Origin of the sequence: Catellatospora aurea (assembly GCF_042663325.1) — a bacterium.
GTDB classification, from domain to species: Bacteria; Actinomycetota; Actinomycetes; order Mycobacteriales; family Micromonosporaceae; genus Catellatospora; species Catellatospora aurea.
Map to the genome: position 1 here is coordinate 1 of NZ_JBHTAC010000043.1, position 57671 is coordinate 57671.

Annotated in this window: 45 protein-coding genes and 1 pseudogene (1 of these 46 running past the window's edge); 21 read left to right on the forward strand and 25 right to left on the reverse strand. The window is 72.5% G+C overall.

Annotated features, from left to right (window positions below):
- The first annotated feature begins 100 nt into the window (after positions 1-100).
- Entirely contained in the window at positions 101-1078 is a 978-nt protein-coding gene (locus ACFQO7_RS29700) for a hypothetical protein (RefSeq protein WP_376809472.1), read from the forward strand.
- Positions 1079-1240: 162 nt separating this feature from the next.
- Entirely contained in the window at positions 1241-1888 is a 648-nt protein-coding gene (locus tag ACFQO7_RS29705; RefSeq protein WP_376809473.1) for a DUF305 domain-containing protein, read from the forward strand.
- A 53-nt stretch (positions 1889-1941) separates the two neighbouring features.
- Here ACFQO7_RS29705 and ACFQO7_RS29710 read toward each other — a convergent pair whose 3' ends face one another.
- Positions 1942-2535, reverse strand: a complete 594-nt coding sequence (locus ACFQO7_RS29710; protein ID WP_376809474.1) for a DinB family protein — start codon at positions 2533-2535, stop codon at positions 1942-1944.
- A 128-nt stretch (positions 2536-2663) separates the two neighbouring features.
- Here ACFQO7_RS29710 and ACFQO7_RS29715 point away from each other — a divergent pair, with 128 nt between their 5' ends.
- The gene (locus tag ACFQO7_RS29715; protein WP_376809475.1) at positions 2664-3131 is read left to right on the forward strand and encodes a hypothetical protein; all 468 of its coding nucleotides are present in this window, start codon (positions 2664-2666) and stop codon (positions 3129-3131) included.
- Positions 3132-3161: 30 nt separating this feature from the next.
- Here the strand turns inward: ACFQO7_RS29715 and ACFQO7_RS29720 are convergent, their stop codons facing one another.
- Positions 3162-3566, reverse strand: a complete 405-nt coding sequence (locus ACFQO7_RS29720; protein ID WP_376809476.1) for an SHOCT domain-containing protein — start codon at positions 3564-3566, stop codon at positions 3162-3164.
- 342 nt (positions 3567-3908) lie between these two features.
- On the opposite strand from ACFQO7_RS29720, the gene ACFQO7_RS29725 reads away from it, so the two are divergent.
- The gene (locus ACFQO7_RS29725; protein ID WP_376809477.1) at positions 3909-4493 is read left to right on the forward strand and encodes a hypothetical protein; all 585 of its coding nucleotides are present in this window, start codon (positions 3909-3911) and stop codon (positions 4491-4493) included.
- Between the two features lie 16 nt (positions 4494-4509).
- Here ACFQO7_RS29725 and ACFQO7_RS29730 read toward each other — a convergent pair whose 3' ends face one another.
- Positions 4510-6759: a tetratricopeptide repeat protein gene (locus ACFQO7_RS29730; RefSeq protein WP_376809478.1), complete on the reverse strand. Its 2250-nt coding sequence runs from the start codon at positions 6757-6759 to the stop codon at positions 4510-4512.
- 91 nt (positions 6760-6850) lie between these two features.
- Positions 6851-8248, reverse strand: coding sequence for an FAD-binding oxidoreductase (locus tag ACFQO7_RS29735; RefSeq protein WP_376809479.1), 1398 nt, complete (start codon positions 8246-8248; stop codon positions 6851-6853).
- A gap of 308 nt (positions 8249-8556) precedes the next feature.
- Here ACFQO7_RS29735 and ACFQO7_RS29740 point away from each other — a divergent pair, with 308 nt between their 5' ends.
- The 7 genes from ACFQO7_RS29740 to ACFQO7_RS29770 all read left to right on the forward strand — a co-directional run bounded on the left by ACFQO7_RS29740 (position 8557) and on the right by ACFQO7_RS29770 (position 20825).
- The gene (locus ACFQO7_RS29740) at positions 8557-9021 is read left to right on the forward strand and encodes a hypothetical protein (RefSeq protein WP_376809480.1); all 465 of its coding nucleotides are present in this window, start codon (positions 8557-8559) and stop codon (positions 9019-9021) included.
- Between the two features lie 207 nt (positions 9022-9228).
- Positions 9229-10119, forward strand: coding sequence for a universal stress protein (locus ACFQO7_RS29745; protein ID WP_376809481.1), 891 nt, complete (start codon positions 9229-9231; stop codon positions 10117-10119).
- Between the two features lie 30 nt (positions 10120-10149).
- Complete coding sequence (locus tag ACFQO7_RS29750; protein ID WP_376809482.1) at positions 10150-11511, forward strand: dihydrolipoyl dehydrogenase family protein; 1362 nt, start codon at positions 10150-10152, stop codon at positions 11509-11511.
- Positions 11512-11901: 390 nt separating this feature from the next.
- Positions 11902-14313: a helix-turn-helix domain-containing protein gene (locus ACFQO7_RS29755; RefSeq protein ID WP_376809483.1), complete on the forward strand. Its 2412-nt coding sequence runs from the start codon at positions 11902-11904 to the stop codon at positions 14311-14313.
- Between the two features lie 209 nt (positions 14314-14522).
- Positions 14523-15341: an alpha/beta fold hydrolase gene (locus ACFQO7_RS29760; RefSeq protein ID WP_376809484.1), complete on the forward strand. Its 819-nt coding sequence runs from the start codon at positions 14523-14525 to the stop codon at positions 15339-15341.
- 336 nt (positions 15342-15677) lie between these two features.
- Positions 15678-17369 carry an AfsR/SARP family transcriptional regulator gene (locus tag ACFQO7_RS29765; RefSeq protein ID WP_376809485.1) on the forward strand — a complete coding sequence of 564 codons (1692 nt, stop codon included), beginning with the start codon at positions 15678-15680 and terminating at the stop codon, positions 17367-17369.
- A gap of 126 nt (positions 17370-17495) precedes the next feature.
- The gene (locus tag ACFQO7_RS29770; RefSeq protein WP_376809486.1) at positions 17496-20825 is read left to right on the forward strand and encodes a S8 family peptidase; all 3330 of its coding nucleotides are present in this window, start codon (positions 17496-17498) and stop codon (positions 20823-20825) included.
- 43 nt (positions 20826-20868) lie between these two features.
- Here the strand turns inward: ACFQO7_RS29770 and ACFQO7_RS29775 are convergent, their stop codons facing one another.
- From ACFQO7_RS29775 to ACFQO7_RS29795, 5 genes are all read right to left on the reverse strand, one after another.
- A complete protein-coding gene (locus tag ACFQO7_RS29775) occupies positions 20869-23616 on the reverse strand; it encodes an AfsR/SARP family transcriptional regulator (RefSeq protein WP_376809487.1) in 2748 nt (915 codons plus the stop codon).
- 132 nt (positions 23617-23748) lie between these two features.
- Positions 23749-24228: a sigma-70 family RNA polymerase sigma factor gene (locus ACFQO7_RS29780; protein WP_376809488.1), complete on the reverse strand. Its 480-nt coding sequence runs from the start codon at positions 24226-24228 to the stop codon at positions 23749-23751.
- A gap of 197 nt (positions 24229-24425) precedes the next feature.
- A complete protein-coding gene (locus ACFQO7_RS29785; protein WP_376809489.1) occupies positions 24426-26279 on the reverse strand; it encodes an AfsR/SARP family transcriptional regulator in 1854 nt (617 codons plus the stop codon).
- Positions 26280-26326: 47 nt separating this feature from the next.
- Positions 26327-27556, reverse strand: coding sequence for an RNA polymerase sigma factor (locus ACFQO7_RS29790; protein ID WP_376809490.1), 1230 nt, complete (start codon positions 27554-27556; stop codon positions 26327-26329).
- On the reverse strand, positions 27553-27921 hold the full coding sequence (locus ACFQO7_RS29795; protein ID WP_360524966.1) for a YciI family protein: 369 nt from the start codon (positions 27919-27921) through the stop codon (positions 27553-27555). The genes ACFQO7_RS29790 and ACFQO7_RS29795 overlap by 4 nt, the downstream gene beginning before the upstream one ends.
- A gap of 167 nt (positions 27922-28088) precedes the next feature.
- Here ACFQO7_RS29795 and ACFQO7_RS29800 point away from each other — a divergent pair, with 167 nt between their 5' ends.
- On the forward strand, positions 28089-29579 hold the full coding sequence (locus tag ACFQO7_RS29800; RefSeq protein ID WP_376809491.1) for an MFS transporter: 1491 nt from the start codon (positions 28089-28091) through the stop codon (positions 29577-29579).
- Positions 29580-29643: 64 nt separating this feature from the next.
- Here the strand turns inward: ACFQO7_RS29800 and ACFQO7_RS29805 are convergent, their stop codons facing one another.
- Both ACFQO7_RS29805 and ACFQO7_RS29810 read right to left on the reverse strand, forming a co-directional pair.
- Positions 29644-30468, reverse strand: coding sequence for a DUF1295 domain-containing protein (locus ACFQO7_RS29805; RefSeq protein ID WP_376809492.1), 825 nt, complete (start codon positions 30466-30468; stop codon positions 29644-29646).
- 25 nt (positions 30469-30493) lie between these two features.
- Positions 30494-31348: a hypothetical protein gene (locus ACFQO7_RS29810; RefSeq protein ID WP_376809493.1), complete on the reverse strand. Its 855-nt coding sequence runs from the start codon at positions 31346-31348 to the stop codon at positions 30494-30496.
- A gap of 178 nt (positions 31349-31526) precedes the next feature.
- On the opposite strand from ACFQO7_RS29810, the gene ACFQO7_RS29815 reads away from it, so the two are divergent.
- Positions 31527-31829 carry a hypothetical protein gene (locus tag ACFQO7_RS29815; RefSeq protein WP_376809494.1) on the forward strand — a complete coding sequence of 101 codons (303 nt, stop codon included), beginning with the start codon at positions 31527-31529 and terminating at the stop codon, positions 31827-31829.
- 51 nt (positions 31830-31880) lie between these two features.
- Here ACFQO7_RS29815 and ACFQO7_RS29820 read toward each other — a convergent pair whose 3' ends face one another.
- The 3 genes and pseudogenes from ACFQO7_RS29820 to ACFQO7_RS29830 all read right to left on the reverse strand — a co-directional run.
- Positions 31881-32435, reverse strand: a complete 555-nt coding sequence (locus ACFQO7_RS29820; RefSeq protein ID WP_376809495.1) for a hypothetical protein — start codon at positions 32433-32435, stop codon at positions 31881-31883.
- 108 nt (positions 32436-32543) lie between these two features.
- Positions 32544-33395: a polysaccharide deacetylase family protein gene (locus tag ACFQO7_RS29825; RefSeq protein WP_376809525.1), complete on the reverse strand. Its 852-nt coding sequence runs from the start codon at positions 33393-33395 to the stop codon at positions 32544-32546.
- A gap of 90 nt (positions 33396-33485) precedes the next feature.
- Positions 33486-34478 (reverse strand): annotated as a pseudogene (locus ACFQO7_RS29830) (glycoside hydrolase family 11 protein); the annotation flags it as partial.
- A 498-nt stretch (positions 34479-34976) separates the two neighbouring features.
- Here ACFQO7_RS29830 and ACFQO7_RS29835 point away from each other — a divergent pair.
- Positions 34977-37787: a helix-turn-helix transcriptional regulator gene (locus ACFQO7_RS29835; RefSeq protein ID WP_376809496.1), complete on the forward strand. Its 2811-nt coding sequence runs from the start codon at positions 34977-34979 to the stop codon at positions 37785-37787.
- 209 nt (positions 37788-37996) lie between these two features.
- Entirely contained in the window at positions 37997-38899 is a 903-nt protein-coding gene (locus ACFQO7_RS29840) for an EAL domain-containing protein (protein WP_376809497.1), read from the forward strand.
- 85 nt (positions 38900-38984) lie between these two features.
- Here ACFQO7_RS29840 and ACFQO7_RS29845 read toward each other — a convergent pair whose 3' ends face one another.
- Entirely contained in the window at positions 38985-40820 is a 1836-nt protein-coding gene (locus ACFQO7_RS29845; RefSeq protein ID WP_376809498.1) for a LamG-like jellyroll fold domain-containing protein, read from the reverse strand.
- 451 nt (positions 40821-41271) lie between these two features.
- On the opposite strand from ACFQO7_RS29845, the gene ACFQO7_RS29850 reads away from it, so the two are divergent.
- Complete coding sequence (locus ACFQO7_RS29850) at positions 41272-43575, forward strand: immune inhibitor A domain-containing protein (RefSeq protein WP_376809499.1); 2304 nt, start codon at positions 41272-41274, stop codon at positions 43573-43575.
- 68 nt (positions 43576-43643) lie between these two features.
- Here the strand turns inward: ACFQO7_RS29850 and ACFQO7_RS29855 are convergent, their stop codons facing one another.
- On the reverse strand, positions 43644-44258 hold the full coding sequence (locus ACFQO7_RS29855) for a dihydrofolate reductase family protein (RefSeq protein WP_376809500.1): 615 nt from the start codon (positions 44256-44258) through the stop codon (positions 43644-43646).
- A 154-nt stretch (positions 44259-44412) separates the two neighbouring features.
- Here ACFQO7_RS29855 and ACFQO7_RS29860 point away from each other — a divergent pair, with 154 nt between their 5' ends.
- Entirely contained in the window at positions 44413-45318 is a 906-nt protein-coding gene (locus tag ACFQO7_RS29860) for a LysR family transcriptional regulator (protein ID WP_376809501.1), read from the forward strand.
- On the opposite strand, the gene ACFQO7_RS29865 is transcribed toward ACFQO7_RS29860, so the two are convergent.
- Positions 45289-45717: a hypothetical protein gene (locus ACFQO7_RS29865; RefSeq protein ID WP_376809502.1), complete on the reverse strand. Its 429-nt coding sequence runs from the start codon at positions 45715-45717 to the stop codon at positions 45289-45291. The genes ACFQO7_RS29860 and ACFQO7_RS29865 overlap by 30 nt on opposite strands.
- A gap of 72 nt (positions 45718-45789) precedes the next feature.
- Here ACFQO7_RS29865 and ACFQO7_RS29870 point away from each other — a divergent pair, with 72 nt between their 5' ends.
- The 3 genes from ACFQO7_RS29870 (at position 45790) to ACFQO7_RS29880 (ending at position 48126) form a co-directional block, all read left to right on the forward strand.
- Positions 45790-46599 (forward strand): alpha/beta hydrolase fold domain-containing protein, encoded by an 810-nt coding sequence (locus ACFQO7_RS29870; protein WP_376809503.1) that lies wholly within the window; start codon positions 45790-45792, stop codon positions 46597-46599.
- 111 nt (positions 46600-46710) lie between these two features.
- Entirely contained in the window at positions 46711-47307 is a 597-nt protein-coding gene (locus ACFQO7_RS29875; RefSeq protein ID WP_376809504.1) for a hypothetical protein, read from the forward strand.
- Between the two features lie 57 nt (positions 47308-47364).
- Entirely contained in the window at positions 47365-48126 is a 762-nt protein-coding gene (locus ACFQO7_RS29880; RefSeq protein WP_376809505.1) for a hypothetical protein, read from the forward strand.
- Positions 48127-48184: 58 nt separating this feature from the next.
- Here the strand turns inward: ACFQO7_RS29880 and ACFQO7_RS29885 are convergent, their stop codons facing one another.
- The gene (locus ACFQO7_RS29885) at positions 48185-49471 is read right to left on the reverse strand and encodes an exo-beta-N-acetylmuramidase NamZ family protein (RefSeq protein WP_376809506.1); all 1287 of its coding nucleotides are present in this window, start codon (positions 49469-49471) and stop codon (positions 48185-48187) included.
- 9 nt (positions 49472-49480) lie between these two features.
- A complete protein-coding gene (locus ACFQO7_RS29890) occupies positions 49481-51280 on the reverse strand; it encodes a glycoside hydrolase family 3 protein (RefSeq protein WP_376809507.1) in 1800 nt (599 codons plus the stop codon).
- Between the two features lie 406 nt (positions 51281-51686).
- On the opposite strand from ACFQO7_RS29890, the gene ACFQO7_RS29895 reads away from it, so the two are divergent.
- Positions 51687-53084: an alpha,alpha-trehalose-phosphate synthase (UDP-forming) gene (locus tag ACFQO7_RS29895; RefSeq protein ID WP_376809508.1), complete on the forward strand. Its 1398-nt coding sequence runs from the start codon at positions 51687-51689 to the stop codon at positions 53082-53084.
- A 24-nt stretch (positions 53085-53108) separates the two neighbouring features.
- Here ACFQO7_RS29895 and ACFQO7_RS29900 read toward each other — a convergent pair whose 3' ends face one another.
- The 6 genes in view from ACFQO7_RS29900 to ACFQO7_RS29925 are tightly spaced (at most 25 nt apart) and all read right to left on the reverse strand, a layout consistent with a single transcriptional unit that may run on beyond the window.
- Entirely contained in the window at positions 53109-53999 is an 891-nt protein-coding gene (locus ACFQO7_RS29900) for an SMP-30/gluconolactonase/LRE family protein (RefSeq protein WP_376809509.1), read from the reverse strand.
- A 25-nt stretch (positions 54000-54024) separates the two neighbouring features.
- Positions 54025-54963 (reverse strand): sugar kinase, encoded by a 939-nt coding sequence (locus ACFQO7_RS29905; RefSeq protein ID WP_376809510.1) that lies wholly within the window; start codon positions 54961-54963, stop codon positions 54025-54027.
- The gene (locus ACFQO7_RS29910) at positions 54960-55580 is read right to left on the reverse strand and encodes a bifunctional 4-hydroxy-2-oxoglutarate aldolase/2-dehydro-3-deoxy-phosphogluconate aldolase (RefSeq protein ID WP_376809511.1); all 621 of its coding nucleotides are present in this window, start codon (positions 55578-55580) and stop codon (positions 54960-54962) included. The genes ACFQO7_RS29905 and ACFQO7_RS29910 overlap by 4 nt, the downstream gene beginning before the upstream one ends.
- Positions 55577-56515, reverse strand: coding sequence for a hypothetical protein (locus ACFQO7_RS29915; protein WP_376809512.1), 939 nt, complete (start codon positions 56513-56515; stop codon positions 55577-55579). The genes ACFQO7_RS29910 and ACFQO7_RS29915 overlap by 4 nt, the downstream gene beginning before the upstream one ends.
- The gene (gene dgoD, locus ACFQO7_RS29920; protein ID WP_376809513.1) at positions 56509-57654 is read right to left on the reverse strand and encodes a galactonate dehydratase; all 1146 of its coding nucleotides are present in this window, start codon (positions 57652-57654) and stop codon (positions 56509-56511) included. Before dgoD ends, ACFQO7_RS29915 begins: the two co-directional genes overlap by 7 nt.
- Positions 57651-57671, reverse strand: the 3' portion of a protein-coding gene (locus ACFQO7_RS29925; RefSeq protein ID WP_376809514.1) for a FadR/GntR family transcriptional regulator. The gene runs 690 nt beyond the window's last position; only the last 21 of its 711 coding nucleotides appear in the window; its start codon lies off the right edge, out of view; it ends in the stop codon at positions 57651-57653. Before ACFQO7_RS29925 ends, dgoD begins: the two co-directional genes overlap by 4 nt.

The window sequence follows — 57671 nt, forward strand, 5'->3', positions numbered from 1 at the left end:
GGAACCGCACCCACCCCATCGCGGGTGAGGAGCGGACGCCCGAGAAGGGCGCTGTTTCACAACTCCGACGAGTTATGAAACAGGCCGTAAGCTCCCTCGCGTGTACTTCGTGGAGCGCTCGCGCCTGGATTCTCCGCTCAGCAAACTGGTCCTGCACCTGCCGGAGACGACGGTGCTCGGCTGGATCCAGCGCGCCTGGCACCACGAGGACCCGCTGGGGCTGCTCGATGCCGAGCTGAACGGCGGGCCCTACGGGTTCGACACGATCTTCGAGGCGATTGAGGAACACTCCCTGCCCTGCCCGCAGACCCTCGACGAGCTGCGCGAACTGCTCGACGAACACCTGTGGATCGAGTCCGAGGACCCGATCCGCCTCGACGGGCGCGGGCTGCGGGTGCGCACCGACGACGACGAGGTCGACCTGGCTTACTTCTTCCTGGAGGACGAGGCGGTCACCGCTCACCCCGACCGGCTCGCGTACCTGGTGAACGACTCCTGGCCGCTGCCGTCCGACGCCGCCGCGTCCGGCGCGGCCTTCACCCCCGATGTCGCGCTCCGCGTCGCGGACCCCAGCGGCCCCGGTCCGGATTCGGTCTACCTGGTCCGCGTCACCTGGGAGCATCCCGAGCCGAGGGCCACGAACCTCAACCGGCGGGAAATGATCGTCTTCCGCGGCGTCGACCTGCCCGGACTCGCCGACCATCTGCGCGGCGCAGCCGAGCCGGTGTCCTGGGAGAGCTTCGACGCCGATCTGCTGCGCTCCCTCGTCGGGCCCGACGACGACGGCATCGGCCCCGCCCTCGACCGCTACCTCTGCCTCGAACCGTACGACCTGTCGGTTCGGGGGGTGTGGACCGCGCCGAGCCACGAGCAGATCCTGACGTGGAAGCTGCCGGAGCCGCCGCCGCAGGCGCGCCTCGAAGTCGCCGAGCACATCGCCCAGGCTGCTCGCTACATCGACGACTTCTTCGGCTACGAGCAGCTGTTCCTCTTCGACACGCGGTGGGCGGCCGCGCACCCCGATCTCGCGCAGTCCCTGCTCCGTTACGGCACCGACTGGGACCCGTTCGCCCCGTGACAGTGTCGGGCTCCGGCGTCTGAACGGCCGGGCAACCGGCTGCCGTGCGCGCGAATGCAGCTACCTGCCGATACGGCTGATCGCCTGAATCGCCATCAAAACGCCTATGTGCGACATACGGTGGTCGAGGACTCGTGTGCCGATCACCGGAGGATGCTGCAGATGAACACCCGCACTCGATCACTGGCCCTGCTCGCCGCCATGACCGTGGCCGGCGGAGCCCTCGTCGGCGGCTGCGGCACCACCACCCCCGCGACACCGGCCGCGCCGGCCGTCGTGGCCGCGCAGCCCAGCGCCTCCGCCCAGTACAACAACACCGACGTCCAGTTCGCCCAGCAGGCGATCGCGCTACGGCAGCAGGCCCGCTGGCTCGCCCAGCAGGCGGTCGAAGGCGCCCAGTCGGTCGGGCTCAAGCAGTACGCCACCGAGGTCGAATCGGCGTCGCAGCCGCAGATCGACCAGCTCACCGCCTGGCTCACCCAGCACAACCTGCCCGTGCCCTCGGCCGCACCGGGCGGGATGGCGTCCATGCCCGCCATGGCGTCGGCCGCGCCGAACGCGATGCCGTCGATGCCGGCCATGCCCGACGCTGCCGCCCTGAAGGGACTGAGCCCCGAACAGTTCCAGGCCAAAATCGTCGAGCTGTTCTCCACCAACCACGAAGGCCTGCTCGGTTCCATCACCGCCGAACTCGCCAACGGCGTCGACCCCACCGTCAAGGGCATCGCCGACCAGCTCAAGTCCACCACCACCAGCGAACAGCAGCAGCTGAAGGCCCTGACCGGTCCCACGCCGACGCCATCGCGCTGACCCCCGACCAGACTCGACGCACCTGCCGCTGGCCGTAGGCGACATTCCTGCGGTCAGCGGCCCGCCTTTTCGGCGGACACCCGCCTGTCGGCGTCGAGGGCAGCCTGTTCCAGGCGCCGGCGATAGTCCGACCACCACTGCTCGTCGGCGGCAGGCAGGTTGTCGTGGCTGGGCAGCAGCCCGGCTGTGCCGTCGATGAGTTCGCGCACGATGTCGGCGTGCCCGGCGTGGCGCTGGGTCTCCGCGGTGACGTGGACCAGGACGTGGCGCAGTGTGGGCGTCGCATCGCCCCACCACGGCACCCGGCCGACGTCGTCCAGCGCCAGGGCTTCGATGGTCGCGTCGGCGTGGGCGGCCGCACGCCGGTACAGGTCGACGATCTCCTCGCGGGTCTCCTCCGCGGTCGCCCACATGTCGGCGTTGGCCGTCGCACCCTCGCCGACGAACGGCAACTCCTGCTCGAACGGCCGCCCGAAGACGACACCGAAGTAGAGGATCTCCGTGGCCGCGGAGTGCTTCACCGGGCCGAGCAGGTTGGTGCCGGTCCGGGTCAGTGGCCGCCGGATGTCGTACTCGCCGAGCCCGTCGAGTTTCCACAGCAGCGACTCGCGCCCGCCCTGGAGGTAGTTCTGCAGGTCCGCCTTCATCGCGCCACTATGGCATCGGCCGGATGCGCCTGCTGCCCCGAGTGATCGACGCAGATCATGGGATGCGCACCCCGGAGCCCACGAATATGCCTGGGTGCCGGACGCCGGGGTGCGCATATGATCACCCGATGTCGGCCGCCGTGACACGAGCATCGCTGCGAAAGATCCTGCCCATCCTGGATCCCCAGCCCATGGCGATCCTGCCGGATCGTGTATGGACCGGCGAGCAGTGGCAGCGGATCCAGTCGGGCTACCGGGCCAGGGACATGGACGAGAAGTGGAATGTGTTCGCCGAGGGGCGGGTCGTGCACTTCCTGCGGAGCTGGACCGGTCACACCATCTACGAGGCGACGTTCTCCGAAACCGCGGTCGGCCTTCAGGTCACCGCGGCCGTCGTCGAGAACGAGCAGGAGAGGTACCGCCGGCCGACACCCGAGTATGACCGGGTCATGCTGGAGCTCGTCCTCGCCGCGATCGTGCTCGGTGAGCCGGCCACCGGCCTGCGCGCGGAGCTGGTGAAGCTCAGCGCGCCGCCTCGTGAGGTGCCGCCGGCGGTGATCCTGCACAGTTCGCTGGGCCTGCGCACCGACGATTAGCCGCAGCTCCGCGAGATCGCCGCGCGCGGGTCAGGACGACAGGGCTTTGCTCTTGAGCACCTCGAACTCGGCCTGGGTGATCGCTCCGGTGTCGAGCAGGGACTTGGCCTGCGCGATCTGGTCGGCGGGCGAGGCGCCCGTGCCGACGGCGGCGCGGATCTGCGCGTCCATCTGCTGCTTCATGGCCTGCTGCTGCTTCAGGGCGCGGTCGGTCATGCCTCGGCCGCGCACGATGAGGTAGAGCAGGATGCCGATGAACGGCAGGACGATGACCAGGATGGTCCACAGGGCCTTCGCCCAGCCTGAGGTCTCGTGATCGCGGAACAGGTCCGAGAAGATCATGATCAGCAGCCAGAACCAGATCACGAACAAGAAGAATTCGAACATGAACAGCAGGAAGTCGCCGTTGCCGAACGACGACTGGGCCAAGGTCATCATGCGTGTCCCCGGGTGTCGTTGATTTCGACCGGGCGCGTCATCGCCACCGGTTTACTCCCAGACGCTAGGGCAAATGCTGCGGTTATGGGGTCAAACGGTCCGATAAGGGGGCGGGGCTCGGCCCGGTGCGGGTCGGGTGGATGGCCGCGCGGGCCGGTCGCGAGGCGGTCCCGGCTTGCGCCGATCCGGACGGGTGCCCATTATGTGCGTTGATCACGAAGGTGATGAAGGAAAGTGACGTCCCCCTAGGTCGGCCCGCCGCCGCCCCACCCCGGCCGCGCCCGAGCGCCGTGGCACAGGCCGACCAGGCGTCGCAGCGTCGCGAGGAGGACAGCACACGTGCCAGACGAGACGACCGCAGCGGGCGCAGAGCACCCGGACGCACTCCCGCAGCACGGCGAAGAACAGCGGCGACGCCGCCGACGACGGTGGTGGCTGTTCACCGCCACCGCCCTGGCCGTGCTGCTCTGCATCCAGCCGCTGTTCGCCGGCGGCGACGACGCGGGCTCCGCGCCGTCGTGGCATCCGGACACGACACCCGACGGCCACTGGTCGATCGGCGCGGCGCAACCGACCGCCGGGCCGCCCCCGGCCAGCGCCAGTCCGACATCGGCGCCTGCGCCGACCTCGGCGGTCCCGACACGACCCGCGGCCACGGGTCCGTCGCGGTCACCCGCCCCGGAGCCGCTCGGCCCCGCCGACGCGGCCGGAGTGCAGGACCTCGCGGCGAAGTACTGCCGGCGGCATGTGAACGGCTCCGTGGCGACGCCCCGCGCGGACGGCGGCTGGCAGTGCGTACGGCTGCTGGTGTTCGTGCGAGCCGTCGACATGGACGTCGCGTGCGCCGACGCCTACGGCAAGGGCGCCTACGCGCGGACCACCGACCAGGACGACGCGTACGCCTGGCGGTGCTACCGGCGCTGATCCGCAGGACCCCCGCTCACCGGTTGTCGTCCGGGTCCGGCTGCGGCACGGCGAGCTTGTGGGCGACGTCGTCGGCGACCGGGTGGCCCGCGTTGGCGTACAGCTTGTACGCGTGCTCCCAGCGTTCACGGGCTGTGGCGTGCTCGCCCAGCGCCTGGAACGCGTCACCGGCATGGTTGGCTAGCTGCGCGTCCAGGATCGCATCGCCCACTTGCCGGACCAGGTCACGGGCGATGTCGTACTGCTCGACCGCGGCGGCGTACGCGCCGAGGGCGTAGTGGGCCTGGCCGATGTTATCCAGGGACACCACCTCGTTGACGGTGTCACCGGCCAGGTGCTGGTCGGCGGCGGCCCGCCGGAAGAACCCGATCGCCGCCGCCGGGTCCCCGCCGTAGGCCAGGTACAGGCCGACGCCGTTGGCGGCCCGCCCCGCCCAGCTCGGGTCGTCCAGACCCGACCACAGCTCCAGGGACCGCTCGACGTGGGCCAGCGCCTTGGCGAGGTCGCCCTGCAGGAAGCACACGTAGGACAGCACGAACTCGGTCTCGGCCTCCCCGCGGTGGTCCCCGATGTCCCGGCACAGCTGCATCGACTCGTGCATGTGCGTGTACGCGTCGGCGAACCGCTGCAGACGCCCCGCGACGGCCCCAAGGAACCGGTGGGCGTGCGCGGCAGCCGCATGGTCCATCGACGCGGTCGCCGCCCGCAGCGCCACCGCCCACGCCGCCCCCTCGTCGTGCCAGCGGTGCTGCTCGTACAGGAACGTGTCCAGGGCCCAGCCGAGCTGCCACGCGTACTGGTCCTGGCCGTCGTCGCGGGCCTGGCGCAGGGTCGCCAGCAGCACCGAACGTTCGGCTTCCAGCCAGGCCAGCGCCGTGCGGTAGTCGGGCCGGTGGCTGCCCTCGGCGGGCGGCACCGGCAGCGGGATCGCCGGGCGGATCGGGTTCAGGACCCGGTCGGCCTCGTGGGCCTTGCGCGTGTAGTGGTCGAGCAGCCTGGTCAGCGCGTCGCGGCGCTCGTCGCCGGTGTCGGTGGTGCGGGCCAGCTCGTGGGCGTAGTCGCGGAGCAGGTCGTGCAGCTGGTAGCGGCCCGGCCGGTGCTCGACCAGCAGGCCGGCATCGACCAGTTCGTCAAGCTCGGGACGGGCGTCGTGCACTCCGGCGAGGGCGGCGGCCGCGTCGTCGCCGATGTCGGGTCCAGCGGTGAGGCCGAGCCGGCGGAACAGCCGCGCGGCCGCCGGGCCGACCGCCGCGTACGACCAGGAGAACACGGCATGCAGGCTGTCGTGGCTGCGCGAGCCGGCCCGGCGCAGGTCGGCGGCGGCCGTCGCCAGCGGCGACCCCGTCTGGGCGACCCGGGCGGCGGTCAGCGCGAGCGCCAGCGGCAGCCGCCCGCAGGCGGCGACGGCGTCGGCGGCCGCGGTGTCGTCGGCGGAGCCGGGCAGGCGCGAGCGGACCAGCTCGACGGCTTCGGCCTGGCTGGGCAGGTCGACGGGCACCGGCACGGCGGCGTACTCGGCGACCAGCGAGGTCAGCGGGCTGCGGCTGGTCACGATCGTGCGCACGCCGGGGCCGGCGGCCAGCAGCGGGCGCACCTGGTCGGTGTCGCGGGCGTTGTCGAGCACGACGAGCAGGCGGCGCTCGGCGGCCAGGCCGCGGAAACGGGCCGCCTGCGCGGCCGGGTCGGCGGGGATGTCGCGGGCGGGCACGCCGAGCGCGTCGAGGAAGACGCGGATGGCGTCGGCCGGGTCGAGGACGTCCCCGTCGCGGGCGTATCCGCGCAGGTCGGCGTACAGGCGGCCGTCGGGGAAGGCCGCGGCCTGGCCCGCGGCCCAGTGCACGACGAGCGTGGTCTTGCCGATGCCGGGCGGCCCGGACACCACCGTGACGGGCTGGACAACGTTGTCCAGCGCGCTCAGCGCAGCGGCGCGGCCGACGAAACTGCCGGCCATCGCGGGCAGCAGGCTGGGTCCGGCCGGTTTGGCGCCGGTCCGCTGCCGCAGTCCTTCGTGGACGCCGACGAGCACGTCATGGCGGCGACGCCACTCGGCCAGTTCGGCCTCGCTCGCGCCGCAGGCGAGCACGAACGGGCGCACCAGGGTCTCGAAGTCCGGCGGCCGTTTGATCTGCCCGTCGAGGATCGCGTAGAGCTGGGTCCGGCTGATGCGCACCTGCCGGGCGATACCCGGCAGGTCCCGACCCGACGTTTGCCACAAGGTCCGGAGGTTGGCGCAGAACTGCGTGACGGGGCTGGTGCGATCGTCCACATAGGTCACCCTATCCGGTGGGGTCAGGTACCCGTGTTCCGCAGGACGGCGACGATCAGGTGAACGGATCGGCCGACGGCGACCGCCGGGGTCAGAAGACCGCACCCGGGTTGAGGATTCCCGACGGGTCGAGGCAGTCTTTGATGCGCCGGTTGAGCTCCAGCGCGTCCGGGCCGAGATAGTTGGGCAGCCACGCCTTCTTGAGCCGGCCGACGCCGTGCTCGCCGGTGATCGTGCCGCCCAGGGCGATGGCGAGGTCCATGACCTCGCCGTAGGCGCGCTGGGCGCGCGCCGACTGGTCGGCGTCCATTGGGTCGAACACGATCAGCGGGTGCGTGTTGCCGTCACCGGCGTGGGCGATGACCGCGATCAGGACCTCGCGGGCCCGGGAGATCGCCTCGATGCCGCGTACCAGCGCACCGAGTGCGGGCACCGGCACCCCGACGTCCTCCAGCAGCAGCGAACCCTTCTTCTCCAGGGCCGGGATCGCCATGCGCCGCGCCACGGTGAACGCCTCACCGGTCTGCGGGTCGTCGGTGGTGAACACCTCGACGGCGTGACTCGCACGGCAGAGCTCGCCGATGTGTTCGATCTCCTGCGCGGCGTGCGTGTGGGGCTCGTCGGACTGGATGACGAGCATGGCTTCGGCGTCGCGGTCCAGGCCCATCCTGGTCAGATCCTCGACGGCGTTGATCGACGTGCGGTCCATGAACTCCAGCATCGACGGGCGCAGGCCACGCGTGACCGCCAGGACTGCGCCGGTGGCGTCGTCGAGGGAGGCGAACGTGGCGACCAGGGTGGCCCGCGGCCGCTGGGCGGGCAGGAGCCGCAGCACGATCCGGGTGATGACGCCCAGCGTGCCCTCGCTGCCGACGAACAGCTTGGTCAGCGACAGCCCGGCGACGTCCTTGATCCGGGGTCCGCCCAGCTCGACCGCGGTGCCGTCGGCGAGCACGACGGTGAGCCCGAGCACGTAGTCGCCGGTGACGCCGTACTTCACGCAGCACAGGCCGCCGGCGTTGGTGGCGACGTTGCCGCCGATCGAGCAGAACTCGTACGACGACGGGTCGGGCGGATACCACAGGCCGTGTTCGGCGGCCGCCGCCTTCACCTCGGCGTTGAGCAAGCCTGGCTCGACGACGGCGGTGCGCGACGACGGATCCACCGTGATCGCGCGCATGCGCTCGGTCGAGACGACCAGGCATCCCGCCACGGCCGAGGCCCCGCCGGACAGGCCCGACCCGGCCCCGCGGGTCACCACGCCGAGGCGCTGCGCCGTGGCGAACCGCATCACGGCCTGGACGTCGGCGGTGCAGGTGGCCCGCACGACCGCGAGCGGCACCCCGGCGAGGGGATCGTTGGCGCGGTCCCACCGGTAGGCGTCCATACGGTCCGGGTCGGTGATGACACAGCCGGGGGGCAGCGCGTCCACCAGGGGTGTGAGGTCGACCGAACCGGTCGTGCCGACGCCGCGAGAGGCTACGTCCATCGGGCACCTCCCTGATGGCCAGGTCATCGCGAGTACGCCTCGCTGCCGGGGACCATGACCTTCGATTTCTGATCCTATCGGGCGGTGACCGATTGTTCACGGGCTCGACGCCCTCGGCAGGGTGGCCGAGCCGTGCCCGTGTCCGGTCCGGTCCGGTCCGGTGTCTGGATCCGCGCGGACGCGCCTGTCAGGCACACGGCGGTGGCTGTCTGGAGTCGGTCGGCCGTCATGCCGGCCGGCCTGCGAGGCGTTGACGCTGTGGCCAGGCGATTCCACTTTCCGAGGAATCGGGTGAGGAGCCAGGCGACATGTTCAAGTCCGGAACCCGGCGCGGCCTCGCGGTTGTCGTCATCGTCCTCGCTGCGGCGGTGGCGCAGCTGGTCGGACCGTCGGCGGCGCACGCGGCCAACCCACAGTGCGACGGCGGGGGCGTGCTGATCCGCGATTACGGCGGCAGCGGAACGTACTCGGCGTGGATTCCCGCGTACCGGTCGAGCAACTTCAACTGCTGGCTGCTGCGCGGCTCGCACAACTCCGGGGTCGGCCAGCTGCAGCGCGCGCTGAACTACAACTTCGGCGGCTGGGACGGCTACGTATGGCTCGACGACGACAACGACTTCGGGGGCCTGACCCAGGCGGCGCTGAAGTTCGCGCAGAACTACTGGCGTAACAACATCGATCCGAACGTCAAGGTCGACGGCGGGTACGGCTCACAGACCCGCAACAATCTGTGCTGGCCGATGATCAACGGTAGCGGCTGCATCTATTACTGATCGCGCACCTCTGACAGGTTCACCGAGGGGCCGGCCGTTCGAGGGCCGGCCCTTCGCTGTATGCGTCCCACGTCGGCGGTGACGCCGCGCACGCACTCGTTTGCCACTGCCTGCGCACTCGGCGTCCGTAGCGTCGCCGATGCACGAGGACGGCGGCTGCCGGTACGGCCGGTATCGCGTCGCCGAGGACGAGCGAAGGAACATGCCATGACGATCAATGCCGGTGCCCCTGTCGTGGTGGGCGTGGACGGCTCGGCCGAAGGGCTGGCCGCGGTGCGCGTGGCGGCCCGGGAGGCGGCCCACCGGCGGCGTGCGCTGCGGATCGTGCACGCGTTCATCTGGCCGCTGATGCACGTCCCGGTCGGCCCCGCGCCCGGCGGCCCGGCCGACGGCGGCCTGCGCCATCAGGCCGAGCGGTACGTCGAGCAGGCGATGGCGCAAGCGCACCAGGTCGCCCCGGAGGTGCCGGTCACCGGGGTGGTCGTCGACGGCGCGCCGACCCCGGTGATGGTGCACGAGTCGCGCGGGGCGGCGCTGCTGGTGCTCGGCAACCGCGGGCTGGGCGGGTTCGCCGAGCTGCTGATCGGCTCGGTCACCGTGCAGGTCACGGCCCGTGCGCTGTGCCCGGTGCTGGTGGTACGCGGCGAGCCGCGCGCCCGCGGGCCGGTCGTGGTCGGCGTCGACGGTTCGGAGCTGTCGATCGAGGCGGTCGGGTTCGCGTTCGAGGAGGCCGCCAACCGCAGCGCGCCGCTGATCGCGGTGCACGCGTGGCTGTTTGCGACGCCCGCGCTGCGTGACGGCTCGATGCCGCGGGTGCACGACGTCGACGGGCTCGGTGAGGAGCTGGACCGGGTGCTGCCCGAGGCGGTCGCCGGGTACGCCGAGCGCTTTCCGCAGGTGGCGGTCCAGCATCTGCTGGTGCGCGGCACCCCTGCGCACGTGCTGGCGGAGCAGTCGAAGACCGCCCAGCTGGTGGTCGTCGGCGCGCACGGCCGCGGAATGCTCGGCGGGCTGCTGCTCGGCTCGGTCAGCCATGCGGTGCTGCATCACGCGCAGGCTCCGCTGGCGATCGTGCGGCACCGGTCCCGGCCGCACTGACCTGGTCGCGGGATGAGTGGAGGAGTCGGGATGGGCGAGCAGGCCGACGTCGTCGTGGTGGGTCTGGGGCCGGGCGGCGAGCACGTGGCCGGTGCGCTGGCCGAGGCGGGCCTGGACGTGGTGGGCGTCGAGGCGGAGCTGGTCGGTGGGGAGTGCCCGTACTGGGCGTGCGTACCCAGCAAGATCATGATTCGGGCGGGGAACTCGCTGGCCGAGGCCCGCCGGGCGGCGATCCTTGCCGGCACTGTCGAGGTGAGCGCCGACTGGGGCCGCGTCGCCGACCGGATCCGGGAGGAGGCCACCGACGGCTGGAACGACCGGGCGGCGGCCGGCCGGCTCACCGCCAAAGGCGTGCGGCTCGTCCGGGGGAGGGGCCGCCTGACCGGACCGCGCCGGGTCGCGGTCGGCGAGACGGTGTACGAGGCACGCCGCGGCGTGGTGCTGGCCACCGGCAGCCGGCCGCGGATCCCCGCGGTCGACGGGCTCGCCGCGACGCCGTACTGGACCAACCGCGACGTCATGAAGGTCGAGCAGCTGCCGGCGTCGCTGCTGGTGCTGGGCGGGGGACCGGTCGGGGTGGAGATCGCCCAGGTGTTCGCCTGGTTCGGGTGCGCGGTCACCGTGATCGAGGGCGGTGAGCGGCTGCTGTCGAGGGAGGAACCCGAGGCGGGGGAGCTGGCCGCCGCCGCGCTGCGAGCCGACGGGGTGTCGGTGCTCACCGGCGTGCGGGCCGAGCGGGTCGAGCACGACGGCGCCGGTTTCGCGGTGTGGGTGCAGGGTGAGCAGGAGCCGCTGCGCGGGCAGCGGCTGCTCGTCGCGGCGGGCCGGGGCGTGGACCTGGCCGGGATCGGCGTCGCAGCGGTGGGGCTGGATCCGGCGGCGCGGTCGGTGCCCACGGACGCCCGGATGCGCGCCGGGGACGGGCTGTGGGCGGTCGGCGACATCACCGGTGTCGGCGCGTTCACGCACATGGCGACGTACCAGGCGCAGATCGCGGTCGGCGACATCCTCGGCCGGCCGGGGCCGACCGCCGACTACCGGGCGCTGCCGCGGGTCACCTTCACCGACCCGGAGATCGCCGCGGTCGGTCTGACCGAGCAGCAGGCCCGGGAGCAGGGTCTGCGGGTGCGGACCAGCCTGGTGCCGATCGACTCCTCGACCCGGGGCTTTATCCACGGGCCGGGCAACGACGGGTTCGTCAAGCTGGTCGCCGACGTCGACCGGGGTGTGCTGGTCGGGGCGACCTCGGCGGGCCCGGCGGGCGGCGAGGTGCTGTACGGGCTGGCCGTGGCCGTACACGCGCAGGTCCCCGTCACCAGCCTGCAGCACATGATCTACGCCTACCCGACCTTCCACCGGGCGGTGCTGCCCGCGCTGGAGGCCCTGCACTGACCTTGCTCCCCAAGCCCCAGCCTGGCGGCCCGCCGGCCGCGAGCGCGGTGAACGCCCTCCCCACCGCGCCCCCGGCGGCCGCCAGCCTGGTCAATCGGAAGCGGCCGCGGGCGCCGGCGCCGGTCGTCGACAGCGTGGTGCGGGATGCAGCCGGCAGAACCTGAGCCGTGGCCGGTCCAGGGCCCCCTTGGGCGATTTCGCCGGTTCCCCCAGCAGTGCGGACCGTGCCGGCACCGGATCTGTGACAGCCCGCCGAAGATCTCACTGCGACCGGTCCTGGGCTGGGCAGTCGCCGCCTGCCCGGCCCACGATTGACCGCGACCGTGACCTGCCAGGCACACCGAAGCGATCGTCGCTCGGGTGGGCGGTGCGGCGACGACGGAGGGCGTGATGACCGGCTGTGCGTTCGGCGAGCGGCTGCGGGAGATTCGGCAGTCGGCGGGGATGACCATCGAGGAGCTGTCCGCGGCGTCGGGTGTGAGCGGCCGGGCGATCAGCGACATGGAACGCGGGCACAGCCGGGCCCCGCAGGAACGGACCCTCGCCGCGCTGACCGGCGCGCTGGGGCTCGCCGACCCCGACCGTGCCGGGCTGGTCGCGCTGGTGCGCGCCGAGCGGGCGGGCGGCCGGGCCGGTCGGCCGCGCACCGGCGAGCTGCCCCGCGGGATCGGGGACTTCGTGGGCCGCGAGCGGGAGCTGCGGGAGCTGCGCGGCCATGCCGCGTCGGGCGGCGGCCGGACACCGGTGGCGCTCGTGCACGGCCAGCCGGGGCTGGGTAAGACGGCGCTGGCGATCCGTGCGGCCGAGCAGCTGCGCGACCTGTTCCCCGACGGGCAGGTCTACCTCGACCTGCGCGGCACCGACCCGGAACCGATGGGGGCCGGTGAGGCGCTGCGGCGGCTGCTGCGCGCGCTGGGCGTCGAATCCCGCGGCATCGCCGAGGACGAGCAGGAGCGGGCCGGGCAGCTGCGTGCGATCACCCGCGAGCGGCGCTGCCTGGTGGTGCTCGACAACGCGGCCGACGAGCGCCAGGTGCGGCCGCTGCTGCCCGGGGCGGGCGCCGGGATGGTGGTCGTGACGAGCCGCCGGCTGCTGGGCGGGCTGGACGGGGTGCTGCGGATCGGCTTGTCGCCGCTGACCTCGGCCGAGTCCGCGCAGCTGCTGCGGGCGGTCGCGGGCCGGGCCTTCGACCAGGCACCCGGGTATGAGCTGGGTGCGGTGACCCGGCTGTGCGGGCACCTACCCCTGGCGCTGCGCATCGCCGGGACCCGGCTGGCCAGCCGTCCCGGGTGGACGATGGGCCACCTGGCCGGGCGGCTCGCCGACGCCGACCGGCGGCTGGCGAACCTGCAGGTCGGGGACCTGGGCGTGGCCGCGGCGTTCGCGTTGTCGTACGCGCAGCTGTCCGGCCCGGCGAAGGTGGTGTTCCGGCGGCTGGCCCACGTGCCGGGGGCCGACTTCGCCGCCGCCCACGCCGCGGTCCTGGCCGAGGTCGACGCCGGTGAAGCCGAGGACAGGCTGGACGAGCTCACCGAACTGGGGCTGCTGCAGCACGAAGGGTGCGAGCGCTACCGGTTCCACGACCTGATCCGGCTCTACGCCGCCGACCGGCTGCGCTGCGAGGAGTCCGCGCAGGCCAGGGCGCGGACCGGGCGGCGGCTGGGCGACTGGCTGCTGGACACGGCGGTCGCGGCCGGGCTGCGGTTCGCACCCGATGCCGGCGGACCAGGGCCGGACGACCGGCCCGGTCTGCCCGCGTCGGCCTCGCCGGAGCAGGCGCGTGCCTGGCTGCGCGCCGAAGCCGACAACTGGCTGCCCGCGCTGCGCTCGGCGGCCGCCGACGGCCGGCACCAGCGGGTCGCCGACGTCGGCGAGGCCCTGCACTGGCACGCCGAACGCAGCGTCCACACGGGACGGTGGGCGGAGGTGTTCGGCCTGTCGCGGGCGGCCGCGGCCCGGCTGCCCGACCGCAGGCAGGAGATCACCCACCTGGCCTACTACGGCTGGGCCGTGTCGGTCTGCCAGCGCCGCCACGCTTACGGCGTGGACCTGGCGATGGAGGCCTACCGGCTGGCCGAGGACCTCGGCGACACCAGGGAGCAGGCCGCGGCGATGCACCACGCGGCCCACGCGTGGCGGCTCGGCGCCGACGCCTGCCAGGCCGTGGCGGCGTACCGGCTCGCCCTGGACCTCGCCGGCACGGCCGGCGACCACGACGGGTACGTGCAGGTCCGGATGGGGCTGGCGCAGGCGCTGGTGGAGTTCGGCAGGCCGGATGAGGCGATCGAGGAGTTCCGGGGCGTGCTGCGCGAACTCGACGCGCGTGCGGTCGATCCGGCGGCGGCGCGGATGGCCGCGATGACGGCCCGCGCGGCGCTGGCCCGGTGCCTGGGCGACGTGCGGCGCTGGCCGCAGTCGCTGGCCGAGGCGGTACGGGCGCTGCCGCTGGCCGGTGCGCACGGGCCCCATTTCGCGGGCCGGGTCCACCTGACGCTGGGCCGGTCACACTCCGCGCTCGGGGCCACGGAGCAGGCGCGTGCGCACCTCACCCGTGCGATCGACCTCCTCGGCGGCCACGACTCCGGTCCCGGCACGGCCGGCAGCCGTGCTCCATCCTGCACGCGGGCGCTGTGCGAGGTGGAGATCCCGGTGTGGGCCTGGCACCGGGGCATCGCACAGCACGCGCACGTCGGTGTCCACTGCGCCGAGCACCGCACCACGTCGATCGGTGTGGCGCAGGCCGCATTGGCGGACCTCGACGGAAGAAACTACGTAGACACAGGTCAGACCGCCTACGCCTGAGTGACGCGGGAGCGGGGGCCGGGAGTCGTGAACGCACTCGGGTGCCACTGCTTCGGCACTGGGCCCGCCTAGCGTCGGTGCGGACAGGGACGACACGGATCGCGTCGCCCCAGGTGGCGGACCGGCCCGCGAACGGGCCCGCCGCGGCCGTACCGACCCGGACCACACCCGCGACCGCGGTGCGGTCCGACCTCAGGAAGGAAACACACGTGTCACCGAGAAAGAAGTTCCTGGCCATGGGTGTGGCCGCGGCGGCAGTGCTGGGTGTGGCGGGCGTCACGGCGATCGCCCCCAGCGCCGCGCAGGCCACGCACGACCGCGGTCCGAAACCGACGGTCGTGCTGGTGCACGGCGCGTTCGCCGACTCCGGCGGCTGGGACGGCGTGACCCGCGAACTGCTCCGCGACGGCTACCCGGTCGTGGCCGCCCCGAACCCGCTGCGCGGTGTCGCCTCCGACGCCGCACAGCTCAAGGCCAAACTGGCCCAGATCGACGGCCCGATCGTCCTGGTCGGCCATTCCTACGGCGGCATGGTCATCTCGGCCGCGGCCACCGGCAACCCCAACGTCAAGGCGCTGGTCTACATCGCCGCGTTCACCCCCGACAAGGGTGAGAGCGCCTTCACGCTGGCGTCGAAGTTCGAGGGCAGCACCCTGCCGCAGACGCTGCGCCCGGTCCCGCTGCCCGACGGCAACGTCGACCTGTACGTGGACCAGCAGATGTTCCGCCGGCAGTTCGCCGCCGACGTCCCGGCCAAGGACGCCGCGCTCATGGCGGCGACGCAGCGCCCCGCCACCGCGGCCGCGCTCAACGAGGCGGCGGCGGGCGAGCCGGCCTGGCGCACCATCCCCAGCTACCACCTCATCGCCGAGGCCGACCAGACCATCCCGGCGAAGCTGCAGCACTTCGGCGCCGAACGCGCCCACGGCGTCAAGCAGCGCGAGAAGGGCGCCTCGCACGCGGTGTTCGTGTCCCGGGCCGACGACACCGCCGACTTCATCGAGCGGGCGGCCCGCGAGACCGACTGACCTGAAAACAGCCGACCGCACTGAGGGGGGCGGTGGGCAGCGGGTGGCGGGGGCCGGGGGGCTCACCTGCCAACCGTGTCGGGTGGCGGAAATCGGGGGATTGACCCGCTACCCGTGTCGCGGCCGCAGTACGGACCGTTCTCGTGGCACTCGGATGCCACCGGATCCGTACTGCGGCCGCCTTGTCGTGCGACGACGGCCGCCGGTCCGATCGGCGACCACGACGTGCGCCCCCGATTCTGCGTAACTTCTGCCTGGTAGACGACCACATCCGCTGGTTGCATGGAGGGCCGAGCCGGTCCGCACGAGACCGCGACCCGACAGCGAAGGCAGGCCATGACCGAGTCGACGACGGCGGTGCGGTTCACCATCCTGGGCCCGGTCGCCGCCCGGCGCGGCGGCGTCGAGCTAGAACTCGGCGGCCGCCAGCAGCGGCTGGTCCTCGCGCTGCTGCTCGCCCACGCCGGATCGGTCGTCAGTCTCACCGAACTCGTCGACACGATCTGGCACCAGGACCCGCCGGCCAGCGCGGTCAACGTCGTCCACCGCTACATCGGCACCCTGCGCCGGCTCATCGAACCCGACCTGCCCGTACGCGCCGTCGGCAGCCACCTCATCCGCCACGCCGCCGGCTACCGGCTCAAAGTCGACGAGCAGTCCCTCGACCTGCTGCGGCTGCGCCGCCTCGTCGCCCAGGCCCGGCAGGCCGGCGAACCCGCCGCGGCGGCACGCCTGTTCGCCGAGGCGCTGACGCTGCGGCGCGGCCCCTGCGGGATCGGCCTGGACACCGACGCGCGCAGGCCCGCGGTGTTCGCCGCGATCGACGCCGAGTGCGCGCACGCCGTACGCGACGCCGCCGACACGGCCCTGCGCTGCGGGCAGCCGCGCCTGGTCATCCCGGCCCTGCGCCAGGCGGCCGCGCTGCACCCGCTCGACGAGGCGCTGCAGGCCCGGCTCATGCTCGCGCTCGCCGCCGACGGCAGGCAGGCCGAGGCGATGGAGACGTTCCAGGACGTGCGCCGGTGGCTGTGCGACCAGCTCGGCATCGACCCCGGCCCCGAGCTGCTGGACGCCTACGACCGGCTGCTGCACCAGCGCATCACGCCCGGTCCGGAACGCGGCACGTCACCCGACCCCGTCGGTCCGTTCGCCCCGGCAGACGACGGCGAGCACGCCGCTCCCGTGTCATCACCCCCGGACCCGGCTCACCTGTGGCCGGTGCCGCCGATCCCGGCGCAACTGCCACCGGACCACCCGTTCTTCGTCGGCCGTGCCGGTGTCCTCGCCCGTGCGCAGGAGCTGCTCGACCAGGACCGCCGCCACGGGCGCGCCATGGCGCTGGCCGTCGACGGGATCGCGGGCATCGGCAAGACCACGCTGGCGATCCATCTCGGACACCGCCTCGCCGCCGCGTACCCCGACGGTCAGCTGTACGCCGACCTGCGCGGATCGGCCGCAGACGGGCGCGCGATGAGCCCCGCCGAGGCGCTGCGCGGCTTCCTCAGCTCGCTCGGCGTCGCCCCGCAGCACCTGCCCGCCGAGCTGCACGCGCTGGCCGGGCTGTACCGCAGCATCCTCGCCGGGCGGCGCATCCTGGTCGTGCTCGACAACGGCCGCGACTTCGAGCACGTACGGCACCTGCTGCCCGGCACACCCGGCTGCCTGACCGTCGTGACCAGCCGCCACCCGCTCACCGGGCTGCTCGCCGCCGGCCGCGCCCACCCGCTGTCGCTGGACCTGCCGTCACCCGACGAGGCCCGGCAGTACCTGATCCGGCGGCTCGGCCCCGAGCGGATCCGCGCCGAACGGGCGGCGGTCGACGAGATCGTCGCCGGCAGCGGACGTCTGCCGATGACCCTCGCCGTGCTGGCCGCCAGAGCCGCGAGCCGCCCCGACACGCCCTTGTCGGAGTTCGCCGCGCCACCGGCGACGCCGGTTCCGGCAGGACCGGTCGCACGATCGCGCACGTGCCGGGCGGTGGACCGCGGACCTGCCGTGCACAACATGCCGTTCGCGCGCTGGGAGTGACCCGACCACCTCCATCGTGGCTAGAACGCGGTAGCGGATGTGATCCAGGTCACTTATCCGAACTTTCGTTCGCCGGACACGTCTGGATCACCGCCCGGATACCTCTTGCGATGGTCGAGGAGAATGATGCCGTCAGTACGCAAGTTATCGGCGCTGGCACTGGTGGTGCTGGGCGTCTCGGCGGTGGCCCCGGGCGGGTCACCAGCCGCGGCCCAGCCCCAGTCGCCGCAGCCGACGACCACACCCCAGGTCGCGTCCAAGCCCCGAACGGTCACTCTGCTCACCGGCGACACCGTTCACGTCAGCAAGGTGGACGGCCAGACCGCCGTCAGCGTGGTGCCGGGCAAGGGCCGGGAGAAGATCCCGTTCCTCACCCACAGCGCCGGTGACGACGTGCGGGTCATCCCCGCCGACGCCGTCGGCCTGCTCAACCGGGGCAAGCTCGACGAGCGCCTGTTCGACGTCTCGACGCTGATCGGCTTCGGCTACGACGACTCCCGTGCCACCCTGCCGCTGCTCATCGAGCACAGTGGCACCGCCGCCGGGCTCACCGGCGGCCGGACCACCCGCGAACTCGACGGGATCAGCGCCGTCGCGCAGAACCGCGCCGACGCGGTGTCGTTCTGGAACGGCCTCACCGCCGAGGCCGGCGCCGAGCGGCGGCTGCGGTCCGGATACGACAAGATCTGGCTCGACGGCCTGCGCAAGCCGACCCTGGACGTCAGCGTCCCGCTGACCGGCGCCCCGACGGCCTGGCAGGCCGGGCTGACCGGTGCGGGCGTGAAGGTCGGCGTCATCGACACCGGCGTCGACCAGACCCACCCCGACCTGGCCGGCCGCATCGCCGCGGCGGAGAACTTCACCGCCGAGCCCGACGCCCTCGACCTCGTCGGGCACGGCACCCACGTCGCGTCCACCATCGCCGGCACCGGTGCCGCGTCCGAGGGCCGATTCAAGGGCATGGCGCCCGGCGCGAGCCTGTACAGCGCCAAGGTCTGCACCATCGACGGCTGCCCCGAGTCGGCGATCCTGGCCGGCATGACCTGGGCCGCCCAGCAGGGCGTCAAGGTCGCCAACATGAGCCTCGGCGGCCCCGACAGCGCGGCGACCGACCCGATCGAGGCGGCCGTGGCCGACCTCACCCACCAGTACGGCATCCTGTTCGTCGTCGCCGCCGGCAACTCCGGCCTGGGCGGGGAGTCGACCGTCAACTCGCCCGGCAGCGTGTCCGAGGCGCTGACCGTCGGCGCGGTGAGCAAGACCGGCGAGCTGGCCGAGTTCTCCAGCCGCGGCCCGCGCGCCAACGACGCCGGCATCAAGCCGGACCTCACCGCGCCCGGCGTCGGCATCCTCGCCGCCCGCAGCGCGACCTCCGACCTCTACCCGAACGACGAGAACCCGCAGTACGCCAGCCTGTCCGGCACCTCGATGGCCACCCCGCACGTGGCCGGCGCGGCGGCGATGCTGATCCAGCAGCACCCCGACTGGACCCCGGAGCGGATCAAGTCGACGCTGATGGCCTCCGCCCAGCCCAGCGCCACGATCGGCGTGTACGAGCAGGGCGCGGGCTTCCTCGACATGGCCCGGGCGATCGGGCAGACCGTCACGGCCGGCCCCGTCAGCGTCGCCTTCGAGCGCACCGCCGCCGCGCAGACCCGCACCATCACCTACACCAACAGCGGGGACGCGGCCCTGACCCTGGCCCTGTCGCTGGAGGCCAAGGACGCCGACGGCGCCGCCGCGCCGGAGGGCCTGTTCAGCCTCAGCGCCTCCTCGGTGACCGTCCCGGCCGGCGGCACCGCCACCGTGGACGTCACCGTGCAGGCCGCGACCGGCCTGTCCGACCGCTACTACGGCGGCGAGGTCACCGCCACCGGCGGCGGCGCGCAGGTGCAGACCCCGGTCGCGCTCGACGTCGTACGCAGCAAGCTGTCGCTCAAGCTCGTCGGCCCCGACGGCGGCGCGCCCAAGGCCGAGCAGGGCTGGGTGACCGTCCTGATGGACCTGGACCGGCAGGTCATGCTGGTGCTCGACGACCCGTCGGCCACCACGCACCGGGTCCGCGCGGGCCGCTACCTGGTCCAGACCTACCTGGTCACCGGCGACGCCGGTGAGCCCGACATCACCACCATGGTGCGCCCGACCCTCGACCTGACCAAGGACCAGTCGCTGACCGTCGACACCCGGCAGGCCAAGGCGATCGCGGTGACGGTGCCGAACGCGAAGGCGACCCTGGTGCACCCGGAGTCCGGGTGGACGATCCGCACCGAGCAGCCGCAGATCTGGGGCAGCAACGACCCGTTCGGCGTGCTCATGAACGTCGGCTTCCAGCACGTGCGCACCGCGCAGATCGGCACGGGCAAGACCCCCGGGTTCGTGTCCTACGTGCACGGCATCTGGGGCCAGGTCGACCCCGACGGCGGCCTGCACAACAGCCCGTACGTCTACCGGGTCTACCTGTACGAGCCGCAGAAGATGATGGCCGGCCTGAACCGCAAGCTGCGCGCGGGCGACTTCGCCAAGGTCCGGTCCCAGATCGGCGCGGACGTGGCCGGGGTGCCGGTCGGGCGCAACGCGGTCGCGCACGCCCCGGGCAACTCCCCGGTGTACCGCGACGACCGCAACGTCCAGCCGACCTTCACCTACGACGTGCCCAGCACCATCACCGAGTACTACAACCAGGACAAGCAGGCGCAGTGGCAGTCGACCTCGGCGCAGTTCCGCTACACCTACTACCAGTCGGACTGGACCAGCTTCAAGCCCGGCCGCACGTACACGGTGAAGTGGGCCAACGCGGTCGCCGGGCCGGTGTTCCCGCAGCCGAACTTCGGCCAGCAGTACGCCACCCGCTACTGGGGCGACAACATCGGCGGGCCGGGGCCGCTGCACGGCGACGGCGCCGGGCACATGGGCTTCCGGCACGTGCGCGGCGGCAGCGCGCAGGTCAACCTCTACCGCGACGGCGTCGAGATCGGCACCGCCAGCGAGGTCCCCTACGTGTGGCAGGTGCCCGCCGAGACCGGTGACTACCGGCTGGCCGCGACGTTCCACAGCGACCCGGCGTTCACCCTGTCGACCGTGGTCGAGGCGGAGTGGACGTTCAAGTCCGGGCACGTGGCCGACGGCGAGCTCGTCAAGCTGCCGCTGACCGCGATCCGGTACACCCCGGCCCTGGACGTCGACAACAAGGCCCCGGCCGGGCGGCTGTTCGCGATCCCGATCTCGCTGGACCGGCAGGTCGGCGCGGCACCGGGCCGGACGAGGTCGCTGACCGTCGAGGCGTCCTTCGACGACGGCAAGACCTGGCAGAAGCTGCCCGTCATGCGCTTCGGCGAGCAGGCCACGGCCTGGATCTGCCATCCGAAGGGCACCGGTTTCGTGTCGCTGCGCTCCGCGGCGACCGACAGCAGCGGCAACACGGTCAAGCAGACCGTCATCCGCGCCTACCGGTACTGATGAACCGACCCGGACGCGGCGCCGTGCCAGCGCCGCGTCCGGGTCACCGGGCCAACCGGTCGCGGATGCGCCGGGCCACCGGCGAGTCCGTCCCGTCGAGTTCGGCCAGCGCCTCCCGCCACGTCCGCCGGGCCAGCGCCGCCTCGCCGTTGCCGGCGTGCACGTCACCGACGGCGACCAGCACCTGCGCGGTGTGGTGCGCGGCCCCGGCGCCCCGGAACGTGTCGACCGCCTGTTCCCAGATCGCCATTGCGTGCGGCAGGTCGTCGATCATCGAGTACGTGTGCGCCATCCACGCCTGCGTCGTGCCCACCCCGTGCAGGTCACCGAGCACCTCGAACTGCCGCTGCGCCTGCGCGAACATGCCCAGCGCCTGCGCGTGGCGGCCCAGCCAGCCCTGCGCCCGCGCGATCGCCAGCAGCGCCGTCGTCGCGCCCCGCACGTTGCCCGCGGCCCGGAACAGCTCCCGCGCCGCCTCGGCGTGGCGGACCGCGTCGGCGTAACGCCGCTGCTCCAGCCGGATCTCGGCGATGTTGTTCTCCACATGGCCCTGCTCGGCGTGCAGGCCCAGCCGGTCGAAGATCTGCCTGGCCCGCTCCAGGTGCGACAACCCGCCGTCCAGATCGGCCAGGAAGTAGCACGCCCCCGCCAGGCTGCGGTGCAGCAGCGCCCGCGCGGCCGGATCGTCGCCGGCCGCGGCCAGGCCCGCACCGGCCACCGCCGTCCACTGCTTGAACTGCGCGGTGTCCTGGAAGAAGTTCTGCATCGCCAGCGCGATCTGCCACGCCGTACGCGGCCGGCCACGCCGCGCGGCCTGCGCGACGACCTCGGTCAGCACCCGCTGCTCCGCGGCGAACCAGGCCATCGCGTCGGCCCGGCCGGTGAAACCGCGCCCGGTGACCCCGTGCGCCGACGGCTCCGGCTCCGGCAGCGGCACCTGCGGCAGCAACAGCAGCTGCGCCGCGTACGCGCTGAGCTGGTAGTAGTCGTACAGCCGCGCCACCGCGGCGGCCCGGTCGGCCGCGCCGTCGTGCTCCTCGCCGAGCTCGGCGGCGTACGCGCGCAGCAGATCGTGCATCCGCCACCGGCCCTCGCCCGGCTCGACCAGCAGCTGCGCCCCCAACTCGGCGAGCAGCCCCCGGGCCGCCCGCAGCGGCACCCCGCCCAGCGCCGCCGCCGCCTCCGTGCTCAGCCCACCGGCCGGGTGCAGCGGCAGCAGCCGGAACAGCCGCGCCGCCGCGGGCGTCAACGCCCGGTACGACCACGAGAAGATCGCCTCCAGGTCGGCGTGCGCGTCACCGAAACCCGACAACCGGCCGTCGGCTTCGGCCAGCTCACCCAGCACCGCCGGCAGGCTCAGCCCCGGCCGGCCCACGCTGCGGGTCGCGACCAGCGCCAGCGCCAGCGGCAGCCGCCCGCACCGCACGATGATCTCGCCGACGGCGGCCGGATCGGCGGCCACCGCGTCACCCAGCCGCCGGGCCAGCAACTCCCGCGCCTCGTCGTCACTGAGCACATCCAGGTGCAGCGCGAACGCACCCGCCGCACCGGCCGCACCCGCGATCCGGCGGCGGCTGGTCGCGATCACCAGACTGCCGCCGGTGCCTGGCAGCAGATGCCGGATCTGGTCCCAGTCACGGCAGTTGTCGAGCAGGATCAGCATTCGGCGCTCGGCCAGGATGCTGCGGTACAGCCCCGCCTGCGCGTGCAGCTCGTCCGGGATCGCCGCCGGAGCCACCCCCAGCGACCACAGGAAACCGCGCAGCGCCTCCGCCGGGGTCATCACCGACTCGCCCGAGTCGAACCCGCGCAGGTCCGCGTGCAGTTGCCCGTCCGGGTAGCGGGCAGCCAGCCGGTGCGACAGGTGCACCGACAAAGTGGTCTTGCCGACCCCCGGCATCCCGTCGACGACCAGAGCCGTGGGCCGCTGCCCACCGGCCAGCAGCTCCTCCACGGCGGCGATCACCTCACGGCGGCCGGTGAAGTACGGATGGTCGGCAGGCAACTGCGCCGGCGGCTCGGCACCGCCCGGCACCGCGACGTCGTGGTCGAGCAGGCCGTCGCGGGCCGCCCGCAACTCCGCACCCGGCTGGATGCCCAGCTCGTCGGCCAGCCGGTGCTCGATGCCCGCGTACGCCGCCAGCGCCTCGGCCCGCCGCCCGTCGGCGGCCAGGGCCAGCAGCAGCCGCGCCTGCAACGCCTCGTCCAGCGGCTCGTACTCGGCGGCCAGCCGGACCGCCGGCAGCACCACGTGCACACACCCGGCCCGCAACGCCGCGTCGGTCGCCGCCCGCACCGCCGCGAAACGCTCGCCGTCGACGGCGACGAACTCCGGCTGGGCCCGGCCGTCGGTATGCAGGCCCGAGGCGCACCGATCGCGCCACAGCGCCAGCGCCTGCCGGTACAGCTCCACGGCCGCCTCGCCGGAGCTGCCCGCCGCCTCGGCGACCAGCCGCCGGAAACGCAGCAGGTCCAGCGACTGCTCGTCGACCAGCAGCCGGTACTGCGCGCCGTCGCGGATCAGCAGCGACCCTGCCGCACGTGCCGGCAGGTCCGGTTCGAAGCGCCGCCGCAGCATCCCGACGTGGCGGTGCACCACGTTGACCGCGCTCGGCGGGGGATCGGACGCCCAGAGCAGGTCCACGAACTCGGCGACGCTGACCGCGCCACCGGCACGGGCCAGCAGCAGCGCGAGGATCAGCCGCTGCTGCCTGGTGCCGAGGTCTATCTCGGACCGGCCGCGCCAGGCCCGCACCGGGCCGAGGACGGCGAAGGTGAGCGGGCCGGTCATGGCGCTGCGATCCGGGTGGAACTGTTCGTCACGATCGCCGTAGCGTGGCAGGGCCCACACCGTGACCTGCGCGGGCCTGGTGGCGCTGTGAACTTGGCCGTACGCCGGAACCGCGGCCCGGCCGGGTGCGTCTCAGGCGGCCTTGAGGCCGGTACGCAGGGCGCACAGCGCATGGTGGGTCCGCGACTTCACCGTGCCGACCGGCATGCCCAACCGCCCCGCGACCTCCTTCGGCGACCGCCCGACCAGGTAGACCTCGCACAGCAGGCTGCGCTGCGCCGGACTCAACCGCCCCAGCGCCTGCCGGACGGCGTGCGAGGCCAGCGCGGTGCCGATGGTGTCGTCCCCGCTGGGGATCCAGGTCATGTCGACGAGGTGGACCTCGGCGGGCCGGGTCGACCGCCGCCGTACGCCGTCGATGACCAGCCGCCGCGCGACGGTCAGCAGCCACCGGCGGGCCGCGTCGGACTCGGCCGGCACCGAGTCCAGGTGCTGCCAGGCCCGCAGCATCGTCTCCTGCAGCAGGTCCTCGGCGCTCTGCCGCTGGCCGTTGGTCAACGCGAGCAGCAGCCGCAGCACCGCCGCGGCGTGGTCCGCATGCAGAGACGTCATGCGTTCGGTCGGATCGGCAGTCGAGCGCTCGGGTGCCAGCAGCACGGCAAATCCCCCAAAGCCAGGTGGAACGGGTGAGTGCGGCCCGAGCCTAGGCAGCGTCGATGCGATCGGACTGACGCGCAAGTGCGGATTCAGTGCCGTCACCCTGCGCCACCGGCCGTGGCTGCGGCGTGACCGTCGAGGTGGTGCGGCCGCTACCCGCCAGCCCGATGCAGGCGCAGCCGCGCGGCGGCGCGCTCGGCCGGGCTGTCGGAGTCCTCGCCGAGCTCGGCGGCATAGGCCAGCAGCAGGCTGTGGAGCCGGAAACGGCCCGGCACGTCCTCGGTGACCAGATGCGCGCGGCTCAGCTCTCCGACCAGGGCCCGCCCGACCCGCGGCGGGACTGCGGCCAGCGCCGCCGCCCCGGCGGCCGAGATATCGGGGCCGGGATGCAGCGGCAGCAGCCGGAAAAGCCGCGCGGCGGGGTCGGACAGCGCCTCGTACGACCAGGAGAAGGCGGCGCGCAGCCCGGTCTGCGGATCGTCGCCGTCGAAATCGTCCAGGCCGGCGGAGGACCCGGCCGGCTCGGCGGTGAACGCCGGCGAGGTCTGCGGCAGGCGCGCCGCGCGCGAGGCCGCCATCGCCAGCGCCAGCGGCAGCCGCCCGCAGGCGGCGACAACGGCGTCCACAGCGGACGAATCGGCCGGGCCGTGCAGCAGGTCCAGCAGCATCGCCCGGGCCTCGCCGGCGCTAGGCAGACCGACCGGCAGCGGGTACGCGCCTGCCATCGTCTGCAAGGAGGTGAGCCGGCTGCGACTGGTGGCGATCACCAGGCAGCCGGGGCCGCCCGGCAGCAGGTGCCGGACCTGCTCGGCGTCGCGGCAGTTGTCCAGCACGATCAGCAGCCGCCGACCGGCGAGCCTGCTGCGGTACAGGCCCGCCTGGGCGTGCAGCTCCGCCGGGATGCCGTCCCTGGGCACCCCCAGTGAGCCGAGCAGGCCGCGCAGCGCCTCGTCCGCGCCCATCACCGCCTCCCGGCCGTGGCCGCGAAGGTCGACGTACAGCTGCCCGTCCGGGTAGCCGCCGGCCAGCTCGTGCGCCAGGTGCACGGCCAGGGCGGTCTTGCCGACCCCGGGCATGCCGTCGATCGCCAGCACCGCCGGCCCGCCCGGACGGGCCAGCGCCGCACGGGCCTCGGCGATCAGCCCGGCACGGCCGTGGAAGGAAGGCAGGTCCGGCGGCAGCTGCGCGGGCCGGGGCAGCGCCGACGACGGCCCGGCAGGCACCGGCGGGGTGCGCTGGTGCAGCAGCCGGTCGTACGCCTCCCGCAGCTCCTCGCCCGGTTCGACCCCCAGGTCGTCGGCGAGCCGCCGCCGCACCACCCGGTACACCTCGACGGCTTCGGCCTGGCGGCCGTCGGCGGCCAGCGCCAGCAGCAGCCGGCTCTGCAGCGACTCGTCCAGCGGGTGCAGCTCGGCGGCCTGCCGCAGCGGCGCCAGCACCTCGCCCAGCCGACCGCACCGCTCGGCGGCGTCGGCGGCCTCCCGCACCGTCTGGGCGCGTTCGGCCTCCACGGCCAGGAACACCGGATGCCGCCGCGAGGCCGGTTCCAGGCCCGCGGCGCACCGGCCGCGCCACAGCGCCAGCCCGTCCAGGCCGTGCCGCAGCGCCGACTCCGGGTCGCCGTCCTGCAGGCTCCGGCGAGCCGAGCGGCTCAGCGCCCGGAATCTCAGCAGGTCGAGGGACTGCTCGTCGACGCGCAGCCGATAGCCCGACAACTCCCGCAGAATGTGCCGGCCCGCGGCACGCGTCGGCAGGCCGGGTTCGAGCAGCCGCCGCAGCTCCCCGATGTGGCGGTGCACGACGTTGACGGCGCTCGCCGGGGCCTGCTCGTCCCAGAGCAGGTCGACCAGCTCGGTCAGGGAGACCGGTGCACCCGCCCTGGCCAGCAGCAACGCCAGCACCAGGCGCTGCTGGCGGGTGCCCAGCGTCAGCTCGGTCCCGGCGCGGTGGATCCTGATGGAGCCGAGCACCGAGAACCCGAACGATGCTCCCGGTTCCCCTTGCACGCGGGCAACGGTAACCGGCCCGTCGGCTACCCGCAGGTACGGCGGATTCAGGTGAGCCGCTTGGCCCGTTCGGTGAGGTACCGCTGCTCGGGCAGGCTCGCGGTCCGCTTCGCGGCCAGCCGGTACGACTCCCGGGCCGCGGCGGTGTCACCGGCCATCTCCAGCAGGTGGGCGCGGACGGCGGGCAGCCGGTGGTGGCGGGCCATGCGCTCGTCGGCCTCCAGCGTGTCGAGTAGTTCCAGCCCCGCCCGCGGCCCGTCGGTCATCGCCACCGCGACCGCCCGGTTGAGGGTGACCATCGGGTTCGGCGACAGCCCCTCCAGGATCCGGTACAGCGCCGCGATCTGCGGCCAGTCGGTCCGGTCGGCACTGGCGGCCTCCATGTGCACCGCCGCGATCGCCGCCTGCAACTGGTACGGACCAGGCGGGAACGTGGCCATGGTGCGGGTGATCAGCGCCAGGCCCTCCTCGGCCGTGTCGGCGCTCCACCGGGTGCGGTCCTGCTCGGCCAGCGGCACCAGCATCCCGTCGGGGCCGGTGCGGGCCCGGCGGCGCGCGTCGGTGAGCAGCATCAGCGCGAGCAGCCCGGCGACCTCGCCGTCGTCGGGAAGGATCCGGTGCAGCGACCGGGTCAACCGGATCGCCTCGGCGACCAGGTCGGGTCGCTGCAGGTGCGCGCCGGAACTTGCCGTGTAGCCCTCGTTGAAGATCAGGTAAAGCACGTGCCGGACCACCTGCAGCCGGTCGTGCCACTCCGACTTCGGCGGCAGGTCGAAGGTGGCGCCCGCCTGCTTGATCCGCTGCTTGGCCCGGCTGATCCGCGGAGCCATCGTCGCCTCGGGCACCAGGAAAGCCGCCGCGACCTGCGCCGTCGGCAGACCGCCCAGGGCGCGCAGCGTCAACGCCACCTGCGAAGCCGGGGTCAGCGACGGATGGCAGCACATGAACAGCAACGTGAGCGTGTCATCGGCCTCCGGCACCTGCTCGGAGGCGACACCGGGGACCACGGGAGCTCCGGCCAGCGCGGCGGCGGTCGCCTCCCGGCGACGCCGGGCGACCTCGCTGCGCACGTGGTCGACCAGCCGCCGGGTCGCCACGGCGCTCAACCAGGCGCGCGGATTGTCCGGCACCCCGGCGGTGGGCCACTGCTGCGACGCGGCGATCAGGGCCTCCTGCACCGCGTCCTCGCAGGCGTCGAACTCCCCGTAGCGGCGCGCGAGCGCACCGAGGACCCGCGGGGCGAGTTCCCGGAGCAGGTCCTCGGTGCGGGCGGTCACATCTCCATCCCGCTGGAGAACATCACGGGCCGCACCTCCACGCCGAGCCCGTCGACAGCCGCGTCGGGGATCATCGCGGCCAACTCCAGCGCCCGGTCCCGGTCGGCGCACTCGACCAGGTAGTAGCCGCCGAGGAACTCCTTGGCCTCCAGGTACGGGCCGTCGGTGACAGCCGGGACACCGTCGCGCACCCGCACCACGGCGCTGTTGGACGGATCGGCCAGCGCCTGGGTGACGATCAGCTCGCCGGACTCCTGGATCGTCTTGATGAAGTCGCCGTGGCCGTTCATGATCGCGGTGCGCTGGTCGTCGGTGAGCGCGTTCAGCACAGCCGGGTTGTTGTGCAGCAGCAGCAGGAACTTCACTTCGGCCTCCTCAGGTCCGCGGGTCCGTGGCGGTCCCGTCACCCTGCAGTCGGAGCACCCCATGCGTTCTTGACATCCGCCGGAGAAGTTTCCGCGTGCCGTCGGCGCAAGAATCCGCGACCGGTCCCGACCTCCTCGCGACATCGTTTCGACGAGGAGGAGCCGCCATGGCCACGATAACGTCCCTGGACCGAGCCGGACGGGCTGGCCTGCGCGAATGGCTGGGCCTGGTGGTGCTCGCGCTGCCCACGCTGCTGGTCGCGCTGGACATCAACTCGGTGTTCCTGGCACTGCCGCACCTGAGCGCCGACCTCGGCGCCGACGCGGTGCAGCAGCTGTGGATCGCCGACGGGTACGGGCTCATGGTGGCCGGGTTCGTCGTCACCATGGGCACCCTCGGCGACCGGATCGGCCGGCGGCGGCTGCTCATGATCGGGGCCGCGGCGTTCGGCCTGCTGTCGGTGGCCTCCGCCTACGCGACCAGCCCGGCGATGCTGATCGCGGCCCGGCTGCTGCTGGGCGTGGCCGGCGCGACCCTGATGCCGTCGACACTCGGCCTGATCAGCGCCATGTTCACCGACGCCCGGCAGCGAGGCCTGGCCATCACCGCATGGTCCACCTGCGTGTTCGCCGGGGCGGCGCTGGGGCCGGTGCTCGGCGGGGTGCTGCTCACGCACTACTGGTGGGGATCGGTGTTCCTGATCGGCGCGCCGACGATGGCCGTACTGCTGGTCGCGGCCCCGCTGACGCTGCCCGACTCCCACAACCCGGACGCGGGCCGACTCGACCTGGCCAGCGTCCTGCTGTCGCTGGCCGCGATCCTGCCCCTCACGTACGGCGTCAAGCAGCTCGGCGCGGACCTGGCCGACGCGCCCGCCGCCCTGGCCGCCGTCGCCGTCGGCGCACTGTTCGCCGTGCTGTTCGTCCGCCGCCAGCGCGGCCTGCGCGATCCGCTGCTGCGGCTGGACCTCCTGCGCGACCGCACCGTCGGCGCGGTGCTGACGGCGATGGTCGTCACCGGCGCCGGGCTGGCCGGAGTCGGCCTGCTCACCACGCAGTACCTGCAGCTCGTGTGCGGGTACTCGCCGCTGGCGTCGGCCGTGTGGTTCGCGCCGATGGGACTGGCCATGGCCGCCGGCTGCACGCTCGCTCCGCTGACCCGGCGGCGGCTGTCTCCCGGTGCGGCGATCGTCGCGGGCCTGGTCGTGTCCACGCTCGGCTTCCTGCCGGTAGCCCTGGCCGCCGGTCCGGTGACAGTCGTCGCCGGGGCCGCGGTGATCGCGTTCGGCACCGGCCCGCTGTTCGCGCTGGGCACCGGCGTGGTGATCGGCTCCGTCGCACCGGAGCAGGCCGGGTCGGCCGCGGCGCTGTCGGAGACCAGCAACTATCTCGGTGGCACGGCGGGCATCGCCCTGTTCGGGACGGTCGCGGCGGGTGTCTATCACGCCCGGCTAGCCGGATTCGGCGAAGCACCGGACGCCGCACGCGAGTCCGTCGCCGGAGCCGTGGCCGCGGCCGCCACGCTTCCCGCCGGACCGGCCGGTCGGCTCCTGAACGTCGCGCACGCCGCGTTCACCGGCGGCCTCAGCCTGGTCGCCGTCTGCGCCGCAGTCCTGTTCGTCGCGTTGGTGATCGTCCTGGCTCGACGTCTTCGCTGACGGATACGCCTTCGCCGGCCACGGCAGAGCACCGGTCCCGCCGCCGATCTCCGGCGGCGGGACGTCAGGCCCGATCGTCGGACGCGCCGCCGCGGCGCGGCGGCCAGGGCACGATCGGCGAGGTGACCGCACGGTAGTCGGCGTACTCCGGATACCGCGACAGGGTGATGCTCTCGGTGAACATCGTCGAACCGACGAACAGCGCGGTGAGCAGCACCGGGCCGATGACCGTCCACTGCAGCACCGAACCGGCCGCGGCCGCGCCGATGCCGAACACCACCCACCACTGCGCCTGCTCGAAGAAGTAGTTCGGGTGGCGCGAGTAGCGGAACAGCCCGGTGCGCAGGAACCGCGACCGCGGTTGCCTGCCCTCGGCGAGCTCGGCGTGCTTGCGCCGGTGGAAGTCCCACTGCTGCTGGTCGGCGATGGTCTCCCCGACGAGCAGCCCCAGGAACACCACGGCGAGCACGGCGTCGAGCACGCCGAACGGGCCCGGGTGCGTCAGTGCCGTGTACGCGGGAAGGGCGATCAGCAGCAGGATGATGTTCTGGTACACCGTGATGAACAGCAGGTTGAACAGCTGGAACTGCCACCGCGACAGCCGTGCCCGCAGGATCGCCCAGCGGTAGTCCTCACCGCCGGGGGCGTAGCCGCCGCGCCGGGCGAAGTTGAACGTCAGTCGCGCGCCCCACAGCAGCACCAGCACCGCGAGCACGTTCAGCCGGGTGTCGGCGAAGTCGGCCGCGGCGGCGAACACGGCGACGTACACTACCGGGACGATCGACCAGATCCGGTCCACCCACGAGTGCTCGTTGGTGACCAGGGAGGCGAGCCACGTCGCGGCGCAGGCACCGGCGCAGATCCACAGGCAGACGATGAGGGCGTCCATGATCGGGCACAGTAGCGGCCCGCGTTCAGCCCGGGTAGCCGCCATGAGGGTGGGTTTCGGCCTGGCCGCGCAGCGCTTCGGCGGCGGCGCGGCGGCCCGCTTCGGTGAAGCTGCGCTCGCTGGAGTCGACCGGGTGCCACTTCGCGTCGTGCAGGCGCACGCGTACCGCCGCGGTCGGCAACCCGCTGGTGCCGACGGCGCACAGCGTCTCGTGCACACCGAGTTCGAAGGCCTCGGCGTACTCCTGGGGCAGGCGGCTGTCGGCGAGCTCGCACACGAATTCGAAGAGCAGGTCGGATCCGGTCGGCAGCGGCTCGAAGTCGGCGGTGGCGATGGCGAAGACACCGCAGGCGGATGCGACGGCGAGGCGGACGTGGACATCGCGGACCGGGTGGAACGCCGGGCTCGTCCAGTCCTGCAAGACGTCGTGTGCAGGCGGTGTGAACGCGGCAGTACGCGGCGCCGGCCAGCGTCTGACATAGGCGCGCGGGCGGGCGTCGCGCTCGATGCATCGGGCAGCCTCGCGGGCCGCCCGCCGCCCCGCCCACCCGAACCCCGCTTCGTCCGACTCCTGCTCGCGCCAGCGCGCGTCGCGCAGACGGATGCGCAGCGCATACGGCGGAACACCGCGGTAGGACCACTGCCGCAGCTGAGTGATGGCGCCCTCGCCGAACGCCGCAGCGAACCGCGGTGGCAGCTCGTCGGCGGGCACCTCGTTGACGAAGGCGAGCACGTCGGTGCGGTCCTCGCCGACCGGCAGCGGCTCGAAGTCGGCGCGGGCCAGGGCATACGGGCGTACGCCACCCCGGCTGGACAGGTACGCCTGCACGTCACGGACAGGATGCTGGATCTCGATCGGGAAGTCGCGGACTCCTGGCACGCAGTCAACCTAGACGGCGCGTACCACGTCGCTCACCTCGATCACGCGCACCCGGTTTCGGCCCTGATGACCGTCTTCTGCAGGTGAGACCACATCGCGTCCTGGAAACGCTTGCCCATTCGCCGCTGCGCAGCGCATAGTTCCAGGTAACCCCGCCCCCTGCGTTAGGAACGCCACAGTGTCTGCCGACAACCTGCTGCCCGCGCGTTCCGATATGAGCGCATTGACGGAAATGACGCACGCTGCGATGGTGGCGCGGTGGCAGCAAGGTCTCGTCACGCCGATGTCCTCGACGATCAACACCATCGCCAAGACCGACGGCAGCTGGTGGACCGAGAGCCAGGGCGCATGGCAGCGGGTGCCGCAGGCCGAGCGCAACGACCGCCTCGACTACCATCACGAACGCTTCGGGTCGGTCTGCCAGGCCCGGGGCCCGGCGGGCACGGATTCACCGTGGGGCCTGGTGAACCGGGGCATGTGATCGGCGTCGGCCCCGCAGGCCGACAATGCCGGCCCTGCTCGCCGCCACGGGTCACGCCTCGAAGTCGGTGTAGCCGTACCGCATCTCGGCGTCGGGCATCGCCTGCTCGCGGGCTTCGTCGGCCGCGGCGTCGGCGACCATCCGTTCGTCCATGACGACGAGGTCGCCGGGGCGGGCCGGCTCGCCGCGCAGCGCGGGCACGTCAACGGCGGCCCAGTCGACGGTCACCGTGGTGACCTGCTCCACCGCGCCCATGAAGAACAGGTCCGACAGGCTGCCGTCGTCGACGTTCTGCTCCTCGTCGGAGCCGAAGTCGTGCCCGACCGGCTCGCCCGGACCGGTGAACGTGATCCGCGGATAACCCTCGACGTCGATGGAGATGTACGGGTGCAGGTCGATCGACCGGGTGCGCCTGCCGTACTGGTAGACGTCGAGCGCCAGGTCCGCCCCGTACCAGCAGAGCAGGTAGAGGTTGCCGCCGTCGGCGAGCTCCGCGGCCAGGTCGGCTTTGACCTCGTCGAGGGTGCCGCGCAGGTAGTGGGCGTCCTTGCGGGCGCCGCCCGGGGCGACGCCGAAACGCAGGTCGTAGAAGCTCTTCCGGCTCATCGCGGCAGTGTACGGCCGCCAGGGCTGCATCGAGCACGGCTTTCATGCCGGTCCCGGGGTGGGGACGGGCGGTGGGGACGCCCCTGACGGGCGTCCCCACCGCAGGGATCAGGCCGCGGCGCAGCTCGCGGTCGGGGTGTTGCTGTTGCCGTTCTTGTAGAGCGTGATGCCGAAGTTGTTGCCGGCGCCGTTGGGCCTGGCGGTGAGCGTGCCGGTGCTGCCGCTGACGGTGGCGTTCCAGCTGCTCTGCAGGCTCTGGCCGCTACCGAGGCTGATCGTGACGGTCCAGTTGCTGCTGCCGCTGACGGCGAAGGTCACGTTGAACCGGTCGCTCCACTCGTCGGCCCGGCTGACGCTGACGGTGCAGCTACCACCTCCGCCTCCGCCTCCGCCGCCGCTGCCGGACGGGGCGACGGCCCGGCCGGTGCTCGCCGAGATGTGACCGGTGCACAGGTTGCGGGCCTGCAGGTCCTGGATGATGCCGGGCAGCGCCGAGATCGTGTTCTGCGGCCAGTCGTGCATGAGGATGATCTGGCCGTTGGTCAGGCGTGACGCGGCCTGGCGGATCGCACTCGCACTGGCGTTGTTCCAGTCCTGCGAGTCGACGTCCCAGATGATCTCGCGCAGGCCGAGGGAGTTCTCGATCTGCTGCAGGGTGGAGTTCGTCTCCCCGTACGGCGGGCGGAACAGGTTCGGGGTGACGCCCGCGGTCTGCTGGATCGCCTGCTGGGTGCGGGTCAGCTGCGACTGGATCTCGCTGGAGCTCATGTTGACCAGGTGCGGGTGGTCCCAGCTGTGGTTGCCGATCTGCAGCCCGGCGCTGCGGTAGGCCTGCATGAGCGACGGGTTCGACTGGGCGTTCGAGCCGGTCGGGAACACCGTCGCGGTCGCGTTGTACTGGCGCAGCGTGTTGACCAGTTGGCTGGTGGTGCCGGTGTTGGGGCCGTCGTCGAAGGTCAGCCCGACGTAGCCCGCCGAGCAGCTGTTGCCGCCACCGCCACCTCCGGTCGGGGAGGGCGACGGCGTGGGTGTGGGGTTGCCGCCGCCTCCTGAGGCGGAGCAGCTCGCGGTCGGGGTGTTGCTGTTGCCGTTCTTGTAGAGCGTGATGCCGAAATTGTTGCCGGCGCCGTTGGGCCTGGCGGTAAGGGTGCCGGTGCTGCCGCTGACGGTGGCGTTCCAGCTGTTCTGCAGGCTCTGGCCGCCGTTGAGTCCGATCGAGACGGTCCAATCGCTGCTGCCGCTGACGGCGAAGTTCACGTTGAACCGGTCGGACCACTCGTCGGCGCGGGTGGTCGTGACGGTGCAGCCGTTGCTGCCGCCTCCGCCTCCGCCTCCGCCGCCTCCGCCGGTTCCTTCGCTGACGGTGATGTTGGAGTTGCCGCTGCTCTGGTAGCCCTCGGTCGCCATGATCTGGTAGTCGTGGCTGCCCAGGTTCATACCCTTGCTCGCCCAGGCGTCGAAGTGGTTGCCCGCGGTGATGGTGCCGCCGGTCTTCTTCGACTGGCGGACGCTCCAGTACTGGTAGAACGTCGCGGTGCCCTCGATGGAGGGCTGGTTGACGCGCTGGGTGCGGTAGATGTCGTAGGTGCCGCCGTCACTGGTGACGGTGCCCATGAACGTGCCGGTGGGCCGGTAGGTGCCCCAGTTGTCGACGATGTAGTACTCGATCAGCGGGCTGCGGGTCCAGCCGTACAGGGTGAGGTAGGCGTTGCCGGACGGGTTGAAGCTGCCGGAGTAGCTGACCGTGCGGCGTGTGCCGGGCTTCCAGCCCTTGCCGGCGACGAAGTTGTTGACGTTGCTCCACTGGGTGCTGTACTGGCCGCCGGCGCCCATGGTCATGGAGACGTTGCCGCTGTCCTTCCAGAACGAGTAGTAGAAGCCGTTGTCGGTGCCGGTCTGGTTCGTGGTGACGGTCGTGTCGGCGTTGGCGTTGCCGGCCGGCAGCACGGCGGCGACGGCCAGCGCCGCGGCACAGGCGGCGCCGAACAGCAGCCGTAGGCGGCCGTGCCTGCGGCGGGTCGGGCGGTCGGGGGTGTCGGGCATGGAGCCACCTACTCGTGAGGCCTGGGCGAGCCAGGAGGTGTGGGCGCGGGCCGGCGTCACGGGAGAACCCCTGCGGGACTTCGGGTCCGGGCACCGGATCGCTGATCGGGACGGGTCGACGACGGGTTTCACCTTGCCGGAGCCCGGCCTGGCGCGATCACGTTCATCGATAGACGAATCGTCGGGCAGCGCCGATCGCCAAGTCAACAACTTCCGGAAACTATCGGAGCAGTGTCTGCTGCCAAGCCCCTTGCTGTCATCGATCATTGATGATCACATCACTTGATGGTCGAAGATATGGCGGCCGCCCTTACCGGAAGTTTCGGAGACTTCCGGGGGGTGTGTTCACCAGAGGAAGCGCGTTCTCCATGCCCGGTTCCCGCCCGGCCTCGAGGTCGCGGGCGATAGGCTGGTGTCACCCGAAAACGATGGTCGTGCTCCGGGCCTTCAGGGCTCCGGCGGCATCCTGGTCGACGGCTCTCACGGGAGATGTCCGACATGTCTGCGGACCACGGGCTCTACGGTCGCCGCACCGAGTGCGAGGCGCTCGACCGGCTGCTCGGCGAGATCCGGGAGGGCGGGCACGCGGTCCTGGTGCTGCGCGGGGAGACCGGAGCGGGCAAGACCGCCCTGCTGGACTACCTCGCCGACAATGCGCCGAACATCCCGACCCATCGCGTATCCGGCATCGAGTCCGAAATGGAGCTGCCGTACGCCGGCCTGCACCAGCTCTGCGGCCCGATGCTCGACCGGCTCGACCGCCTGCCCGCCCCGCAGCGCGACGCGCTGCGCAGCGCGTTCGGGCTGGCCGAAGGGCCTGCGCCGGACCGGTTCCTGGTCGGCCTGGCCGTGCTGACCCTGCTGTCCGAGGTGGCCGCCGGCCGGCCGCTGCTGTGCCTCGTCGACGACGTCCAGTGGCTCGACCAGGAGTCAGCCCAGGCCCTGGCCTTCGTCGCCCGGCGGCCGACAGCGGACCCGATCGGTCTCGTCTTCGCCGTACGGGTACCTCGGGACGAACTCCAGCCCGGGGACCGCGAACTGCTCGGACTGCCCGAACTCGCGGTGGCCGGCCTCGACGACCGCGACGCGCGATCACTGCTGGCGTCGGTGGTGCCCGGACCGCTCGACGAGCGGGTACGCGACCGGATCCTCGCCGAGGCCCGCGGCAATCCGCTGGCCCTGCTGGAACTGCCCACCGAACTGACCGTGTCCGAACTGGCCGGTGGGTACGGCCTGCCCCGCAGCCGGCCGTCGCTGAGCCAGGTCAGCCGGATCGAGCAGTGCTACCTGCGCCGCCTGGGCGAACTTCCCCCACAGACGCGACGGCTGCTGCTGGTCGCCGCCGCCGATCCCGTCGGCGACCCAGGACTGCTATGGCGCGCCGCGTCCGGGCTCGGCCTGCCCGCCGACGCGGTGGTGCCCGCCGAAGCGGCCCGGCTGATCATGATCGGCACCCGGGTGCGGTTCGCGCACCCGCTGGTGCGCTCCACCGTCTACCGCTCTGCCCCGCCTGCCGAACGCCGACAGGTGCACCGCGCCCTGGCCGAGGCGACCGACAGCGTGGCAGACCCCGACCGGCGCGCCTGGCACCTCGCGGCCGCGACGCCAGTGCCCGACGAGACCGTCGCCCAGGACCTGGAGCGCTCGGCCGAGCGCGCCCAGTCCCGCGGCGGCGAAGCGGCAGCCGCGGCGTTCCTGCGGCGGGCCGCCGAACTCACTCCGGACCTGCGCCGCCGCGGGGAACGTGCCCTGGCCGCCGCCCAGGCAGCGTTCGACGCCGGCGCGTCCGACATGGCCAACGACCTGCTGGCCACGGCGCAGCTGAGCCCGCTGAACCGGCTTCAGCAGGCACGGCTGGAACGGCTGCGCGCGCAGCTGGCGTTCCTGCGCAGCCGCGGCAGCGAGGCGCCCGGTCTGCTGCTGCACGCCGCGCAGCGGCTCGCCCCGCTGGACGGCGCGCTGGCCCGCGAGACCTACCTGGAGGCACTGCTCGCGGCGGTGTTCGCCGGTGCCGGACGGCTCGAACCGGAGTTCGGCGTACGCACCGTGGCCGAGTCCGCCCGCACGGCGCTTTCCGAACCCGGCTCGCAGCAGCCCGTGGACCTGCTGCTCGAAGGGCTGTCGATACAGTTCACCGACGGATACCCGCAGGCGGTGCCCACCCTGCGGCGAGCGATGGAGGCCGTCCGCGCCGTCGAACAGGACCTCACCTGGATCTGCCTCATCACCGCGCTGGTGGCGGCTGAGCTGTGGGAGGAAGAGGCGTTGCGGGACCTGCTCGAACGCAGGGTCGGCGCGGCCCGGCGGACGGGAAAGCTGAGCCTGCTGCCGATGGCTCTGGACTACCTCGCCAGCTACTACGTGCAGGCCGGGGACTTCGTCGCCGCGGCCGCGTGCGACGACGAGGCGGCGGTGCTCGAGGCCGCGATCCGGGTGTCGCCCCCGCCGTACACGCCGCTGATGCTGGCGTCATGGCGCGGCGACCAGCAGGCCACCGCCCAGCTGACCCAGGACGGCATCTCCGACGCCTTCCCGCGGGGCGAGGGCAGCGCCCTGGTGTTGACGGAGTACGCCGCGGCGGTGCTGGACAACAGCCTGGGCCGCTACTCCTCGGCGCAGGCCGCCGCCGAACGCGCCACCACCGGCGACGTCTTCGTGGCCCGGTCGTGGGCGCTGACCGAACTGGTCGAGGCCGCCGCGCGGGCCGGGCAGCCCGAGGCCGCCACACAAGCGCTGGCACAGCTCACCGAACGCACGCAGGCCAGCGGCACGCAGTGGGCGCTGGGCATCGAAGCCCGCTCACGCGCGCTGCTGAGCGAAGGTCCGGCCGCCGAGCAGCTCTACCGGGAGGCGATCGACCGGCTCGCGGCCTGCCGGATGAACGCGCACCTGGCCCGGGCGCACCTGGTGTACGGCGAGTGGCTGCGCCGGGAGAACCGCCGCGCCGACGCCCGCGAGCACCTGCGCCGCGCCCACGAGATGTTCTCGGTCATGGGCGCCGAGGCGTTCGCCGAGCGCACCCGCAACGAGCTGCAGGCCGCCGGGGAGACGGTGCGCAAACGCACGGCCGAGTCGGTGCTCGACCTCACGCCCCAGGAGTCCCTGATCGCCTCACTGGCCCGCGACGGGCGCACCAACTCCGAGATCGGGGCGGAGCTGTACATCAGCCCGCGCACCGTCGAGTGGCATCTGCGCAAGGTCTTCACCAAGCTCGCCATCAGCTCACGCCGGGAACTGCGCGAGGCCGCGCTCGACGCCGCGGAGCCCGCCACACCGTGGATGCCTCCTCAATCTAGTTCATCTGGTTGATGACCAGGGGCCCCTGGAAACGGACACCAGTCCCGCACCCTGGGTCGCCACGTGCGACGAAACCCGCAGGCCCGGGTACCCGGTAAACCGACCGCAGACGACCAACCAGTGCCCGGCACGGGCTCGAGGCGACCCCGAAACGGCGACAGTTGACGCACGTCCTCGCCGAGGGCGACCGCCACCGAAGCTCGCCCGAGGGGAGCCTCCCGATGACCGTCCACGTCCCGATGGCACTGTGGTTCATCAGTCTCGTCGACAGCATCGCCACCCTGCCGTACCTAGGGGCGCTCCTGCGCCTGGTCAGACGGTGGAGCGGCCGGGCCGGCGCCCGCCCGCAGGCTGGCGCGCACGTGGCCGGGCGCACCGTCGCCCAGGCCGTCGCCGACGGCGAGCTGCGGCTGCTCTACCAGCCGATCGTGCGGCTCGCCGACCGCACGGTCGTGGCGGTGGAGGCACTGGTGCGCTGGCAGCACCCGACCCTGGGCCTGATCGCCCCCGACCGGTTCCTGCCCGCGGCCGACCGCGGCGGGCACCTGACCCTGCTCGACCGCTGGGTTCTCAACCGGGCCTGCGCCGACATGGCCGCGCTCGCCGAGTCACTCGGCCACGCGGCGCCCGCGCACGTCAACGTCAACCTGTCCGCAGCCAGCCTGGCGACAGACTTCACCGGCATGGTCACCGCGGCCCTGCGCGACGCCGGGCTGGCCGCGCACCGGTTGCGGCTGGAGCTGTGCGAAGGCGCCGACCTCAAGACGCTCGTTCACGCCGGCCCGCGGCTCAAGAAGCTGATCCGCCACGGCGTCAGCGTGGCCCTGGACGACATGGGTGCGGGTTCGACCGATCTGCGCTACCTGTCCCGCCTGGCCATCCAGGGCATCAAGATCGACCGGGAGTTCGTGGCCGGCATGCTGCACAACCCGCGCGACCACGCCATCGTCAAGATGCTCACCGACATGGCCCACACCCTGGGGCTGCACGTCACCGCCGAGGGCGTCGAGACCCGCGAGCAGCTCGCCGCGCTCGCCCGCGTCGGCGTCTCCTTCGCCCAGGGCTACCACCTCGCGCTGCCGCTGACCCTGCCGGCCTTGGCCGGGGCACTGCTCGCCGAGTGAGCGCTGACGGCCGGTCGCGCCTGCGGCGCAGAGACAGGGCGGGGCCGCCGACCAGTTGGTCGGCGGCCCCGCCTCGCGCTGGCGGTTACGGCGTGACCACCGTGCCGCCCAGTGTCACCACCAGCCGGCCGTCACTGGCGAACGACCAGCCCAGGGCGCCGCTGAGCCCGGAGCACCGCGACCCGTTCGTGCCCGACCAGAACTGGTTCGAGCTGTCGGAGTTGCCGACGATGCGGTCGTTGGTGCCGCTGCTGAACCGGCACGAGGTGTTGTTGCGGAACACCGACGAACCCGCGTCGAAGGAGAAGTTGCGCTCGTCGTTGTCGATGCTGATGTTGTTCGACACCGTCATCGAACCCGGGTTGCTGTTGTAGGTGAACCCGTGCTTGCCGTTGTTGAAGGCGATGTTGCGCCGCACGATGTGGTTGACCCCGATGTCCTCGCCGCCCAGCTTGTAGCCGTTGCGGTCACCCGCGCCGGCCTGGCCGCCGTTGCTGAGCGTGCCGTTGTTGTACGCGATCGAGTCCTCGATGGTCACCACGCCGATCGGCCCGGTGTCGGTCTTGGTGTACAGGTCCCAGCCGTCGTCGATGTTGTTGTGCGACACGGCGTAGCGGAACACGTTGCCCGAGCCCACCGTGAGTTTCGCGGCGAAGCCGTCCGCGTCCTCACCGTCGGAGTCGGCGTTGTCGTGCGACTCCGCGCTCAGGATCAGGTTGTTGGCCGGCCACAGGCTCTGCGGAGTGCTCGACAGGGTCCGCGACAGCTGCAGCCCGGTGTCGCGGTTGAACCGGGTGATCGTGCGCTCGAAGATGTTGTTGCTGCCGCCGACGAAGATGCCGTTGTCACCGGCCCGCTCCACGACGATGCCGTACACGTGCCAGTAGTTGCCGTTCACGGCGAGCCCGCGGTTGGCCGGGTCCTCGGCCTGGGCCGAGAAGTTCAGCACCGGGACCTCGCTCTGGTACGCCGCGATCTTCTTGCGGGCGCTGGACGTGCCGTTGTTTCCGGTCTCGACGGTCACCGTGGAGGAGAAGTTGTACGTCCCGCCGCGCATGAAGATCGTGCCACCGGCGGTGACGCGGGTGATCGCGGAAGCGAGCGTCGTCGGGCTGGCCAGGGTGCCGGCTGCGCTCGCGCTGCCGTTGGGCGCCACGTACAGCGTGCCGGACGGCGGCTGGCTGACGCTGGGCGACGGCGACGCGCTGGACGGCGACGGGGACGCGCTCGACGGCGACGGCGAGGCGCTGCTGCCCGACGGGGCCGGGCTGCTGGGCGGGGTGGTGACGCTGTCGGTCACGCTGACGTCGTCGAAGCGGGCACTGGCGTACCCGGTGAACAGGCCGATGCGGCCGGCGGAGATCGCCGAGGTGGTGGCGGTGCCCACCAGGGTGCCGTCGACGTAGCCGCTGACGGTGGTGCCGCTGGTGGTGATCCGCAGGGTGTACCAGGTGCCGGTCGACACGGTCCGGGACACGCCCGCCAGGACCGTGATGCTGCTGCCGTTCATGTACTGCAGCTCGACCCGGTTTCCGCCGGTGAGCGCGAGCCGGTACATGACGGTGGCGCCGCTGGACCGCGACACCAGGGCCGCGACGCCGCCGGACCCGAACGTCAGCGGCTTGACCCGCGCCTGCACGGTGTAGTCGGTCCAGCTGCTGGAGCCGGCGAACTGGCGGGCGCGATCGGTGGTGGCGCTGGCCTGCTGGAACACCTGGGATCCGTCGGCGACGACGGTCCAGTCGCCGCCGGACTTCGACCAGCCGCTCGCGCCGGATTCGAAGTCGGCGCTGAACAGTGTCGCGGCGCTGGCGGGTGTGGTCAGCAGGGTGCCGGCGATGACGGTCAGCGCTGCCGCGGCGGTGGCGGTGACCAGTGCGGCGAGGCGTGCGCGCCGGCGGTGAGAGGTGTGCGGTTTCATCGGTGTGCGTCCTTTGTGCTGGGAGCGGACCATGCCGTTGGGCGACGGCATGGGACGTGCCTGGCACCGGGCCGTCTGTTGCGGCAACCCGGTCGCGTAGGCGCTGGAAAGCGCTTCCCGGCGACGTTAGACGAGCCCGTGGAACGCAGTCAACCGGCCAATCTCGATGTCGGAGCCGTTCGCGTCCACATTTGCAGCGATGGCAGTCGATATTTGGTGGATGCGGGGCCGGGCTGCCCTCCCCGTCGGCTCCCGGTGTTGCAGGATTGCCCACGCGACCGCAGCCGGCCCGGTGATGACGGTGCCGGCCGACGTCCGCGACGCGACCGCGACATCCGCGTCACGGACCACCCGGCTCGGCGGCCGAGAGATGAACTCGTCGTTCTGTGTGAGGCTCCGCAAAGTGAAGCGAAAACTGCTTCACAGTTTCCGCCCCGGAGGGATCAACACGATGAGGAAGCTCACCATCTCCGCTGTCGCCGGCGCGGCCGGCGCGGCGATGGTAGTCGCTGCCCTGCAATGGCCGGCCGGTGCAGCACCTGCCCCCAGCGGGAACGCGGAAGGCGGCGCGCAGGCCGCCGCGGCCCACCGGCCGGACAACCGGCCCGGCCCGCGCACCGAGCAGTGGCTCGCCAAGCGCAAGGCCGCACTCGAGATGGTCGCCCGCGGCAAGGCCCACGTCGACGCCAAGGGCAACGTCACGGTCGACGCCGCGACGGACAACGTCGTCGAGGTGGCGTTCGAGAAGACCGACAAGATCTTCACGATCCTGTCCGAGTTCGGCACGCAGAGCGCGGGCAAGTACGGCACCGCTCCCGGCCCCCTGCACAACGAGATCCCCGCCCCCGACCGCTCGGTGAACAACTCCACCGAATGGGCCCCCGACTTCGACACCGCCCACTACGAGCAGCTGTTCAACGGCTCCGGCGAGTCGATGAAGAGCTTCTACGAGGACCTGTCCTCCGGCCGGTACTCGGTGACCAACACCGTCAGCGACTGGGTGAAGGTGCCCTACAACGCGTCCTACTACGGCGACAACGCCATCGAGGACAACGGCGGCTCCTGGGCCTTCATCAGCGACACCGGCAACGCCTGGTACCAGCATGCGCTGGCGACCATGACCCCCGACCAGATCAACGCCTACCTCGCGCAGTTCGACGTCTGGGACCGCTACGACTTCGACAGCGACGGCGACTTCGACGAGTCCGACGGCTACATCGACCACTTCCAGGCCGTGCACGCCGGTGAGGGCGAGGACGCCGGCGGCGGCGCGCAGGGCGAGGACGCCATCTGGTCGCACCGCTGGTACGTCAACGCCACCGACTACGGCGTGTCCGGTCCCAGCGTCGGCACGCAGCAGAACCTGTCCGGCGGCGCGCGCATCGGCAACTCGAACTACTGGCTCGGCGACTACACCACCGAGCCGGAGAACGGCGGCCTGGGCGTGTTCGCCCACGAGTTCGGCCACGACCTCGGCCTGCCGGACTACTACGACACCGCCGGCGGCGAGAACACCACCGCGTTCTGGACGCTGATGAGCTCCGGCTCGTGGCTCGGCCACGGGGCGGAGGCGAACAACGGCATCGGCACCACGCCCGGCCTGATGGGCCCCGAGGAGAAGCTGTTCCTCGGCTGGCTCGACTACCGCGAAGTCAACCCCGGCCAGAGCGGCACCATCCTGCTGGACCCGGCCCAGGACGCCGACGCCGCCAACGCCCAGGCGATCAAGGTCAACCTGCCCGCCGCGACCACGTCGACGACGTACACCACGCCTTCCTCGGGCCAGTACGCCTGGTGGACCGGCAGCGCCGACCAGCTCAACGAGTCCCTGTCGCACGCCGTGCCGGCCGCCTCGAAGGTCACCGTCACGGCCAAGGCCTGGTACGACATCGAGGCCGGCTTCGACTACCTGTACGGCGAATACTCCACCGACGGCGGCACGACCTGGTCGCAGATCGGCCAGCCGATCACCGGCTCGTCCAACGGCAAGTGGACCACGCTGCGCCTGTCCTACACCGCCGGCGGCGCCGCGACGCAGTTCCGGTTCCGCTACCAGACCGACGGCGGCGTGCACTTCGCCGGCGCGTTCATCGACGACATCGTCGTCAAGGCCGGCAACACCACCGTGCTGACCGACGACGTCGAGCAGCCCGGAGCCTGGACCGCGACCGGCCAGTGGCAGCGCTCGACCGGCACGGTGACCACCACCGCCGACCGCTACTACCTGCTGGAGAACCGCCAGTACGTCGGCTGGGACGACACCCTGCGCACCGGCCCCTACCAGTTCAGCTACAACCTCAGCGCGCCGGACAAGGTCGAGTTCTTCTCGTTCCGCCCCGGCATGCTCGTGTGGTACGTCAACCACACCGTCGAGGACAACAACACCTCCGAGCACCCCGGCACCGGCCTGTCGCTGCCGGTCGACGCCCGGCCCGCGCCGTTCGCGTACCCCGACGGCACCCGGCCCAGCAACCGCCGCCAGCCGTTCGACGCGACGTTCGGCATCCAGCCGGTGCCGGAGCTGTGCCTGCACAAGGAGGTGCTCGCCGGCAGCGGCAAGACCCAGACCGTGCAGACCGTGGCGGCCTGCGCCCCGGCCAACGCGGGCATCGCCACGTTCGACGACACCAACCCGGACGCGTACTACAGCACCGCCAACCCGCAGGGCAGCGTGAAGGTCGCCGGCCTCGGCGTCACCGCCACGGTCACCGCCCAGTCGGGCAACGTCCTGACCGTCAGCGTGGTCAACCCGTAGCACGGGCCAGCGTAAGAAACGCAGGGCCGGGAGCCTAGCTCCCGGCCCTGCGCCGTTCCCGACGGGCTTCACTTCTGGGTGTTGTCGAACCCGTAGTACAGATGGGTGACGCCGTCGGCAGCGGTGACCCTTGTCGGCTGCAGGTCTTTCCAGTCGGTGCCGATGTCGTCCCACAGCCGGATCCCGGCGCCGAGCAGCACCGGGGTCTGGTGCAGGTGCAGTTCGTCGAGCAGCCCGGCGCGGATGCACTGCTGGACGATGCTGGCACCGCCGGAGACGAAGACGTTCTTGTCGCCGGCGGCTTCGCGGGCCAGCTTCAGCGCGGCTTCGATGCCTTCGGTGACGAAGGTGAACGTGGTGCCGATGCGTGTCAGCGGTTCGCGTGGGCGGTGGGTCGGGACGAAGACCGGAGCCTGAAACGGCGGCTTCTCTCCCCAGGGTTCCTGTCCGTAGTCGAACATGTTGCGGCCGAGCACGTACGCGCCGGTGCCGGCGAACTCCTCGGCGACCAGGTCGGACGAGACGGTGTGCGCACCGCCCTCCATGTTCTGCCGGGAGCGCCACGCTGCCAGGCCGAACACCCATCCGTGCAGTCGTTCATGCACCGGCCACCACTGTTCGGGGTCGGCGGCCCCGACGTAGCCGTCGACGGAGATCGACATGGCGGAGATGACTTTGCCCATCGCAAGGGATCCTTTCCAGGGTTTCGAGCGCGCCGGCCGTCTGCGGCCGTTGTTCGTGCGGGGTGACAACGACCACCCTCGGTGATCGCGAGAATGTGATCAAGCACGGTTCGAGCTACCTTCGTTGCTCCGCAGACAACGATGGGCGGTGCGCATGCTGGAACGGACCGAGGCCGAGGTGCTCCTCACCCTGGCCCAGGAGCTGCACTTCGGCCGTACCGCCGAACAGTTGCGGATGACCACCGGCCAGGTGAGCCGCATCGTCAAGCGCCTGGAACGCCGAATAGGAGCGGATCTGTTCGTCCGTACCAGCCGCTCGGTCGCGCTCACCACGATCGGCGCCTGCCTCGTCGAGGAGCTCACCCCGCACCTGGCCGGCATCGACAGCGCGGTGCGCCGGGCCGTCGAAGCCGGCCGAGGGATCAGCGGGACACTGCGGGTGGGATTCCTCGGTGCCGGCGCGGGCCAGCTGCTGCTCAAGGCGGTCGCGCTGTTCGGTGTCCGGCAGCCCGACTGCGCGGTCCACATCAACGAGGCCCAGGTCCACGACGCCTACGAACGGGTCTTCAGCGGCGCGGTCGACGTCCTGATCACCGTGTTGCCGGTCCGCGGTGTGCGGGTGGGGCCGCAGCTGCTGTCCGAACAGCAGCTGCTGGCCGTCCCGGTGGGGCACCCGCTGGCCGGCCGAGGCGAGGTCAGCATGGAGGTCCTGGCCGACCACCCGGTCGTTCAGCTGCCCGACACCATGCCCGAGGAGACCAGGCTGGCCCGCATCCCGGCCGCCACGCCCAGCGGACGCCGGGTGCTGCTCGGTCCCAAGGCCGACACCTTTCCCGAGATCCTCGCTCTCGTCGCCACCGGCAAGGGCGTCTTCCCGGTAGGAGAACACGCCGCACGCTTCTACCCCAGACCCGACATCGCCTACCTGCCGATGCCGGATGCGCCACCCGTGCGGTGGGCCCCGGTGTGGCTGGCCGCGAACGAGACCAGCCTGATCCGCTCATTCGTCGACTGCGCCGTGGCCGCAGCCTCAACTGGTGGCACGAACTCCGGCGGGTGACCGTCGTGCGCGCAGCGCGACGAAGGTGGCGAGCGCACCCGCCCCTTCCCAGGCCGCGACGGCGAAGAAGCCGGCCGGTGCCGTGTCGGTCAGCACCAGGGCGGTGAACACGGTGAACGTCACCAGCCGGAAGGCCACGGTGTAGGCGAAGAACGCCGTCCAGTCCTTCGCCGCGGCGAGCAGGTAGTAGACGCCCATGTTGAACGAGGCCATGGCCGAGGTCCGGACGAACACGAGCGTGTAGTCGTCGGCGGCGCGGGCGGCGGCGCCGTCGTGGGCGAATCCCATCGAGGCCAGCAGCGTGGCCGGGCTGATCAGGCCGACTGCGCCGAGCAGCAGCGCCGCGAGGCCGAAGGCCGCGATCGTCCAGCCGGCAGGTGACAGGCGGGGCATGGTCATGTGGTCCTCCGGGGGTGGCCGTCAGGCGAGGTATTCTCGGCACATCGTAGTGATCATGAATGGAGTGCGCCCGTGACCGGATACCCGCCACCGGAGCCACGGCCCACCGTCACCTTCGCGGACTGCACTGTGGCCGTGGTGCCCGGCTACCGGCCGCTGCACCTGGACCTGCACCTGCCGCCGGGTGACGGGCCGTTCCCGGTGCTGCTGTGGGTGCACGGCGGCGGCTGGCTGGAGGGCAGCCGGGTGGGCCTGCCGCCGACGGTCGCACCGCACCGGTTCCACCAGCGCTTCCTCGACCGCGGCTGGGCGGTCGCCGACGTCGACTACCGGCTCGCGCTGGAAGCGCAGTATCCGGCCCAGTTGCTCGACGTCCAGTCGGCCGTGCGCTGGCTGCGCCTCCACGCCGACCAACTGAAGATCGACTCGGCCCGGTTTGCCGCGCTGGGCGAGTCGGCGGGTGGCCACCTCGCTGCGATGGCCGGGCTGACCGGTGTCGGCGAGACCGCGATCCAGGCGGTCGTCAACTGGTACGGCGCGGTCGACCTCCTCGCCGTGCACGACCTGGACGACCCGGCCGCCCCACCCGCGATGCTGTTCGGCGGGCCGCTCAGCGGCCGGCGGGAGTTCGTCGCCTTCGGCAACCCGCTCAGCCGGGTGCACGCCGGGGCCCCGCCGTTCCTCACCGTGCACGGCACCGACGACCAGATCGTCCCGGCGAGCCAGGGGCAGGCGCTCACCGAGGCGTTGCGCGCGGTCGGGGTGCGGGCCGACCTCGTGCTCGTGCCCGGGGCCGACCACTGCTTCGAGGGATACGACGACATCGGCGGCCTGATCGAGCAGGGCATCGACTTCCTGGACGAGGTGCTGCCCGGCAGGTGAGGCCGGTTCGTCGCGACCTCCGGCTGTGTGATCGATTCGGGACTTGTCGTCACGGTGATCCTTGCGGATGCTGGTCTCGTGCAGCCGACTCCGCCCCGTCGTGATTGGACAGTGCCCGTGGTGGTGGGCGTGGTGGCGCTCGTCGCGCTGCTGGTGCTCTGCCTGGCCGGGGGTGCCGCGGCCTACCTGGCGCTTCGCGATGAGCCGGCCGCGCCGCCGAGCCCTTCGCCGACGGTCGCCACGTCCCCTTCGCTCTCACCGCCGGCACCGCCGCCGAGCGCGGCTCCGGCCGACTGCCTGATCGGCAGCTGGCGGGAGACCGCGTACACGGCCAACTGGGAGATGTACGGCAACAAGATCCAGTTCACGGGTTCGGGCACGCTGATGCAGATCAAGGCCGACGGCACGATGACCACCGTCGACAAGACGACCCGCCGCGGCGCGGGTTACGGCGACCGGTTCGAGATGATCCACAATGGCACGACGAAGCTCAACTACGTGGCCGACGACAAGACCATCAACTACAGCAACCCGCAGGCGACCGGCTGGACCACGTTGAAGGTCAACGGAAGCCAGCGTGCCAAGGAAAAGCTCAAGGCCACGATCACTCCGGAGACCTACAGCTGCAAGGGCGACCAGCTGCGCCTGTTCGGCACCGTCTACTCCAGCGAGTGGCAGCGGATCGTGCCGCCGGGCCGGCCGGTCTGATCGAGCCGCCGGGTCGCGGGTCAGCGCGCGAGCAGCCGGAGCCTGCAGGATACGTACGTGCTGAAGACGTGGTGGCGGCCCGCCGGGTGGCGGGGGCGGATGGCGTACGCGGTGCCGGCGCTGATCGCAGTGGTGGCGCTGATCGGCCGGTGGCAGCTGGCGGAGCCCTGGATCGCGGTGGTGTGCGCGCTGATCGTGCTCGTGCCGATGCTGGTCGTCGTGGCCGTCGCCGCCACGCCGCGGGCTGCGGTGGTCGCGTGCGCGGTGCAGCTGACGGCCTTGGCCGGGTGCCTGCTGGCGTCGCACGTGTGGCTGAGCAGCGGACCGCTGGCACCGGAGGTGGACTGGCTGCTGCCGTTCACGGCGCTGGCGTCGCTGGTGCCCGTCGTGGTGATGCTGGTGGGGCGCTCGGTGCGCGGTCGGCGGTTCGAGAGCCTGGCCGCCCTGGGCGCGGTGGTGCTGCTCGTGGGCTGCTGGGGGTTCGTGGGGGCGAAGCTGCCGGGCGCGCGGATGCCGTCGACCCGGGATGCCGTGCCGTGGGGGTCGGGGCTGTCGGTCGCGCGGGTGTGGAGCGAGAACTGCGGCCAGAACGGGGCGGTGTGCGCCAAGACGGTGTTCCTGGAGGGCCGACTGACCGTGTCGCAGGTGCGTGAGGTGCTGGCCGGCTACGGCTGGACGCAGGAGTGCCGTCCGGTCACGGGGATCCTGTCGCGCGTGGGCACCGCGTACCAGCAGGTGTGCCTGACGGTCGGCGAGGCCCCGGGCGGAGTCGAGGTGCTGCTCAGGGGCGAGGCGGACTGGTGGCGCGAACCGCGGTGAGCACACCCCGGCCGCCGCGATCCGATGCGGACGTACGGCCGGGGCGCACTGCGCGCTGTCAATAGAGCAGGTACGGGCGGCGTCGCTGCTCGAACGCCGCCAGCTCCGCCGACCAGGCGCCCACGACGTCGTCGACGTCGGCACCCGCGTCGATCATCGTGCGCAGCCGGGACGAGCCGGTGAGCTTGTCCACCCAGTACGGCCGCACCGGGTCGTAGGAGTCGGCCCGCCATGCGAACGCCGCATACTTGCGCGCCTCGACCAGCATCGCGACCGCGGTCCGGATCGGGTCGTACGCCGCCCGGTCGGTCACCTTGACCTCCACCCCGGCGCACAGCTTGTTCAGCAGCGGCGGGTGGTGCCCGGCGATCGTCGGCACGAAGTACGCCTCCCGGAACCGCACGCCCGGCAGGCCGCGGTTGTTGAGCCGGTCGGACCAGTGGTAGTCGAAGTCGGTGGCCAGACCGCCGACCAGCTCGAACGGGCGGGTGGTGCCCCGGCCCTCGCTGATCGACGAGACGCCCTCGAACAGGCCGGTGCCCGGGTAGGCCAGCGCCGTGTCCGGGGTCGGCATGTTCGGGCTGGGCATGACCCACGGCACGTCGGTGTCGGCGGCGAACATGTCGCGCTTCCAGTGCTTGCACGCCACCACGTCCAGCTCGACCGGGCGGCCCGCCTCGGCGGGCAGGAACTCGGCGTTGAAGAAGCGGGCCAGCTCGCCGACCGTCATCCCGTGCTGCTGGATGATCTCCTTGAGGCCCACGCCGGAGGTGAACTCCGGGGTCATCATCGGACCGAAGGCGCGCCCGCCGATCGGGTTGGGCCGGTCGAGCACCACGTAGCGCAGCCCGAGCCGGGCCGCGGCGAGCATCGAGGTGTACATGGTCCAGATGTAGGTGTAGAAGCGCACGCCCACGTCCTGGATGTCGAACACGACGGTCTCGACCCCGGCCCGGGTCATCATCTCCTCCCACTTGGCCAGCGAGGCGCCGTACGCGTCGTAGACGGTGATGCCGGTGCGGGCGTCGACGCCGGTGCCCTCGCTGCCGCCGGCCTGCGCGGAGCCGCGGAAGCCGTGCTCGGGCCCGAACGCCGCGACCAGGTCGACCCGGCCGGACTCGTGGATGAGGTCGACCAGGTGCCGGTAGTCGGCGTCGACGCCGGTCGGGTTCGACACCACACCGACCTTCTGCCCGGCGAGGGTGGCGAACCGCTCGGCGACCAGCCGGTCCAGTCCGGTCTGCACGCGGTGCGGCTTGGGCGCGGCCCCGGCGGGCGCGGCGAGCGCGGTCGCGCCGAGCGCACCCGCGGCGATACCGCCGGTGATGAGGTTTCTGCGTAACAAGGGTTTCTCCTACCAGGTGAGGCCGTGGCCGGTGGGGTAGAGCGTCGTGGCGGGGTCGGTGGCGGCGACGATCGTGACCGGGAGCCGTCCGTGCGGGGACAGGTCGCCGTGCAGCACCCGGACCAGGGTGTCCATGGCCGCGGGGGTGTAGGCGTAGGCCGCCAGGTAGGTGCTGACGCCGGGCAGATACGCGATGTCGTACGGGTCGCGCACAGCGGTGACGATGACGGGTTTGCCGGTGGCGACCAGGGCGGCGACCAGTTGCTGCTGGCTGGCTCGCGGGTCGCCGACGGCGGTGTCCCAGGCCTTGTTGACCAGGACGACGGTGAGGTCGTGCTGGGTGGCCTGGGCGGCGGCGTTCGCGATCGCCTGGGCGGACGGCAGCGTCGCGGGCAGTGCGGTCGTGCGCGAGCCGCGGGCGGTGAAGCCGTCGGCGAGTCTGCCGATCGGGTTGAATGCGGCGTTGTTCCAGCCGGTGACGAGCACGGACCGGTCGGCGCCCGCCAGCGGCAGCAGCCCGGCGTCGTTGCGTACGGCGGTGAGGGTCTGGTCGGTGACCTCGGCGACCGCCGCCAGATGGTCTGCCGCGCCGACGGAGGTGACCGCGGCCTCGACGTCGACGTAGGGCGAGCGGTTCAGCCCCTGGCGGTACTTGACCGACAGGATGCGGCGCACCGATTCGTCGATGCGGCGCTCGGTCAGCTCCCCGTCGCGCACGGCATGCAGCACCGAGTCGTAGGCCAGGGCCAGGTTCGGCGGCATCAGGAGTTGGTCCGCGCCGGCTTTCAGGGCGAGCACCGGCACGCGGGCGTCGCCGTACTTGGTGCGTACCCCGGCCATGTTGAGCGCGTCGGTGACGATCACGCCCTGGTAGCCGAACTCCTCGCGCAGCACGCCGGTGAGGATGGTCGGCGACAGGGTGGCGGGATCGCCCGAGGGGTCCAGCGCAGGTACGACGATGTGCGCGGTCATGATCGAGTCGACGCCGGCGGCGATCGCCGCCCGGAACGCGGGGGCGTCGATGCGCTCCCACTGCTCGCGGGTGTGGTGGATGACCGGCAGGCCGGTGTGGCTGTCGGTGGCGGTGTCGCCGTGCCCGGGGAAGTGCTTGGCGACCGCGGTCACCCCCGCGCCCTGCTCGAATCCGGCGACCTGGGCCGCGGTGAGGCCCGCGACGGCGGCGGGGTCCGACCCGAAGGAGCGCACGCCGATCACGGGGTTGGCCGGGTTGACGTTGACGTCGGCGATCGGCGCGTACGGCTGGCGCACGCCGACCGCGCTCAGCTCGCGGCCGGTGACCTCGGCGGCCAGGTGGGCGGCTGCCGGGGACCGGGCCGCGCCCAGCGCCATCGAGCCCGGGAACTGGGCCGACGGCGCGGGCATGCGCTGCACGACGCCCTGCTCCTGGTCGGTGGAGATGAGCAGCGGCACCTCGTCCTTGCCGCCCGGGCGCAGCGACGCGGCCTGCAGCCCGTTGGACAGCGTGGCGATCTGCCGCACGTTGTCGAGGTTGTGCGACCAGGCGAAGTAGACCACGCCGCCGAGGTGGAAGCGGTCCACGACCTCGGCGGGGGTCTCGACGCCGAAGGCCGCGAGGTTCGCGGTGCGGTCGGCCGGGGCGGGGTCGGTGGCGTCGGAGCCGTACACGTAGGTGACGAACAGCTGGCCGACCTTCTGTTCGAGGCTCATGTGCCGCAGGGTCGAGGTGACCCAGCCGTGTTCGGCGGCGGGGGCAGGGGCGGGCCGTGCCGCGGCGGGGGCGGGCAGAGCGACCGCCAGGGCTGCGACGGCGGCGGCGAGATGTTTCATCGACGGCCTCCGAGAGAGTTGTTCGGCAATGTGAAAGTTAGCTACATATATGAGCAAGGTCAAGAAGCTAATCTTCATCGCCTGGTGAGCGCGGCCGACAGCGCGCGGATGTGCGGACAGTGAGGTCGGGCCTGAGCTGCCATCCGGGCGTGATTCACGTTCACGCCTGCTTCTCGCACGTGCGAGCTGCGTAATCAAACCGTCCATTGTGTACGGCGTGATGAGACGAACATGGATCGCACGGAACTCGGCGATTACTGTGAGGAAGACTGGCACGAACAAAGGAAGTGCGTTCTGTAATCGCGGCGTAACTTTGGGTTGGTACAAGTTCGCGTGGCCCGATCAATAACCGCAGAGCCTTACGAACCGTCCTCATGTCAGTAAAAGCCCGGAAAGGGGGCACCCGATGCGGGACGCCTCGCTAGTCGTGGTCGCCAGCCGTCTGCCCATCAACGACGCCGCCGCCTCCGAGGGAGTCTTCGAATGGCGGCGCAGCCCCGGTGGCTTGGGTGAAGCCCTGCATCCCGTGCTCATCAACAAGCCGGCCACCTGGATCGGCTGGGCCGACAAGCCCGGCCCGACCCCATCGCTGCCCGACGTCGACGGCGTGCACCTGATCCCGGTCGAGCTGTCCGAGGACGACATCCGCGACCACTACGAGGGCTTCGCCAACTCCACCCTGTGGCCGCTCTACCACGACGCCGTCGAACCCGCGGTGCACCACCGCCGCTGGTGGGAGGCCTACCAGCGGGTCAACCAGCGCTACGCCGACCGCACCGCCCGCGAAGCCGCCCACGGCGCCGTGGTCTGGGTGCAGGACTACCACCTGCAGCTGCTGCCCGCGATGCTGCGCGCGCAACGCCCCGACCTGCGCATCGGCTTCTTCCTGCACGTGCCGTTCCCGCCCCCGGAGCTGTTCATGCAGCTGCCGCGCCGCGCCGAACTGCTGCGCGGCATGCTCGGCGCCGACCTGATCGGATTCCAGCGCATCCAGGCCGTCCACAACTTCCGGCAGCTGGTCGCCAAGGTGCTCGGCGCGAACGTCGACGAGCGCGGCATCGAACTCGACGGCCACGTGACCAGCACCGGCGCGTTCCCGGTGTCGATCGACACCGCCGAGATGGAGGCACTGGCCAGCCGCGACGAGGTCGTGCACAAGGCCGCGAAACTGCGGGCCGACCTGGGCGACCCGCAGCGGGTGATCCTCAGCGTGGACCGGCTCGACTACACCAAGGGCATCGAGCACCGGCTCAAGGCCTACCGGGAACTGCTCGCCGACGGCCGGCTCAAGGTCCCCGAGACGGTCCTGGTGCAGGTCGCCATCCCGGGCCGGGAACGCGTCGAGCAGTACCGGCAGCTGCGCGACCGGGTCGAGCGCGAGGTCGGCCGGATCAACGGCGACTTCGGCCGGCTCGGCGTCGCCCCGGTGCACTACCTCAGCCAGGTCTTCGACCGCACCGAACTGGCCGCGCTGTACCGCGCCGCCGACGTCATGGCGGTCACCCCGCTGCGCGACGGCATGAACCTTGTCGCCAAGGAGTACGTCGCCGCCCGCGTCGACGGGTGCGGGGCGCTGCTGCTCAGCGAGTTCGCCGGGGCCGCCGCGGAGCTGACCCAGGCCTACCTGGTCAACCCGCACGACGTGGAGGGCCTCAAGGACACCATGGTCGAGGCGCTGGAAGCCGACCCGGCCGAGCCGAACCCGCAGATGGCCGCCATGCGGGCGCAGGTGCGCGCCAACGACATCCAGGCCTGGGCCCGCTCCTACCTGACCGCGCTGGAGGCCGCCTGCGCCGGGCGGTGACGGGTCGGCTGCCGTGCCGCCGCCTCATCCACGTGCAAGGTCCGCGGCGGCGGCAGGTGAACCGGGGATGTCGACGTCCACCGTCAGCAGCGCTCCGTCGAGCGGTGAGGGATCGGAGAGCCCATAGGAGGCGGTGGTGACGAACAGCCGTCGCATGTCCGGGCCGCCCAGGCACACGCTGGTCGGCTGGGCCGCACCCAGCCGGATCTCCCGGTCGAGGGCGCCGTCGGGCCGGTAGCGGCGTACGGCGTGGCCGCCCCACAGCGCCACCCACAGGTTGCCCGCGACGTCGACGGTCATGCCGTCGGGGAAGCCGTCGGCGGGCGTCAGCCGCAGGAACGGCGTCTGCTCCGACAGCTCGCCGGTGGCCGGGTCGACGGTGAACCGGTCGACCTGGCCCAGCGGCGTGTCCGCCAGGTACATGACCGTGCCGGTCGCGTCGAACGCCGGGCCGTTGGTGATGGTCAGCCCCGTGACCGCCGCCTGCGTCGTGCCGTCGTGGCGGAACAGCGTGCCGCCGCCCGGCGTGGCGTCGTAGGTCATGCTCGCCGCCCAGAACCGCCCGTGTGGGTCGGCGACCGCGTCGTTCATCCGCGCCGGGACGGGGTTGGTGGACTCCAGGTCGGTCAGCGGGTGGACCTGTCCGCCGTCGAGCAGGACCAGGCCGGTGCCGGCAGCGGCCAGCCAGCGGCCGGGCTTTCCGGCCACCGGCGCGACCGCGCCCAGCGGCACATCCAGCCGGTACAGCCCACGCAGCGGGCCGGGTGCGTCGCCGCCGGTCTCCAGCAGCCGCCCGGCGAGCAGGTCGACGAGCACGAGGCGGCCGTCGACCCAGCGGGCTCCTTCGCCGAGTTCGAGCCGGTCGTCGCTCCACGCCACCGGCTTGCTCAGGATTGTGTGCTCCTGCGTCGTCATGGTGTTCCTCTCGGGGGGCAGGGCGTCAGCGGACGGCGCTGCCGGGGTCGTGGTCGAGCAGGGCGAGGTCGTCGCGGGACGGCAGCCCTTCCCAGTCGCCGCGGGTCGCGACCGCGAACGCCCCGACGGTGACGGCGCGGTCGAGCCGGGCCGCCGCGTCGGCCCCGTCGAGCACGCCGGACAGGTAGCCGGCCACGAACGCGTCGCCCGCGCCAACGGTGTCGACGACCGGCACCCGCCGGGCGGGCCGGTGCAGCGTGCCGTGCTCGCCGTGGCTGGTCGCGCCGCCCGCGCCGTGCTTGACCACGACCTCGCGTACGCCCGCGGCCAGCAGCGCGGCGACCGGGTCGGGGTCGTCGGTGAGCACCGCGAGTTCGTCGTCGGAGGCGATGACCAGGTCGAGGGAGGGCAGCATGGGGCGCAGCGCTTCCGCGGCCTGGCGCGCCGACCACAGCCGGGTGCGGTGGTTGACGTCGAGGCCGACCAGGCTGCCCGCGGCCCGTGCGTGTCCGACGGCGTACCGCACGGCCTCGTACGGGCCGTCGCCGAGGGCGCAGGTGATGCCGGTGACGTGCACGATCCGCGGTGTGCGGCCGTCGGCGAACGCGGGATGCACGTCGTCGGCGGTCAGCCGGGACCCGGCCGAGCCGGTGCGGTGGTAGACGACCCGGGTGAGGTCGCCGACCCGGGGCTCGAACAGGATCAGCCCGGTGGGGGCCTGGGCGTCGACGCGCGCCAGGGCGATGTCGACGCCTTCGGCGCGCAGGCTGCGCCGTACCAGCTCGCCGGGCTCGTCCGCGCCGGTGACGCCGAGCCAGCTCACCCGGTGGCCGAGCCGGGCCAGCCCGATCGCGACAGTGGACTCGGAACCGGCGATCGACAGGTGCGCCGGGCCGCCGAGCCGCATCGGTCCGGCCATCCGGAACGCGGCCATGGTCTCGCCGAGGGTGAGCACGTCGGTCATGCGGCCACTCCGGCCAGGAACGCCTGGGCGCGCTCGCGCAGCGCGGCGAGGTCGCCGCCGCGTACTGCGTCGCCGAGCAGCGGCGAGCCGACGCCGACCGCGACCGCGCCCGCCTGCAGGTACTGCGGGGCCAGGGTGGCGTCGACGCCACCGACGGGCACGAACGCGGTCTGCGGGAACGGGTCGCGCAGCGCGCGCAGGTAACCGGGGCCGCCGATGGAGGCGGGGAACAGCTTCACCGCGGCCGCTCCGGCGAGCGTGGCCTGCACGACCTCGCTGGGGGTGAGCGCGCCGGCCAGTGCGGGCAGCCCGAGGCGGGCCGCTTCGGCCAGGCTCGGCGCGATGGCGGGGGTGACCAGGAAGGTCGCGCCGGCGTCGGCGGCCTGGCGGGCGTCGGTCTCGGTGAGCACCGTGCCCGCGCCGAGCGCGAACCCGGGGCCGAGCGCGGCGCGGGCGCGGGCGATGGTGTCCAGCGCTCCGGCGGCGGTCAGCGACACCTCGATCAGGTGTACGCCGCTGTCGGCGAGGGTGAGCACGCTGTCCAGGGCGGCCTGCGGGTCGGGGCCGCGCACGATCGCGAGCAGCCGGTGGGCGCGCAGGGTGTCGAGCAGGGTCATGCGGGGGTTCCTCCGCGGCGGTGAGCGGTGATGGTGAGCCGCCAGGTGACCTGGCCGGACGCGGGCACTTCGGCGGCGTCGCCGGGGCCGGCCTCGGCGAGGTCGAAGACGGCGCCGAGCATCGGTTCGACGCCGATGCTGCGGTAGGGGCCGGGTTGGGGCCAGCCGCGCAGGTTGCGCCACAGGGCGGTGGAGCGGGGCTGGCCGTCGCAGTCCAGGTGCAGGGTGAGCCGGTCGGCCCCGTCGGTGACGTGCACGGTCGGGCAGTCGGTGAGGATCGCGCCGAGCGCCGTGCCGTCGTCGGGGCCGAGCCGGTCCAGGGCCAGCCCGGCCGGAGCGGGCCAGGGACCTTCGATCCAGGGGCGGTCGCCGGGCCACGGTTCGGCGAGCAGGGGTGCTGCTTCGGGGTACAGCCTGGTGGTGGTGCCGTCGGGTGCGTCGAGGCGGGCGGCGGGGCTCAGGTCGAGCAGGGCGTGGGCGGCCCACAAGAACCGGTAGCCGGGGTCGGCGGCGAGCGTGTAGTCGGCGATGACCGCGTCGTCGCGGTGGCGCACGGTCCTGGTCAGGGTGAACTCGGGCCGGGTGATCGTCGCGCGGGACGCGGGCTCGTCGCTGGTCGCGGCGGCGTCGTAGCCGGAGCCGCCGCTGTCGCGCCCGGCTACGACGCCACCGGAGGGGTTGAGGTGTCGCCCGCCCGGGTCCCGCTGCCAGGGGTGGGGCCAGAGGTCGCCGTGGTCGGGCAGGCCGCGCACGGTCGGTAGGCATTCTTCGAGGCCACCGGCGTCGACGAAGGCGTCATTGGCGGAGACGTCCTCGCGGGCGGTGCCGGGGCGGTGCCAGAGCCATTCGCGGCCGCCGCCGGACAGGCTGGTCCACCGGCCGCCGTGGGTGGGGTCCAGCGCGGCGTGCAGCGTGACCGGTGCGTCGGTCACCATTCGGCGAAGGAGCCGTCGTCGTGCCGCCAGACCGGGTTGCGCCAGGCGTGACCGGTCGCGTCCGCCCTGCGTACGGCGGCCTCGTCGACGGTGATGCCCAGCCCCGGGGCGTCCAGGCGGTTGATGTGGCCGTCGACGAACGCGAACGGCGCCGGGTCGACCAGGTAGTCGAGCAGCTCGCTGCCCTGGTTGTAGTGGATGCCGATGCTCTGTTCCTGGATCAGGAAGTTCGGCGTGGCCAGCGCGACCTGCAGGCTCGCCGCCAGCGAGATCGGGCCCAGCGGGCAGTGCGGGGCGAGCACCGCGCCGTGGGTCTCGGCCAGCGCGGCGATGCGCCGCACCTCGGAGATGCCGCCCGCGTGGGACAGGTCGGGCTGCACGACCGCGACACCGGCCTGCAGCGGGGCGAGGAACTCGGCCCGGCCGTAGAGGCGCTCGCCGGTCGCGATCGGCACGGGGGAGCAGGTCACGATGTCGTGCAGGCGGTGGGCCTGGTCGGGCAGGACCGGCTCCTCGGCGAAGAACGGCCGCAGCGGCGCGATCTCGGGCAGGATGCGGCGTACGGCGGCCGACCCGGCCCGGCCGTGGAAGTCCACGGCGATGTCGCGGTGCTCGCCGAGGGCCTCGCGGGCGGCGGCGACGCGGCTGACGACGGCGTCGACCTCGGCGGAGGTCGGGATGGGGGACAGCCTGCCGGAGGCGTTCATCTTGACCGCGGTCATCCCGGCGGCGACCTGCGCGGCGGCCTGCTCGCCGATCTCGGACGGGTCGTCGCCGCCGATCCAGGCGTAGATGCGCACCCGGTCGCGGACCGGGCCGCCGAGCAGGGCGTGCACCGGCGCGCCGTAGGCCTGCCCGGCGATGTCCCACAGGGCCTGGTCGAGCCCGGCGACGGCGCTGGACAGCACGGGGCCGCCGCGGTAGAAGCCGCCCTTGGTCAGCACCTGCCAGTGGTGCTCGATGCGCAGCGGGTCCTCGCCGATGAGGAGTTCGGCGAGCGTGTCGACGGCGGCCCGGACGACTTCGGCCCGGCCTTCCACGACGGGCTCGCCCCAGCCGACCAGCCCGTCGTCGGTCTGTACGCGGCAGAACAGCCAGCGCGGCGCGACGAGGAAGGTCTCGATTCGGTCGATCTTCACCGGGTGTCCTTCTGTTT

Excerpts from the sequence above, each read along its gene's own strand:
- ACFQO7_RS29705 (WP_376809473.1), top strand. The coding sequence starts at position 1,241 with ATGAACACCCGCACTCGATCACTGGCCCTGCTCGCCGCCATGACCGTG.
- ACFQO7_RS29710 (WP_376809474.1), bottom strand. The coding sequence starts at position 2,535 with ATGAAGGCGGACCTGCAGAACTACCTCCAGGGCGGGCGCGAGTCGCTG.
- ACFQO7_RS29715 (WP_376809475.1), top strand. The coding sequence starts at position 2,664 with ATGTCGGCCGCCGTGACACGAGCATCGCTGCGAAAGATCCTGCCCATC.
- ACFQO7_RS29720 (WP_376809476.1), bottom strand. The coding sequence starts at position 3,566 with ATGACCTTGGCCCAGTCGTCGTTCGGCAACGGCGACTTCCTGCTGTTC.
- ACFQO7_RS29735 (WP_376809479.1), bottom strand. The coding sequence starts at position 8,248 with ATGGACGTAGCCTCTCGCGGCGTCGGCACGACCGGTTCGGTCGACCTC.
- ACFQO7_RS29740 (WP_376809480.1), top strand. The coding sequence starts at position 8,557 with ATGTTCAAGTCCGGAACCCGGCGCGGCCTCGCGGTTGTCGTCATCGTC.
- ACFQO7_RS29745 (WP_376809481.1), top strand. The coding sequence starts at position 9,229 with ATGACGATCAATGCCGGTGCCCCTGTCGTGGTGGGCGTGGACGGCTCG.
- ACFQO7_RS29750 (WP_376809482.1), top strand. The coding sequence starts at position 10,150 with ATGGGCGAGCAGGCCGACGTCGTCGTGGTGGGTCTGGGGCCGGGCGGC.
- ACFQO7_RS29755 (WP_376809483.1), top strand. The coding sequence starts at position 11,902 with ATGACCGGCTGTGCGTTCGGCGAGCGGCTGCGGGAGATTCGGCAGTCG.
- ACFQO7_RS29765 (WP_376809485.1), top strand. The coding sequence starts at position 15,678 with ATGACCGAGTCGACGACGGCGGTGCGGTTCACCATCCTGGGCCCGGTC.
- ACFQO7_RS29770 (WP_376809486.1), top strand. The coding sequence starts at position 17,496 with ATGCCGTCAGTACGCAAGTTATCGGCGCTGGCACTGGTGGTGCTGGGC.
- ACFQO7_RS29775 (WP_376809487.1), bottom strand. The coding sequence starts at position 23,616 with ATGACCGGCCCGCTCACCTTCGCCGTCCTCGGCCCGGTGCGGGCCTGG.
- ACFQO7_RS29780 (WP_376809488.1), bottom strand. The coding sequence starts at position 24,228 with ATGACGTCTCTGCATGCGGACCACGCCGCGGCGGTGCTGCGGCTGCTG.
- ACFQO7_RS29800 (WP_376809491.1), top strand. The coding sequence starts at position 28,089 with ATGGCCACGATAACGTCCCTGGACCGAGCCGGACGGGCTGGCCTGCGC.
- ACFQO7_RS29805 (WP_376809492.1), bottom strand. The coding sequence starts at position 30,468 with ATGGACGCCCTCATCGTCTGCCTGTGGATCTGCGCCGGTGCCTGCGCC.
- ACFQO7_RS29820 (WP_376809495.1), bottom strand. The coding sequence starts at position 32,435 with ATGAGCCGGAAGAGCTTCTACGACCTGCGTTTCGGCGTCGCCCCGGGC.
- ACFQO7_RS29835 (WP_376809496.1), top strand. The coding sequence starts at position 34,977 with ATGTCTGCGGACCACGGGCTCTACGGTCGCCGCACCGAGTGCGAGGCG.
- ACFQO7_RS29840 (WP_376809497.1), top strand. The coding sequence starts at position 37,997 with ATGACCGTCCACGTCCCGATGGCACTGTGGTTCATCAGTCTCGTCGAC.
- ACFQO7_RS29845 (WP_376809498.1), bottom strand. The coding sequence starts at position 40,820 with ATGAAACCGCACACCTCTCACCGCCGGCGCGCACGCCTCGCCGCACTG.
- ACFQO7_RS29850 (WP_376809499.1), top strand. The coding sequence starts at position 41,272 with ATGAGGAAGCTCACCATCTCCGCTGTCGCCGGCGCGGCCGGCGCGGCG.
- ACFQO7_RS29855 (WP_376809500.1), bottom strand. The coding sequence starts at position 44,258 with ATGGGCAAAGTCATCTCCGCCATGTCGATCTCCGTCGACGGCTACGTC.
- ACFQO7_RS29860 (WP_376809501.1), top strand. The coding sequence starts at position 44,413 with ATGCTGGAACGGACCGAGGCCGAGGTGCTCCTCACCCTGGCCCAGGAG.
- ACFQO7_RS29865 (WP_376809502.1), bottom strand. The coding sequence starts at position 45,717 with ATGACCATGCCCCGCCTGTCACCTGCCGGCTGGACGATCGCGGCCTTC.
- ACFQO7_RS29890 (WP_376809507.1), bottom strand. The coding sequence starts at position 51,280 with ATGAAACATCTCGCCGCCGCCGTCGCAGCCCTGGCGGTCGCTCTGCCC.
- ACFQO7_RS29895 (WP_376809508.1), top strand. The coding sequence starts at position 51,687 with ATGCGGGACGCCTCGCTAGTCGTGGTCGCCAGCCGTCTGCCCATCAAC.
- ACFQO7_RS29900 (WP_376809509.1), bottom strand. The coding sequence starts at position 53,999 with ATGACGACGCAGGAGCACACAATCCTGAGCAAGCCGGTGGCGTGGAGC.
- ACFQO7_RS29905 (WP_376809510.1), bottom strand. The coding sequence starts at position 54,963 with ATGACCGACGTGCTCACCCTCGGCGAGACCATGGCCGCGTTCCGGATG.
- ACFQO7_RS29910 (WP_376809511.1), bottom strand. The coding sequence starts at position 55,580 with ATGACCCTGCTCGACACCCTGCGCGCCCACCGGCTGCTCGCGATCGTG.
- ACFQO7_RS29915 (WP_376809512.1), bottom strand. The coding sequence starts at position 56,515 with ATGGTGACCGACGCACCGGTCACGCTGCACGCCGCGCTGGACCCCACC.